This is a genomic window from Corynebacterium sp. KPL2680, from assembly GCF_040225675.1.
Taxonomy (GTDB): domain Bacteria; phylum Actinomycetota; class Actinomycetes; order Mycobacteriales; family Mycobacteriaceae; genus Corynebacterium; species Corynebacterium rhinophilum.
Genome location: NZ_JBEHFM010000014.1, coordinates 1 through 55858, shown reverse-complemented (window position 1 = coordinate 55858; position 55858 = coordinate 1). Strand labels below are relative to the sequence as shown.

54 protein-coding genes, 1 tRNA gene and 3 pseudogenes (1 of these 58 cut by a window edge) are annotated in these 55858 nt (G+C 59.6%); 36 read left to right on the top strand and 22 right to left on the bottom strand.

Annotated elements, in window-relative coordinates:
* From ABRP66_RS08240 to ABRP66_RS08220, 5 genes are all read left to right on the top strand, one after another.
* A protein-coding gene (locus ABRP66_RS08240) for a phosphoribosyltransferase (protein WP_005276176.1) crosses the window boundary here: on the top strand, positions 1-261 show its 3' portion. 252 nt of this gene lie to the left of the window's left edge; the window shows 261 of its 513 coding nt (coding positions 253-513); its start codon lies beyond the left edge, outside the window; the stop codon is at positions 259-261.
* A gap of 21 nt (positions 262-282) precedes the next feature.
* Positions 283-1764: a SulP family inorganic anion transporter gene (locus ABRP66_RS08235; RefSeq protein ID WP_284852349.1), complete on the top strand. Its 1482-nt coding sequence runs from the start codon at positions 283-285 to the stop codon at positions 1762-1764.
* 285 nt (positions 1765-2049) lie between these two features.
* Positions 2050-2538 carry a ferritin gene (locus tag ABRP66_RS08230; protein ID WP_023016464.1) on the top strand — a complete coding sequence of 163 codons (489 nt, stop codon included), beginning with the start codon at positions 2050-2052 and terminating at the stop codon, positions 2536-2538.
* 74 nt (positions 2539-2612) lie between these two features.
* Positions 2613-2966 (top strand): hypothetical protein, encoded by a 354-nt coding sequence (locus ABRP66_RS08225; protein ID WP_284852350.1) that lies wholly within the window; start codon positions 2613-2615, stop codon positions 2964-2966.
* A 12-nt stretch (positions 2967-2978) separates the two neighbouring features.
* Complete coding sequence (locus tag ABRP66_RS08220; RefSeq protein ID WP_284852351.1) at positions 2979-3575, top strand: HAD-IA family hydrolase; 597 nt, start codon at positions 2979-2981, stop codon at positions 3573-3575.
* Here the strand turns inward: ABRP66_RS08220 and ABRP66_RS08215 are convergent.
* The gene (locus tag ABRP66_RS08215) at positions 3558-4691 is read right to left on the bottom strand and encodes an ROK family transcriptional regulator (RefSeq protein ID WP_284770877.1); all 1134 of its coding nucleotides are present in this window, start codon (positions 4689-4691) and stop codon (positions 3558-3560) included. The genes ABRP66_RS08220 and ABRP66_RS08215 overlap by 18 nt on opposite strands.
* Before the next feature lie 108 nt (positions 4692-4799).
* Between ABRP66_RS08215 and ABRP66_RS08210 the strand changes: the two genes are divergently transcribed.
* A complete protein-coding gene (locus ABRP66_RS08210) occupies positions 4800-5369 on the top strand; it encodes an LOG family protein (RefSeq protein WP_284784935.1) in 570 nt (189 codons plus the stop codon).
* A 71-nt stretch (positions 5370-5440) separates the two neighbouring features.
* A complete protein-coding gene (locus tag ABRP66_RS08205; RefSeq protein WP_284864636.1) occupies positions 5441-7111 on the top strand; it encodes a DUF885 domain-containing protein in 1671 nt (556 codons plus the stop codon).
* Between the two features lie 22 nt (positions 7112-7133).
* Here the strand turns inward: ABRP66_RS08205 and ABRP66_RS08200 are convergent, their stop codons facing one another.
* Positions 7134-8240 carry an AbrB family transcriptional regulator gene (locus ABRP66_RS08200; RefSeq protein WP_349838554.1) on the bottom strand — a complete coding sequence of 369 codons (1107 nt, stop codon included), beginning with the start codon at positions 8238-8240 and terminating at the stop codon, positions 7134-7136.
* Between the two features lie 58 nt (positions 8241-8298).
* Here ABRP66_RS08200 and ABRP66_RS08195 point away from each other — a divergent pair, with 58 nt between their 5' ends.
* The gene (locus tag ABRP66_RS08195) at positions 8299-9069 is read left to right on the top strand and encodes a TSUP family transporter (protein WP_349838553.1); all 771 of its coding nucleotides are present in this window, start codon (positions 8299-8301) and stop codon (positions 9067-9069) included.
* 1 nt (position 9070) lies between these two features.
* Here the strand turns inward: ABRP66_RS08195 and hrpB are convergent.
* Together hrpB and ABRP66_RS08185 are read right to left on the bottom strand one after the other, a co-directional pair.
* A pseudogene (gene hrpB, locus ABRP66_RS08190) lies at positions 9071-11259 on the bottom strand (ATP-dependent helicase HrpB).
* 81 nt (positions 11260-11340) lie between these two features.
* Complete coding sequence (locus tag ABRP66_RS08185) at positions 11341-12006, bottom strand: sugar O-acetyltransferase (RefSeq protein ID WP_084539211.1); 666 nt, start codon at positions 12004-12006, stop codon at positions 11341-11343.
* A gap of 108 nt (positions 12007-12114) precedes the next feature.
* Here ABRP66_RS08185 and ABRP66_RS08180 point away from each other — a divergent pair, with 108 nt between their 5' ends.
* On the top strand, positions 12115-12438 hold the full coding sequence (locus ABRP66_RS08180; protein ID WP_349838559.1) for a hypothetical protein: 324 nt from the start codon (positions 12115-12117) through the stop codon (positions 12436-12438).
* Between the two features lie 302 nt (positions 12439-12740).
* Here ABRP66_RS08180 and ABRP66_RS08175 read toward each other — a convergent pair whose 3' ends face one another.
* Positions 12741-12866, bottom strand: coding sequence for a hypothetical protein (locus tag ABRP66_RS08175; RefSeq protein WP_349838552.1), 126 nt, complete (start codon positions 12864-12866; stop codon positions 12741-12743).
* Between the two features lie 57 nt (positions 12867-12923).
* Between ABRP66_RS08175 and ABRP66_RS08170 the strand changes: the two genes are divergently transcribed.
* Genes ABRP66_RS08170 through ABRP66_RS08160 form a run of 3 tightly spaced genes read left to right on the top strand, consistent with a single transcriptional unit; the run spans position 12924 to position 14947 of the window.
* Complete coding sequence (locus tag ABRP66_RS08170) at positions 12924-13613, top strand: alpha-ketoglutarate-dependent dioxygenase AlkB family protein (RefSeq protein WP_284771131.1); 690 nt, start codon at positions 12924-12926, stop codon at positions 13611-13613.
* A gap of 38 nt (positions 13614-13651) precedes the next feature.
* Positions 13652-14191 carry an NADPH-dependent FMN reductase gene (locus ABRP66_RS08165; protein WP_284771130.1) on the top strand — a complete coding sequence of 180 codons (540 nt, stop codon included), beginning with the start codon at positions 13652-13654 and terminating at the stop codon, positions 14189-14191.
* Positions 14192-14227: 36 nt separating this feature from the next.
* Entirely contained in the window at positions 14228-14947 is a 720-nt protein-coding gene (locus tag ABRP66_RS08160) for an SDR family oxidoreductase (protein WP_296090739.1), read from the top strand.
* Positions 14948-15016: 69 nt separating this feature from the next.
* Here the strand turns inward: ABRP66_RS08160 and ABRP66_RS08155 are convergent, their stop codons facing one another.
* Both ABRP66_RS08155 and betT read right to left on the bottom strand, forming a co-directional pair.
* Entirely contained in the window at positions 15017-16594 is a 1578-nt protein-coding gene (locus ABRP66_RS08155; protein ID WP_349838551.1) for an aldehyde dehydrogenase family protein, read from the bottom strand.
* A gap of 45 nt (positions 16595-16639) precedes the next feature.
* A complete protein-coding gene (betT, locus tag ABRP66_RS08150; RefSeq protein ID WP_349838550.1) occupies positions 16640-18880 on the bottom strand; it encodes a choline BCCT transporter BetT in 2241 nt (746 codons plus the stop codon).
* 333 nt (positions 18881-19213) lie between these two features.
* Between betT and betA the strand changes: the two genes are divergently transcribed.
* From betA to ABRP66_RS08125, 5 genes are all read left to right on the top strand, one after another.
* Positions 19214-20989 (top strand): choline dehydrogenase, encoded by a 1776-nt coding sequence (gene betA, locus ABRP66_RS08145; protein ID WP_349838549.1) that lies wholly within the window; start codon positions 19214-19216, stop codon positions 20987-20989.
* A 190-nt stretch (positions 20990-21179) separates the two neighbouring features.
* The gene (locus ABRP66_RS08140) at positions 21180-21308 is read left to right on the top strand and encodes a hypothetical protein (protein WP_005280591.1); all 129 of its coding nucleotides are present in this window, start codon (positions 21180-21182) and stop codon (positions 21306-21308) included.
* A gap of 253 nt (positions 21309-21561) precedes the next feature.
* Positions 21562-21771 carry a hypothetical protein gene (locus tag ABRP66_RS11710; protein ID WP_410757344.1) on the top strand — a complete coding sequence of 70 codons (210 nt, stop codon included), beginning with the start codon at positions 21562-21564 and terminating at the stop codon, positions 21769-21771.
* Between the two features lie 113 nt (positions 21772-21884).
* The gene (cmtR, locus tag ABRP66_RS08130; protein WP_023016478.1) at positions 21885-22244 is read left to right on the top strand and encodes a Cd(II)/Pb(II)-sensing metalloregulatory transcriptional regulator CmtR; all 360 of its coding nucleotides are present in this window, start codon (positions 21885-21887) and stop codon (positions 22242-22244) included.
* Complete coding sequence (locus ABRP66_RS08125) at positions 22241-24133, top strand: heavy metal translocating P-type ATPase (RefSeq protein WP_005280600.1); 1893 nt, start codon at positions 22241-22243, stop codon at positions 24131-24133. The genes cmtR and ABRP66_RS08125 overlap by 4 nt, the downstream gene beginning before the upstream one ends.
* Positions 24134-24611: 478 nt before the next feature.
* Here ABRP66_RS08125 and ABRP66_RS08120 read toward each other — a convergent pair.
* Both ABRP66_RS08120 and ABRP66_RS08115 read right to left on the bottom strand, forming a co-directional pair.
* Positions 24612-25851: pseudogene (locus ABRP66_RS08120) on the bottom strand (IS256-like element IS3506 family transposase).
* Positions 25852-25935: 84 nt separating this feature from the next.
* Positions 25936-26673: an NAD-dependent epimerase/dehydratase family protein gene (locus ABRP66_RS08115; RefSeq protein WP_232018321.1), complete on the bottom strand. Its 738-nt coding sequence runs from the start codon at positions 26671-26673 to the stop codon at positions 25936-25938.
* Between the two features lie 82 nt (positions 26674-26755).
* Between ABRP66_RS08115 and ABRP66_RS08110 the strand changes: the two genes are divergently transcribed.
* The 11 genes from ABRP66_RS08110 (at position 26756) to ABRP66_RS08060 (ending at position 32264) form a co-directional block, all read left to right on the top strand.
* Positions 26756-27088: a transposase gene (locus ABRP66_RS08110; RefSeq protein WP_198010394.1), complete on the top strand. Its 333-nt coding sequence runs from the start codon at positions 26756-26758 to the stop codon at positions 27086-27088.
* Positions 27089-27287: 199 nt separating this feature from the next.
* Positions 27288-27449: a hypothetical protein gene (locus tag ABRP66_RS08105; RefSeq protein ID WP_284637196.1), complete on the top strand. Its 162-nt coding sequence runs from the start codon at positions 27288-27290 to the stop codon at positions 27447-27449.
* Positions 27446-27778, top strand: coding sequence for a DDE-type integrase/transposase/recombinase (locus tag ABRP66_RS08100; protein WP_349838547.1), 333 nt, complete (start codon positions 27446-27448; stop codon positions 27776-27778). The genes ABRP66_RS08105 and ABRP66_RS08100 overlap by 4 nt, the downstream gene beginning before the upstream one ends.
* A gap of 34 nt (positions 27779-27812) precedes the next feature.
* Positions 27813-27995 (top strand): integrase core domain-containing protein, encoded by a 183-nt coding sequence (locus ABRP66_RS08095; protein ID WP_284852367.1) that lies wholly within the window; start codon positions 27813-27815, stop codon positions 27993-27995.
* Positions 27996-28067: 72 nt separating this feature from the next.
* The gene (locus tag ABRP66_RS08090; RefSeq protein WP_005276246.1) at positions 28068-28751 is read left to right on the top strand and encodes a LysE family translocator; all 684 of its coding nucleotides are present in this window, start codon (positions 28068-28070) and stop codon (positions 28749-28751) included.
* Between the two features lie 106 nt (positions 28752-28857).
* Positions 28858-29505 (top strand): LysE family translocator, encoded by a 648-nt coding sequence (locus tag ABRP66_RS08085; protein WP_005276251.1) that lies wholly within the window; start codon positions 28858-28860, stop codon positions 29503-29505.
* 9 nt (positions 29506-29514) lie between these two features.
* Positions 29515-29844, top strand: coding sequence for a YbjQ family protein (locus ABRP66_RS08080; RefSeq protein WP_005276253.1), 330 nt, complete (start codon positions 29515-29517; stop codon positions 29842-29844).
* Between the two features lie 57 nt (positions 29845-29901).
* A complete protein-coding gene (locus tag ABRP66_RS08075; protein WP_023016489.1) occupies positions 29902-30186 on the top strand; it encodes an RNA-binding S4 domain-containing protein in 285 nt (94 codons plus the stop codon).
* The gene (locus ABRP66_RS08070) at positions 30187-31014 is read left to right on the top strand and encodes a VOC family protein (RefSeq protein ID WP_284771123.1); all 828 of its coding nucleotides are present in this window, start codon (positions 30187-30189) and stop codon (positions 31012-31014) included. It abuts the gene before it with no gap.
* Positions 31015-31034: 20 nt separating this feature from the next.
* Positions 31035-31343, top strand: a complete 309-nt coding sequence (locus ABRP66_RS08065; RefSeq protein WP_284771122.1) for an MGMT family protein — start codon at positions 31035-31037, stop codon at positions 31341-31343.
* A gap of 72 nt (positions 31344-31415) precedes the next feature.
* Complete coding sequence (locus tag ABRP66_RS08060; RefSeq protein ID WP_349838546.1) at positions 31416-32264, top strand: hypothetical protein; 849 nt, start codon at positions 31416-31418, stop codon at positions 32262-32264.
* Positions 32265-32282: 18 nt separating this feature from the next.
* On the opposite strand, the gene ABRP66_RS08055 is transcribed toward ABRP66_RS08060, so the two are convergent.
* The 3 genes from ABRP66_RS08055 to ABRP66_RS08045 form a co-directional block, all read right to left on the bottom strand.
* Complete coding sequence (locus ABRP66_RS08055) at positions 32283-33614, bottom strand: SLC5/6 family protein (protein ID WP_284771120.1); 1332 nt, start codon at positions 33612-33614, stop codon at positions 32283-32285.
* Between the two features lie 225 nt (positions 33615-33839).
* Positions 33840-34691 carry a PrsW family intramembrane metalloprotease gene (locus tag ABRP66_RS08050; RefSeq protein ID WP_284771119.1) on the bottom strand — a complete coding sequence of 284 codons (852 nt, stop codon included), beginning with the start codon at positions 34689-34691 and terminating at the stop codon, positions 33840-33842.
* Entirely contained in the window at positions 34692-35273 is a 582-nt protein-coding gene (locus tag ABRP66_RS08045) for a hypothetical protein (RefSeq protein WP_284771118.1), read from the bottom strand.
* A 42-nt stretch (positions 35274-35315) separates the two neighbouring features.
* Between ABRP66_RS08045 and ABRP66_RS08040 the strand changes: the two genes are divergently transcribed.
* Both ABRP66_RS08040 and ABRP66_RS08035 read left to right on the top strand, forming a co-directional pair.
* Positions 35316-37250 (top strand): M13 family metallopeptidase, encoded by a 1935-nt coding sequence (locus ABRP66_RS08040; protein WP_284771117.1) that lies wholly within the window; start codon positions 35316-35318, stop codon positions 37248-37250.
* Between the two features lie 58 nt (positions 37251-37308).
* Positions 37309-38187, top strand: coding sequence for an alpha/beta hydrolase (locus tag ABRP66_RS08035; protein ID WP_284851729.1), 879 nt, complete (start codon positions 37309-37311; stop codon positions 38185-38187).
* A gap of 38 nt (positions 38188-38225) precedes the next feature.
* Here the strand turns inward: ABRP66_RS08035 and ABRP66_RS08030 are convergent, their stop codons facing one another.
* The 5 genes from ABRP66_RS08030 to ABRP66_RS08010 form a co-directional block, all read right to left on the bottom strand.
* Complete coding sequence (locus ABRP66_RS08030) at positions 38226-41669, bottom strand: arabinosyltransferase domain-containing protein (protein ID WP_284850460.1); 3444 nt, start codon at positions 41667-41669, stop codon at positions 38226-38228.
* Between the two features lie 75 nt (positions 41670-41744).
* The gene (locus ABRP66_RS08025) at positions 41745-43721 is read right to left on the bottom strand and encodes a galactan 5-O-arabinofuranosyltransferase (protein ID WP_284783322.1); all 1977 of its coding nucleotides are present in this window, start codon (positions 43719-43721) and stop codon (positions 41745-41747) included.
* 193 nt (positions 43722-43914) lie between these two features.
* Positions 43915-44673, bottom strand: coding sequence for a decaprenylphospho-beta-D-erythro-pentofuranosid-2-ulose 2-reductase (gene dprE2 / locus ABRP66_RS08020; protein WP_284771113.1), 759 nt, complete (start codon positions 44671-44673; stop codon positions 43915-43917).
* Positions 44674-44717: 44 nt separating this feature from the next.
* A complete protein-coding gene (gene dprE1 / locus ABRP66_RS08015; protein WP_239269651.1) occupies positions 44718-46133 on the bottom strand; it encodes a decaprenylphosphoryl-beta-D-ribose oxidase in 1416 nt (471 codons plus the stop codon).
* 126 nt (positions 46134-46259) lie between these two features.
* On the bottom strand, positions 46260-46535 hold the full coding sequence (locus ABRP66_RS08010) for a hypothetical protein (protein ID WP_284771112.1): 276 nt from the start codon (positions 46533-46535) through the stop codon (positions 46260-46262).
* 34 nt (positions 46536-46569) lie between these two features.
* On the opposite strand from ABRP66_RS08010, the gene ABRP66_RS08005 reads away from it, so the two are divergent.
* From ABRP66_RS08005 to ABRP66_RS07995, 3 genes are read left to right on the top strand one after another with little or no spacing between them, the layout of a single operon-like run.
* Positions 46570-47034 (top strand): hypothetical protein, encoded by a 465-nt coding sequence (locus tag ABRP66_RS08005; RefSeq protein ID WP_284771111.1) that lies wholly within the window; start codon positions 46570-46572, stop codon positions 47032-47034.
* Between the two features lie 9 nt (positions 47035-47043).
* Complete coding sequence (locus ABRP66_RS08000; RefSeq protein WP_284771110.1) at positions 47044-47952, top strand: plasmid pRiA4b ORF-3 family protein; 909 nt, start codon at positions 47044-47046, stop codon at positions 47950-47952.
* 11 nt (positions 47953-47963) lie between these two features.
* Positions 47964-48404, top strand: a complete 441-nt coding sequence (locus ABRP66_RS07995; RefSeq protein ID WP_284771109.1) for a GtrA family protein — start codon at positions 47964-47966, stop codon at positions 48402-48404.
* Positions 48405-48416: 12 nt separating this feature from the next.
* On the opposite strand, the gene glfT1 is transcribed toward ABRP66_RS07995, so the two are convergent.
* Both glfT1 and ABRP66_RS07985 read right to left on the bottom strand, forming a co-directional pair.
* Positions 48417-49343 (bottom strand): galactofuranosyltransferase GlfT1, encoded by a 927-nt coding sequence (gene glfT1, locus ABRP66_RS07990; RefSeq protein WP_284771108.1) that lies wholly within the window; start codon positions 49341-49343, stop codon positions 48417-48419.
* A gap of 77 nt (positions 49344-49420) precedes the next feature.
* Positions 49421-50616 (bottom strand): annotated as a pseudogene (locus ABRP66_RS07985) (IS3 family transposase).
* Positions 50617-50714: 98 nt separating this feature from the next.
* On the opposite strand from ABRP66_RS07985, the gene ABRP66_RS07980 reads away from it, so the two are divergent.
* Positions 50715-51380 (top strand): GNAT family N-acetyltransferase, encoded by a 666-nt coding sequence (locus ABRP66_RS07980; protein WP_284771266.1) that lies wholly within the window; start codon positions 50715-50717, stop codon positions 51378-51380.
* Positions 51381-51383: 3 nt separating this feature from the next.
* On the opposite strand, the gene wzt is transcribed toward ABRP66_RS07980, so the two are convergent.
* Positions 51384-52184, bottom strand: coding sequence for a galactan export ABC transporter ATP-binding subunit Wzt/RfbE (wzt, locus tag ABRP66_RS07975; RefSeq protein WP_284771267.1), 801 nt, complete (start codon positions 52182-52184; stop codon positions 51384-51386).
* Positions 52185-52239: 55 nt separating this feature from the next.
* Positions 52240-53091, bottom strand: a complete 852-nt coding sequence (gene wzm, locus ABRP66_RS07970; RefSeq protein ID WP_042404151.1) for a galactan export ABC transporter permease subunit Wzm/RfbD — start codon at positions 53089-53091, stop codon at positions 52240-52242.
* Positions 53092-53305: 214 nt separating this feature from the next.
* On the opposite strand from wzm, the gene ABRP66_RS07965 reads away from it, so the two are divergent.
* Positions 53306-54559 (top strand): aminotransferase class V-fold PLP-dependent enzyme, encoded by a 1254-nt coding sequence (locus ABRP66_RS07965; RefSeq protein ID WP_284771268.1) that lies wholly within the window; start codon positions 53306-53308, stop codon positions 54557-54559.
* A 29-nt stretch (positions 54560-54588) separates the two neighbouring features.
* On the opposite strand, the gene ABRP66_RS07960 is transcribed toward ABRP66_RS07965, so the two are convergent.
* Positions 54589-55545 (bottom strand): NAD(P)H-quinone oxidoreductase, encoded by a 957-nt coding sequence (locus ABRP66_RS07960; protein ID WP_349838557.1) that lies wholly within the window; start codon positions 55543-55545, stop codon positions 54589-54591.
* Positions 55546-55673: 128 nt separating this feature from the next.
* On the opposite strand from ABRP66_RS07960, the gene ABRP66_RS07955 reads away from it, so the two are divergent.
* Positions 55674-55758: transfer RNA gene (locus tag ABRP66_RS07955), tRNA-Ser, on the top strand.
* The last annotated feature ends 100 nt before the right edge of the window (positions 55759-55858 follow it).

The following is a 55858-nucleotide window of genomic DNA, read 5'->3' as shown; positions in this document are numbered from 1 at the left end:
CCGCAGTTGGATACGGATTCCCTGAAGGGCAAGAAGGTACTCGTCGTTGATGACGTGGCCGATTCCGGCAAGACCCTGGATCTGGTGGTGAACTTCTTGGAAGAAACCGCCGATGAGGTGCGTTCCGCTGTGGTGTACACCAAGCCGAAGACCATCTTTGAGCCGGATTACTCGTGGAAGAAGACGGATAAGTGGATCAACTTTGCTTGGTCGGTGCTGCCGGTCATCACGGCGGATGGCTCCTTTCAGGAAGGCTCGTAGTAGCTACTAGTATGTGCAGGCGTGATTAACGAGCAGCCTGCGCCCACCGGCGTCATCGCCAGTTTCCGCTTTGCCTTTTCCTCACCTGCGCGTTTGCGCAAGGAGGTGCTCGGCGGACTGGCGGTGGCGCTTGCTTTGATCCCGGAAGTTTTAAGCTTTTCTATTCTCGCCGGCCTCGACCCGCGGGTGGGGCTATATTCTTCGGTGATTATGGCGATGGCCATCGCCTTTACCGGCGGGCGCCCCGCCATGATTTCCGCGGCGGCGGGTGCGGTTGCCCTGGTAGTGGCACCGCTCGCGCACGAGTATGGGCACGATTACGTGGTGGCGGCGGTGCTTGCGGCCGGTATCATCCAGGTGCTGTTGGCGTGGGTGGGCATTGCCAAGCTCATGCGTTTTATCCCGCGTTCGGTGATGACGGGATTCGTCAATGCGCTGGGCATTATGATGTTTACCGCGCAGCTGCCGCACCTTATCGATGTCCCTTGGATGGTCTATGTGCTGGTGGCCATTGGCCTAGCCATCATGATCGTTTTGCCGCGGTTTACCCAGGCAATTCCGGCGCCGTTGGTGACCATCGTGGTGGTAAGCATCATCGCCGTCGCGGCAGGGTGGAAGGTGCCGGATGTGGCGGACCAGGGCGAGTTGCCCACGACGCTGCCGGGCCTTTTCATTCCGGATATTCCGTGGAACCTGGAGACCCTGCAGGTAATTGCGCCCTATGCCTTTGGGATGGCGCTGGTGGGCCTCATGGAATCGCTGCTGACGGCAAAGCTTGTCGATGACATTACGGATACCCATTCCGATAAGACCCGCGAGTCCTTTGGTCAGGGCATTGGCAATATATTGGCCGCGGCGATTGGCGGCATGGGCGTGTGCGCGATGATTGGCCAGACCATGATCGGCGTCAAGGTGTCTCAGGCGCGCACGCGCTTGTCGACGTTCCTTGCGGGCGCCTTCCTCCTCGTGCTGTGCCTGCTTTTCGGCGAGGCGGTAGGCCGCATTCCGATGGCCGCGCTGGTCGCGGTGATGATTCTCGTCGCGGCGACGACGGTGAATTGGCACTCCATCCGCCCGCGCACGCTCAAGTTGATGCCGCTTTCTGAAATCCTCGTCATGCTGCTGACGGTCGCGGGCACGCTGGCCACGCATAACCTGGCGGTAGGAGTGGTCTTAGGCGTGGTGGCTGCATCGATTGGCTTTGCCCGCCGGGTGGCACACCTCGTGGAGGTTGAGTTGGTAGACGGATATACCTACGTGGTGCATGGCCAGCTCTTCTTCGCCTCCTCGAATGATTTGGTCTACGCCTTTGATTACACGCTTGATACGGACTTCGTGGTGGTGGACCTTACCGATGCCGAGGTCTGGGATGCCTCGACGGTGGCGACGCTGGATGCGGTGCAGAAGAAGTACGCGGATCGTGGCATTGAAGTGGAGTTTCGGGGCCTCGATGGGGCGAGCGCGCAGCGCCTGGAGCGCCTGAGCGGCCAACTGGGTGATTAATATCACATTGCGGGCCTGATGTGCATAAGCGTACTAGCTGCAGGGGGTTGGATGGAGTGGGCTAGCGCGGCGAGATCGTCTATTTAGGTCGATGACCTCGAACTATTAGGCGATAGTAACTTCGCGCCGTGGGGCAGCTTTGTCTTAACTAACTTAGGTGATCCAATCTGAAAAATGCCTCTGAGGTGCGGGTTTGATTAAGCATACCTTGCTAGACGGAGGATTTTATTTCGGTATTGTAGTGCCTACAACCAATTAATTGATTCCTACAGAAAGGATTTAGCAATGGATGAGAAGCTGCAAACCCTGCTAAACAATCAGGTCATTAACGAGCACGGTGCCGCTATGGTCTACACCCAGCTGGCCTACGAGATGGATAACCTGTCCTTCCCGGGTATGCGCGACTGGTTCATGGCGCAGGCTGGCGAAGAGCGCGTCCACGCACAGAAGCTTGCGGATCACCTCTTGGCACGCGGCTACCGCGTAGAGCTTAACGATATCCCGGTTGGCTCCATCAAGGCTGCCACCCCGCTGGATGCATTCGAGGCTTCCTTGGCTCACGAGCAGAAGGTCTCCGAGCAGATTCGCGAGATCGCTCGCGTTGCCCTTGACATTCAGGATCTGGACTCCCGCCAGCTCATTGACTGGTTCCTGGCTGAGCAGATCGAGGAAGAGGACACCGTTTCTGAGATTATTGACCAGATCAAGCTCGTGGGCAACGATGGCGCTGGTCTGCTGCGCATCGATTCCCGTTTGGCTAACCGCAACTCCTAAGTTGTGAATAACAAACCCATCAAGATTTAAATCAATCCTCCCATGGCACTGCGCTGCTGTGGGAGGATTGACGTATGTCTGCACACCTGAAAGCAATCCTCTCTGCCGTCTTAGCGGTCTTGGCACTAAGTCTCATCATCGGTGCTGCGGTCATCTCAAGCCACGTGACCCTCGGCATCTTTTTGACCACCGCGGCGCTCATGCTGAGCCCGTTTGCGGGGGTGGTGATGCTGGCGTGTGGGGTCATCGGCAAGCGCGGGCTGGTCAACCGTTCTTTATATTCCCTGAGCGGAATGCTGATGCTGGCCTCGCTGGCCGTGCTCATCGTTTTGCCGATGGCGCAGGCGACGCTGGCGCTGGTGATTTTTATCGCCGGTACCGCGGTAGGGATTGTGGCAGTGCAAACCCAAGCTACTAGGCGCGCATAAACTGGATGCATTATGCCGAAGTTGCTGTTTGATCTGTACGGCGTGCTGCTGCGCCCCGCCACGCCGGAAGCGCACGCTGAACTAGAGCGCTTCCTCGCGCCTGCGAACCCGGAGGCCTTCTGGGAGGCCTATAACTATTTCCGGCCGGATTACGATGCCGGAATTTTTAGCGATAGCCACTACTGGAATGAAATAGCCGCCCGCGCGGGAATGGGGTCCATTGACTGCGCTGGGGCCGTGGCCTGCGAGAATCAGTACCTGCGCGAGGCTGACCCAGAGATGATAGCGCTGGTTAAAGGGCTCATCGGGGAGGGCTTTAGCGTGGGGATTTTATCCAATATCCCCACAACCCTGGCGGAGCAGGTGCGCGCGCAGCACCCGTGGTTGGCAGAGTGCGCGGCGGTAACGCTGAGCTGCGATATTGGGGTGGCCAAGCCGCACCCAGAGGCCTACCGAGTGGCGGTGGACGCGCTCTCAGCGCAGCCCAAGGACACGCATTTTTTCGATGACCGCATCGACTACATCGAGGGCGCCACTTATTGCGGGTTGCAAGCCCACCTGTTTACCGGGATCGACTCCGCGCGCGAGGTTTTACGCGGTCTGGAGTGAGCGGCCCAGCTCCAATGGTTCGCGCAATAGCTGATCGGTAGCCACGGTACGGGCGACGGCGCGCACGATTTCTTTGTGGCTGGGAATCATGCGCAGCTCTAGGTCCTCCGAGGCGGAATCGCGGACGGTGGAGGCAAAAAGTTGGGGCGCGCGGGAATCGCCGGTAAAGGCCCCGCCGGCAATCACCACGGTTTTCGGCGAGTATTCGTGGACCATCTCCGCCGTAATCTGGCCCAGCTGGCGGGCCCGCTCATCCAAAATGGCGCGCACGGCTGAATTGGATTCGGCGATGGTCGCGACCTCGGGCAGGGTATTGGCCTCGATGCCGTGGCGGCGCACGGCGTCCAGAATGGACTGGGTGGCCAAGAGGTGTTCGGAAGCGCCGTGCCCCAGTAGGTCAGAGCGGGTCTGTGGCAGCGGGATGATGGAATTTACCTCGTCATCGGCGGATAGCGCTGATCCTAAAGAATCGTCCGCGAAGAGCAGAAGCACGCGCTCGTTCGTGCCAATCTCGGCGGCCTGGGTCTCCGAGCCCAAAATGGCGGAAATGGCGGAGGTAACCACCACGGGGACGCTAAATTGGAAGCGCAGGCGCGCCGCGATATCCACACCGTGCCAGCCCAGATTGTCTGCGGTGACTAGGCCCTCTTCATCCACGGTGCCCGAGGTGGTAATTCCTAAGGCCACGAGGCGGCGATCCAGGCCCGTCATCATGCGGTTGATGCCGGCCATGATGTGTTCAAGAAAGTCTTCCTCCGTCAGGCGGGCGACAGGAGTGGTGATTTCTTCCTCCGCAACGGTGCGGCCCTTGATGTCATAGAGGCCGATATAGGTCTCGGAGGTGCCGACGGCGATGCCGCCGAGTACCCAGTTATTATCCGCGGCCTCGAGGGGAACTGTAGGGCGGCCTCGGCCCTGGGATTGGGTGAGGTCGGTGCGCTCTTGGATGAGTCCTGCGTTTAGGAGCGCGGTGGTAGCGCGGGTAATGGTGGGCTGGGAGAGTCCGGTGGCTTCTACCAGCTCACTACGGGTAATGATCGGGTTCAGGCGCACCAGGTGAAGGCACTTAGCGGCCGGTGTACGGGGGCGCGTGAACACGGGGCCAGGTTTGATCATGAAAGAAAGTATATGTGTCACAGACTGCTTTGTCTAATCTATTCATAGGTGTACGTACCGAATGGTCTAAAGGTGGAGGTAGGCCAAAAATTCCCTATGCTGGGGCGCATGCGATCAGTAGCGGTTTATTGCGGCTCCGCCGTGGGCAATTCGCCCGCGTATAGCGCAGCGGCGCAACACTTGGGCGGCGAGCTTGCCCGTCGCGGGCTGAACTTGGTTTATGGCGGCGGAAATATCGGCCTCATGCGCGAGGTTGCCAATTCCTGCCTGAATGCTGGCGGCACCGTTACTGGCGTCATGCCGCAATCTTTGGTGGATTTAGAAATCTCCCATCCAGGCTTGACCCGGCTTGAGGTAGTGGATTCTATGGCCGAGCGGAAAACCCGGATGGAGCAGCTGGCGGATGCCTTTATCTGTTTGCCCGGCGGCGTGGGCACGTTGGAGGAAGTAACAGAGGTACTGACCCAACAACAGCTGGGCAGCATTCGCGAGCCCGTTGGCTTGGTTGACGTGGAAGGTTTTTGGCAGCCCTTTTATGACATGTATGCCGCCATGGCTGAGGCGGGCTTCATCCTTCCCCGCTTTGTAAAAGCACTGGTAATAGAGGAAAATCCCGCGGCCGTGCTGGATGGTTTTGCCCAGTGGCACTACCCAGGCACGAAGTGGAACAACGATTAGCTAACAAGTTTGCAACATTTGGGTGGGCCTGGGTGGCCTATCAACAAGATAAAGGGTTAGACTTCCCTCTTATGAGTTCTGAGCAGACCGCTAAGCGCCAGCCCTCTCTACTGGACGCTTCGTGCGATAACTTCGTTCACGACCTAGCCGAGCTATCCCCAACAGATGCAACCGCGTGGGGCATTGACGGTTTTGAAGGCGAATTGCAGGATTTTTCCCCCGACTATTTTGAGGCTGTTGCTGATCGCACCCGCGACATGGTTGCGGATCTAGATGCCTTGGATGACACCACCGATGAATCCGATGATGAGGATGACTTCGATGACGTGGATTACGTCACCGCAGCCGTCTTGCGGGATCGGCTCTGTTTAGATCTGGATTTGCACCATCACGGCGAGGATATTCGCAGCCTTAATAATATTGCCTCGCCCGTCCAGACCATCCGGGACTCGCTGTTGCTTATGCCGCAGGATACCGAGGAGGACCGCGAGGCCATTCGCTCCCGCCTGTCCAAGGTCAAGAGCTCCCTGGATGGCTACCGCGAGTCCCTGAAGGAAGCGGCCTCCCACGGCATGGTGGCACCGCACCGTCAGATCTCTGAGGTCATTGTGCAGTGCGAGCGGCTTGCCGATGCCGATTCCATGCTCGAGGGCCTCGGCCTCGCCCCCGACTCCGCCGAGGTGAAGAATGCCAAGGAGGCCTTTGGCGAGTTCTCGGATTGGCTGTCTAATGACCTGCAGCCGCAGTCCTCTAATAAGGACGCGGTGGGCCGCGAGCGCTACGAGCGCTTTTCCAAGCTTTTCGTTGGCGATTCCGTGGACTTGGACGAGGCCTATGAATGGGGCCTTGACCAGGTGCGCTACCTGCGCGGGGAACAGGAAAAGATCGCGCACGAGCTTTATGGCCCGGAGTGCTCGGTGCGTTCTGCCATGCGCAAGCTTAACCACGAGGAACGCTATACCCTGCGCGGTACCGATGCCCTGGTGGAGTGGATGCAGAGCAAGGCCGATGCGGTCATCGCCGAGCTCAACGGCAAGGAATTCGACATTCCGGAAGAAGTCGAAGAGATCGAGTGCCGTATCGACCCAGCGGGCACCGGTGGCATCTTCTACACCCCGCCCAGCGATGACTTTTCGCGCCCAGGCCGCATGTGGTGGTCCGTGCCGGAGGGCCAAGATACCTTCCACACCTGGCAGGAGCTGACCACCGTGCACCATGAGGGTGTGCCGGGCCACCACCTGCAGCTGGGTTCTGCCCTGGTACAAGAGGATTTGAACCTGTGGCGCCGCGCGGTGACCTGGAACTCCGGCCACGGCGAGGGCTGGGCCTTGTACGCTGAGCAGCTCATGGCCGAGCTGGGCTACATGGACGATCCTGGCGTGCGGATGGGGCTGCTCGATGCCCAGCGCCTGCGCGCGGCCCGCGTCGTGGTGGATATCGGATTGCACCTGGGCAAGAAGCTGCCGGACTGCACCGTATCCGGCGTATGGGATAAGGCCCACGTGAAGACCTACATGCGCGAAAACACTGCCATGGATGATGCGAACCTCAACTTTGAGGTCAACCGTTACCTGGGCTGGCCGGGCCAGGCGCCGTCCTATGCCTTGGGCCAGCGCCTGTGGCAAGAAACCCGCGCCGCCGCCGAGGAGCAGGGTATGAGCGCCCGCGAATTCCACTCCGAGGCCCTGGCTCTTGGCTCGGTGCCGATGTCGGTGCTGCGCGAAGCCGTGCTCAATAACTAAGCGCGCAGGCTAGCCGCGCACGCTAGCGCCGTGTGGAAAACTTGCTGACGGCCCTGATGAGCTGCGGCAAGTATCCCGCAATGACCAGCACGGCGATGAGGCGGGTAAGTTGCACCGCAATCACCACGGGGCCAGCCCCGCCTTCTGCGGAGAGCGCGAGCACGGTCTCTAGCGCGCCGGGGCTGGTGGCCAGGTAGGCCTCGAAGTAGCTGATATTGAGCCAGTGCATCAGCGGCCACGCCGTGGCCGCACAGAGGCCGAGGACCGCCGCGATAGAAAGAATCGTCGCGGGAAGCTGCTTGGCAAAGGCCTTGAGCGAGGGGAGAGAAAGACCGCCGCCGCAGACCCATCCGATGGATAAAAAGGCAATAACCTTAAAGGCATAAATCGGCTCCAGCGTATGCCCCTCCGGCAGGAAGAACGAGGCCAGCACCGTCAAGATCAGCGGGCCGAGGACCGCCGCTGCGGGCAGGTGCAGGAATTTGCCAAGCCTTTCGCCGACCAGCGCGATAACGAGCACCAATGCGATGATCCACCAGGTGGTTTCCGCCTCGAGCCTTAAGTCACCGCCCCTTCCGGCAGGCGTATCGAGGAAGGTCACGACGGCGGGAAGGGATACGGAAACGATCAATAACCGCAGGTATTGGGTGAGCGCGACGTAGCGGTAGTCGGCACCGAGTTCATCGGCAAGCGCGGGCATGAGCGAGGCACCGCCGGGAAGCATAGACAGGATACCGGTTTCGGAGGAGACGTCCCGTGGCCGCTGGCGGTGCAGCATGACGCCGCAGAAGATGCCCAACGCGATGGTGACAAAGGATATGGTTATGGCCGCCGGCAGGTAACCCACCAATTGGCCAAAGGAGACCACCGTCAGTGGCAGCGCGGCCATGATGCCGATGAATCCGCGCGATAGCCCATAAAATTTGCGGTTGACCTTGAGGTCCTCGCCGGTGATAAGCGCCATGGCGCCGGAGGCGATGATCGCGGCCAAAATCCACGCGGCCGGCACGTGCCACATGCTAAAAAGCCAGCCCAAGAGGATGGAGACGGGGACCACGATGCCCCACCGCAGGATGGTGTGGGTATCTACGCTCATTCCCCAGTGCCGTTTAGCCACGTATTCTCCCATCTTCTGCTCGTCTCCGATCGAGTCTAGACCTCCCCGCCGCGGGGTTTATGATCTCGTCATGGATATCGACGTGGCGCAGTGGGCGGTGCTCCTTGTGGGAGCGGCGGGGGCAGGCTGGATCGACGCGGTCATCGGCGGGGGAGGCCTCGTGCTTATTCCGCTATTGCTTGCCGTGGTTCCGGGGCTCGCGCCGGCAACGGCGCTGGCCACCAATAAACTTGCGGCGGTATCCGGCACGGCATCGGCCGCCGTGACCTTGGTACGCAAGGTGCGCCCGCCCGCAGGGGAGCTAGTTCGCTACGCCCTCATCGCGCTCGTGTGCGCCGGGCTGGGCGCGAGTGTGGCGGCGAATCTTAATAGTGACATCATGCGCCCGCTCATTATCGTGCTGTTAGTGGTGGTGGGGGTCTTCGTGACCTTTAAGCCGAGCTTTGGCACCACCGAGTCTCCCGGCATCCGCGGCGGATGGCGCACCTGGGCGGGGCTTGCGGCGGTCGCGGCCATCTCCTTTTATGACGGCATCTTTGGCCCGGGTACCGGCATGTTCCTGATTATGGCCTTTACCTTCATCTTCTCCCAGAACTTCTTAAAATCCGCGGCGATGGCCAAGGTGGTCAATACCGCCACGAACCTCGGTGCGCTGGTGACCTTCATCCTTGGCGGCCACGTGTGGTGGACCCTTGGTATCGCGTTGGCCGCCGCCAATATCCTCGGCGCCCAGGTGGGCGCGCGGACGGTGCTGAGCGGCGGAACGAAGTTTATCCGCTACGCCCTGCTTACCTTGGTCGTGGTCATGAGCTGCTATCTATCCTGGCAGCAGTGGGGTTAGGCTACATCCGGTTCTTGGTCCGCGCGGTGGCAATGGCATTCCATGGATCCTCGGGCCACGGGTGCTTGGGGTAGCGCCCGCGCATATCGGCGCGCACCCCGGCGTAGGGGCCGGACCAGAAGCTAGCAAGATCATCGGTTACCGCTAGCGGGCGGCCGGGGGGGAGAGCAAGTGAAATTGCACGCGGTTGCCGCAGTACTCCGGGGATTCGGCCAGGCCGAAGCACTCCTGCAACTTGATGTGGACCACGGGGCGCTCGCCCGACCAATCGATTTTGGCATCGCGGCCGGAGGGCACTGGGAGGCGCTGAGGTGCGAGCTCGTCTAAGCGGGTGGCTTCGGGCCAGGGAAGCAGGCGCTGCAGGGCGGGGTACATGTCTATCTTGGCGGTGGGGGTTCCCGCCGCAATCTGGTGCAGCTCGGGCCCAAGCCACTCGGCGGGATCGGCGGCATCGACATCCGGCCACGGATCGCCGTAGTGCGCGTGCAGGTGGCGGAGCCTATCTTTCAAGCTCTGGGCCTTCTCGCTGAAGGTGAATAGGCCGAGGCCCTCTTCGCGGATGCCGGCGGCAAGGGCCTGCGCAGCGGCATCGCCGGTGACCTTGACCGGGGTTTCGGACAGCACAATCGCCTCGGCCGCCCGGACTTTGATCCCGCGCACGCGGCCCCCGCGCAGGAAGGCGCGGGTTTCTTCTGTGACGCCGATGGCATCCAGCGCGGCGGACTCTGCGATGCGAGCGGCGGTGCGGATGATGGGGTTTCCAGCATTGGAAAGGGTGACCTCCGCGATGGCGAGCCACGGCGAGCCGGCCAGCCCGGAGTTATCCAGCAGCCGGGCGCGGGTGCCGCTGGCCAGCAGATAGTCTTCGCCCACGCGCTTGGCCACCTGCTCGGGATAGGCGGTGGCGACGACCTCGCCGGGGTCAGCGGGTCCGAGATCCTCCACCAGGCGGGACAGGCGCTTGACTTCCTTCTGCGGTGCGGGGCGACGGGTGAGATCGGTGGTGTTGGTGGGGGCATCGGCAAGCGCGGCGATGGTGGGGGCCGCCTGGCTGCCGTGCCGGATAAGGGCCGCGCCGAGGCGGGGATCGGTGGGCAGGAGGGCGAGCTCTTGCGTCGCACCAATGCGCTCGAGGGTGGCGCGCGCGGCCGCAAGGGCTTGGGCGGGCGGCGGATCGAGCAGCGGGAAATCCGGGCCCGCGCCCCAGCAATCCAAAAACAGCGCAGCCTGCGTGAGATCCGCGGACAGGATCTCCGGCGTAGTGTGCGGGGAAAAGTGCTGGTAATCGTCCTGGGAATAGCAGCGAATGACCGTACCCGGCGCCTCACGCCCGGCACGGCCCGCGCGCTGGTCCGCGCTCGACCTCGATGTGGAGACCGTCACCAGGCCAGACATGCCGCGCTGTGCATCGCGCCGGGGAACGCGGGCCAGCCCGGCATCTACCACCACACGCACGCCAGGCACCGTCAGCGAGGATTCCGCGATGGACGTCGCCACCACAATGCGCTGCTCATCGGTATAAAGCGCGGCATCTTGCTCCGCGGTGGTCTGCTTGCCGTGCAGCGGGAAAACATTATGGCCCTGCAGCTCCTCGCACACCAGGTTGACCTCGCGCACGCCGGGCACGAAGACCAGCGTTGATTCGTGTTGGCGGGCTGCCTGCTTGGCGATGCCCCCGTAAAACTCCCGCGACCCCGCCGCGCGCCCCGGCTGTGGTGCGTACTGGATATCCAGGGGATAGGTCACCGCCTCGGTGGTATGGATGGGCGCGCCCATGAGCTGGGAAAAGCGCTGCGCGTCTACCGTGGCGGACATAGCGATGACGCGGAAGTCTTCGCGCAGCTCTGCCAGCTCCAGGCACATGCCGAGCACCAAATCCGTATCCAGCTGGCGCTCGTGGACCTCATCGATGGCCACGGCGGCTACGCCCTCGAGCTCCGGATCCTTCAGCAGGCGGCGCAGCAGCACGCCTGGGGTGACGAATTCGACCTCGCTGCCCGTGCGGGATGCGCCGCGGATGGCGAAACCGACCTTCTCCGGGGTGCCGCTGAGGGTGCTCAATCGCTGGGCGGCCGCGCGCACGGCGACGCGGCGCGGGGCGGTGACGATGACCTTGCCGCGCCCTGCGGAATGATTGGCTAGCGCCGGTGGCACGAGCGTGGTTTTACCCGTGCCGGGCGGTGCCTGAATGACGACGTTTCCGGTGTGGGGAAGCGAATCGATGGTCTCGGCTACGGGCAGCCCCGCGCCAATGCTGGCGAGATCGAACATTTACTGCGCGGCCCCGAAACCTTCCACGGGGCCGTCCAAATCCTTGCGCTCCCACGAATCCTCATCGCCGTCCAGGGTGCGCACCACGCGGCCGGGCGTGCCCAGGACCAGGGAGTTATCCGGGATATCCTTGGTCACCAGCGTGCCGGCACCAATAACGCAGTTTTCACCAATGGTAACCCCCGGCATGACGGTGGCATTGGCCCCAAACCACGTATTGCGCCCCACGGTGATGGGGTGGGCGATTTCCCACCCGCCCTCGCGCATCGCGTGATCATTGACGGGGTGGCCCACCGTAATGAACGAGCAATTGGGCCCAATCAACACGCGGTCACCGAATGTGACCTTGGCTTGGGCCAAAATGCTGCTGCCAAAGTTGATGAAGACGCCTTCCCCACAGACGATATTGCAGCCGTATTCCATATTCAGCGGCGCGTGCGCCCCCGGCACGTGCGATTCGTCCGGCAGGATCTCCCGCAAGATTGCCTGCGCCTGCTCCTTATCGGTGTTGTGCAGATCGTTGAACTGCCCAATCAGCCCAAAGGTGCGCTGGTGCTCCTTATCGATGTCCCCCATGCCCGGCAGGTGCCACTGCCCACCCGTCATTCGCTCCCAAGTGCCGTAGCGTTGCAGGTCGTGCAGCTTCTGTTCATCCATGGTGGCCATTGTAGAGGGCGCGTGGTTCCTGCCGAGCATACCTGACTTGACCCCCTCACCTTTCGATAGAATTAAGGAGACGTTTCTTATCAAACCATGTTTTGGAGTGTTTTCATGATGAGTCGTTTGATTGGCTTTGCTGGGATTGCGGTGCTTGTGGTTTCAGGGGTCTTTGCTTTACTCGGTTACACAAAAATCTCGTATATTTTTCTAGCCGTTGCCGCCGTTGATCTCATAGTTGCCCGGATCTACCAGCCTGACGAATCCAATGACAGAAGAACGAAACAGCTAAAAGCAGTTAGCTGCTTCGCCATACTCCTCGGCACACTTTTCATCTATATAACAGGGAATTGGATAGGTATCATCGCAATATTCTCAGGAATAATAGATCTCATGTCCGGAGAAAATTCAATACTTAAAAAACAGCCGCAGAACCGATAGATTTGTCGGCTCTAATGCAAAATGCTGTCGGCCAATGACTGACCTCAAACAGGTGGGTACTTTCGTTCCTTTTCCGTTCGATAATGCTTCTACCGTTGTCTGATTTCTGGATTAGGCTATGTGGGACCTCGGACGAGGTAGAGGCTTGAGTTCTAGGATTGACAGTGCGAGCTTGCTCGATGCCCGACCTATCGTCCAGTCCACCACCAAAGTAGAAACTCCTGCCAAACCGTGAAGCAGTTCTACTAAGTATCCACGATTCGGGGACAACCCAATATGTTTAGGTTAATTGGGTGCTATCATTACAACCCGTTTCGGGTCCATAATTGTTCTTCGGCGCGAACCTTTAACTCGGAAATATTCGAGGGGAGAACGACATCAACGACGATATTGATCTCATCCGGGCTTACTCCTGCTTGGTATGTCATCGCTTCCTGCATTTCGTCGGCAGCGTGGCCTAACCGATTAGCGGCTAGGGTGGAGGAATGCTTTTTGATTCGCTGCCGCGGCCGAATGCGTACGTCGCGCCGGGTGTGGGGCACGTGCCGGGATGGGTGGGCATCGGCAAGCAAAAGGCCCTGGTAGAAGAGACGCGGGAGATTGCTCGCGCGTATGCGCATACACCGATGGCGATGGTGCAGCCGCGGCTGACATCGGGCGGGCAGATGAGCGTATTTCAGCTGCATCTTGGCAGGTATTGGCATTATCCCAGCTACCGGTATGTGGACAATATGGAAGGCACGGTGGTGCCGCCGGTGCCGGAGAGCCTGCGGGAATTGGCTCCGGCGGCGCTGCGGGAGGCGGCCCAGGTTGCCCCGGAGCTTGAACCATGGGTGGATAACTTCGTGCCGGAGATGGCGCTGGTGAATTATTATCCGCCCGGCTCGGCGATGGGAATGCACGTGGATGACTCGGAGGAATCGCCTGCGCCCGTGATTTCGCTTTCGATTGGGGATGAGGCCCTCTTCCGCATAGGCCATACCGAAAACCGCACTAAGCCCTGGGACGATGTGACTTTGTGCTCGGGTGATTTGGTGGTCTTTGGCGGGCCGAAGCGCTTTGCCTACCACGGGGTGGTGCGGGTAAATGATGGCACGCTGCCGGAGGGATGCGGGCTGCAGGAAGGCAGAATCAATATCACCATCAGACAAGTTTCGGCGAGCGCGGTAGGCTAGGGCGGGTTACATAAAGGTTGAAGAAAAGAGGTTTTCTTATGTCCCGAATTGGCATCATCATCGGCTCCACCCGCGATAAGGCGGCAGGCCAGGCAGTAGGCGAGTGGGTCAATGACCTCGCCCAAGGCCGCGAGAACGGCGTGGAGTACCAGCTGTTGGAGCTCAAGAAGTTCAATATCCCCATCCTCACCAGCGAGGTCGTTCCGGGGGCGGCGAATAAGCAGTACGATGACGCCAACGTGCAGGAGTGGTCCAAGGCCGTCGATGCCTGCGATGGCTTTGTCTTCGTGACTCCGGAGTACAACCACTCCGTGTCTGGTGCGTTCAAGAACGCCTATGATTCGCTCGGCGCGGAATGGGCGGGCAAGCCGGTAGCCTTCGTGGGCTATGGCTCCGTCGGTGGCGTGCGAGCGGTCGAGGCTTGGCGCAATGTCGTTGCTAACTTCTCCATGCCACAGCTGCGCAACCAGCTGGACTTTAATATCTTCACCGACTGGAACGACGGCGAATTCCGCCCTAGCGATGACTCCTACGAGCGCGCAAACTCCCTGCTTTCTGAACTCGAGGAGGCCCTTTAAGTAAAAAGCCCTGCACCGTGCCGCGCGCTGCGTAGCATGGGGTGCATGACTGAAAAGAAAGTAGCAGTAGTAACAGGCGCCTCCTCTGGCATTGGGGAGGCCACCGCGCGTTCTTTGGCCAAGGAGGGCTGGCACGTCGTCGTGGGAGCGCGCCGCACAGACCGCCTGCAGCAGCTTGCCAATGAAATCGGTGGCGAGGCCTACGAACTCGACGTTACGTCCGATGTCTCCGTTTCAAAGTTCGTCTCCCACCTCGAGCGCGTAGACCTCTTGGTCAATAACGCCGGCGGTGCCAAGGGCCTGGAGCCGCTTGTTGATACCGCCATTGAGGACTGGCAGTGGATGTACGAGACCAACGTGCTCGGCACCGTGCGCATGATTCAGGCGCTTATGCCCAAGCTTGAGCGGGTGCCGGATCTCTCCGGGCTGATTATTAACGTCGGTTCCATTGCCGGCTGGACTGTATATGAAGGCGGTTCCGGCTATAACACCGCGAAGCACGGCGTGCGCGTGATTTCCCGCGCGCTGCGGCTAGAAAATCATGATGTGCGCGTTACCGAGATCGATCCTGGCCGCGTGGCCACGGACTTTTCCTTGGTGCGCTTCAAGGGCGATGAAAAGCGCGCGGCCAAGGTGTATGACGGCCAGCTCAACCTCGTGGCAGAGGATATTGCCGAGGCCATCCGCTGGGTTGCTGCCCAACCGACCCACGTCAACGTGGATACGATGACCATCAAGCCGCGCACGCAAAGCTAAGGCCCCGCGGGGCTCTTAAAAAGAGCATCGGCGGGGCGGGGCCGTAGGCTTTATCGTCCTGCTTGAGCCTTATTGCAGGCCAAACTGATCCCATGCGGCAGGGGCCAGGTTCTGGTACACGTGCTTGTGCTCTTGGTATTCGGCAAGGCCGGTGGGGCCCAGCTCGCGGCCATTACCGGACTGCTTGTAGCCGCCCCATTCCGCCTGTGGCAGGTACGGGTGGAAATCATTGATCCAAATGGTGCCGTGGTGCAGGGCGCGGGCAACGCGCTCGGCGCGGCCGGCATCGGAGGTGTACACCGCGCCAGCCAGGCCATACTCGGTATCGTTTGCGATCTTGATGGCCTCTTCTTCGGAGGTGAAGGTCTCTATGGTCACGGTCGGGCCGAAGGCCTCGTCGTGGACGCAGTCCATTTCGCGGGTAGCGCCATCAATGATCGTGGGCAGGTAGTACACGCCCTGGCCTAGGTCCGTGGTGCCGGTGCCGTGCTGGCCATTGGTGTCTTCGCTGGTGGCGGCGCGGCCGCCGGTGAGGATCTTGGCGCCTTGCTCGCGGGCCTTGTCCACGTAGGCCGCCACCTTCTCGCGGTGCTCAGCGGAGATGAGCGGGCCGGTCTCGGCCTTGTCATCGGTGGGTCCACCGATCTTGATCTTCTCGGCGCGCTCGACCAGTGCGGCAACGAACTTATCGTGCAGGGACTCTTCCACCACGATGCGCGAGCCGGCGGAGCAGACCTGGCCGGAGTGGAAGAAGGCGCCATTGAGCGCATTATCCACGGCGACGTCGAAGTTGGCATCAGCAAAGATAACGTTCGGGTTCTTGCCGCCGAGCTCTAGCGCCGTGCGCTTGACGGTTTCGGCCGCGTTCTTTGCAATCAGCTTGCCGGTAACGAGGCCGCCGGTGAAGGAGACCATGTCCACGTCGGGGTGCTGGGAGAGTGGATTGCCGCAGTTAGCGCCGGCGCCGGTGATGAGATTGCCCACGCCATCTGGCAGGCCGCATTCCTTCAGCGCAGCCATGAGCAGCATGGCGGTGTGCGGGGTCAGCTCCGCCTGCTTGAGCACGAAGGTATTGCCGGCAGCAAGGGCCGGGCCTACCTTCCAGGACACCTGCAGCAGCGGGTAATTCCACGGGGTAATCAGGCCGCAGACGCCCACCGGCTCGGCATCGATGCGTGAGCGCAGGTTGGGATCTTGCGGGTCGACCACGCGGCCAGCTTGGTGCTGGGCCAAGGTGCCAAAGTACTCGAAAGCATTGGCAATATCGTCCATATCGCCCAGGGATTCCTCGTAGCGCTTGCCGGTATCCGCGGATTCGGCTTGAGCGAAAAGTTCCTTGTGCTCACGGATGAAATCCGCCAGGCGGATGACGATCTTGCCGCGCTCGGCGGACGGCGTTGCGGCCCACTCGCCCTTATCGAATGTTTCACGTGCAACCTCGATGGCGCGCAGGGTATCTGCCTCGGATGCCTCGGAGACGACGCCGACGGTGGAGCCATCGGCAGGGCAGACAATGGTGCGGGTCTCGCCATCCTGGGCGGCCTCCCACTGGCCGTTGATGAAGAGCGACTTCGGGGCATCACCGGAGTGCACGCCCTGGAGCAATTCGGTGGTGGTGGGATCGAACAAGGTGTTCTGGGTGCTCAAAGTGCAAGCAACCTTTCTCTAATTGAGGCGGTATCGCCCGCCAGTTTAACTATCTTCGCGCCAGGTGCGTTCCGGCTCGGCGCCATCGGAGACATCGGAATCGCCCGGCTGGCTTTGCTGCATGTAGAGGAAAGCCAGGTGGCGCTCGTACAGGTCCAGCACGTTATTGATGATCTGGTTTTCGGAGTAGCCGTAAACGTCATAGCCCAGCGAACCGGTCATGTCGTAGACCTCGAGGCGGTAGTACTCGCCGTCGCCCTCGCAGAAGTCCGGGCGCTCCGCGGAAACCGGGAAGAGCTGGTAGCGGAATTGGCGCTCGTTGTGCAGCCGGACCTCGAGATCGAGCTGGGGCAGTTCGGCATCGGGAAGCTCACTGGTGAGCAAGATGGCGTCATAGCCGCGGGTGCGCATTTGCGTGGCCACCTGCTCGAGGGCGTAGGCGGCAGTTCCCCGCAGGTAGTCATCCATGTCCTGCTTGGTGGGGAAGGAATTGGCTCGGTCCAGGCGGTTCTTCCACAGGTTGGCATCGCTCGGTTCGCGCTCGGTGCGGCTGCTGATGGCACTGTGCAATGCGGTTTTACGGGCCTCGCGCTGGAGGATTTCCAGGCGCAGCGACTTCCACAGCGAGAACATGATGAGGTAGACCACGAACGCGAAGGGCAGGCCCATGACCACGGTCGCGGACTGCACGGTGGCAATGCCATCGAGCTGCAGCAATGCCAGGGTGAGCGCGCCGACGGTAATGGACCAGAAAATACGCAGCCACCGGGCGCCATCCTGCCGGTTATCCGTGATGCGGGAGGTGAAGTTGGACATGACCAGCGCACCGGAGTCGGCCGAGGTGATATACAGCAGCAGGCCGATGAAGGTGGTCAGGAAGATGACGATGGCGGAGCCAGGGAATTCCTGGAGCATGTCATAGAAACCCTGCTCCGGAACGTTGATGGCGTTTTCCGCAAATTCCGGATAGTCGCCGGAGCGCACCATATCCAGGGCGGTATTGCCAAAGAAGGACATCCACATCAGGATGAACAGGAAGGGGAAGGTCAGCGTGCCCAGGATGAACTGGCGCAGCGTGCGGCCGCGGGAAATGCGGGCCAGGAATAGGCCGACGAAGGTTGCCCAGGCAATCCACCAAGCCCAGAAGAAGAGGGTCCAAGACTGCATCCAGGTATCCACGCTGGCTTGGTCCTCAGCAAAGGCGAAGGTCTCTAGCGTCCAGGAGGGGAATTTGGAGACGTAATCACCGATATTGGTGACGATGGCGTCGAAGAGGTAGGCGGTCTTGCCAAAGACCACGACGTAGACCATCAGCGCGATGGCCAGGTACACGTTGAGCTCAGAGAGGAAGCGAATGCCCTTATCCACGCCGGATACAGCCGATAGCGTCGCAATGACCACCGCGACAATGATGAGTGCGGATTGCAGCCCCAGCCCCTGCTCGATGCCAAAGATGAGGTGGAAGCCGTAGGACAGCTGCACCACGCCGATGCCCAGGGACGCGGTAACGCCAAAGACGGTGCCCAGCATGGCGGCAATGTCCACGGCCGAACCAATGGGTCCGTGCACGCGCTTGCCGATGAGCGGGTACAGCGCTGAGCGAATAGCCAACGGCATATTCAGGCGGTAGGCGAAGTAACCAAAGGCCATGCCCATCAGCGCATAGAGTGCCCAGCCGGTAAGCCCGTAGTGGAACATGGCATAGACCACGGCCTCTTTGGCGGCCTCCATGGTTTCACCATCGCCCACCGGCGGATCCATGTACATCGTGACCGGCTCGGCCACCGCGAAGAACATGAGGTCCACGCCGATGCCGGCGGCAAAGAGCATGGATACCCACGAAAAGGTATTGAATTTGGGCCGGGAGTGGTCCGGGCCCATGCGGATGCTGCCGGTATTGGAAAAGGCGATGTAGAGGACAAAGACCACGGCGATGGTGGCGGTCAGGACGTAGAACCATCCCAGGTTCGTGCCGATCCATCCGGTGACGCTGGCGAGGGTATTCGCCGCGGATTCTTGCCCGAAGCCCGCATACAGGGCCATGGCGATAATCAGCACACCGGAAATGATAAAGACCGGCCAATTGGGCTTGGGCGCGGCCACCTCGTCTGCGCCGACATCATCGCCGGTTTCGGCCTTATAGCTGCCGACGATGGCGCGTACTTGGTTGCGCGGTTTATGACCCTTGTCCCCAGCCGGGTGCGTCTCCCCAGAGGAGTGAGCGAGAGAGGTGTCGGAATCCCCTGTGCGGGACTCTTCATGGTCGTGCGGACCACGGTTAGCCATCTACTTCTCCTAGTCTTGATCGATTAAGTGCCGAATCTTTCGCAAGAGTGCCCCACAGTCCCCCGAAAAGAGGGGTGAGAGATAGGTTGGTGGCATAAATCATATGCGAGCAATCTATGCGTAAAGACCCCGGATTTCATCTACTCAGATGCATACCCGAACACCGTAAATATACATTAATCTGGGAAAACGTCCACCAGGTGTGTATTCTGGGGTCGCCATTGTGCATAAATGAAAGCGGAAAAGCGCAGATTTTTTGCGCACCATACAATGGATCTGCCGTAAATACGGTGAGAACTACGCGTGAGATGGCTCACAGAAGGAAGGGGATTTATGGGTATTGTGGACAAGTTGACTAAGAAGCGCTCGACAAAAAGGGCCACGGATGAAGTCAGCGATGTGGTCGTCGTCGGCGGCGGCTCCGCTGGCTCCGTCATCGCTGCTCGTCTGACCGAGGACAAAGACACCCGCGTGCTCGTTCTTGAGGCCGGCCGCCCGGATTCCCTGTGGGACCTATTCATCCACATGCCTTCCGGTTTCTCTTTCCCCATCGGGGCTAAAAACTATGACTGGATGTATGAATCCGATCCGGAACCGGAAATGAATGGTCGCCGCATCTACCACGCCCGTGGCAAGGTGCTTGGCGGTTCCTCTTCCATCAACGGCATGATCTATCAGCGCGGCAACCCCATGGACTACGAAAAGTGGGGCCAGAACCCAGGCATGGATAACTGGGACTTTGCCCACTGCTTGCCGTATTTCAACCGCATGGAAACCACCGCTGCCGCAGAAGACGATGATCCGCGCCGCGGTCATGATGGCCCGCTCTACCTGTCCCGCGGTCCTGCTACCTCGCAGCTTTTCCAGGCTCTTTTCAAGTCGGTACAAGAGGCTGGCTATAACCTAACCAATGACGTCAACGGTTACCGCCAGGAAGGTTTTGCCCCCTTCGACCGCAATATCAAGCACGGCAAGCGTTGGTCCGCTGCCCGCGCCTACCTGTACCCCAACCAGGACCGCGACAACCTCGAGGTGCGTACCCGCGCATTTACCACCAAGATCCTCTTTGAAGGCACCAAGGCAGTGGGCGTGGAATACGAGTGGCAGGGTGGCACCCACCGCGTCTTCGCAGACAAGATCGTCTTGTCCGCCGGTGCCATCAATACCCCGCAGCTGCTAGAGGTCTCTGGCGTGGGTGACCGTGAGATCTTGGAAAAGCACGGCATCGATGTGGTCAAGCACCTGCCAGGCGTGGGCGAGAACCTGCAGGACCACCTCGAGGTCTACATCCAGTACGAGACCACCAAGTCCACCGCTTCCTCCCAGCCTTACCTGGATAAGTGGCGTTGGCCGTTTATGGGCCTGCAGTGGCTGCTGACGAAGAAGGGCCCAGTGGCTACCTCGCACTTTGAGGGCGGCGGTTTCGTGCGCTCCAACGAGGATGAGGCCTACCCGAACTTGATGTTCCACTTCCTGCCCATGGCGGTGCGCTATGACGGCCAAAAGGCCGACGTTAAGCACGGCTTCCAGTGGCACGTCGGCCCGATGTTCTCCGATACCAAGGGCCACGTGCACATCAAGAGCTCCGATATCCGGCAAAAGCCCTCCATCCTCTTTAACTACCTGCGCACTGAGCAGGACCGCCGCGAATGGGTAGAAGCCGTCCGCGTCGCCCGCTCCTTGCTGGATACCAAGGCAATGGAGGAAGTTGGCGCCCGCGAGTTCAGCCCGGGCCCAGAGGTCCAGAGCGATGAGGAAATCTTGGAGTGGGTCCGCAATGACGGCGAGACCGCACTGCACCCATCCTGCACCGCCAAGATGGGCGATGAGTCCGATCCTATGGCCGTGGTTAACCCAGACACCATGGGCGTATGGGGCATCGATGGCCTGTATATTGCCGATGCTTCCGTATTCCCCTCGGTTCCCAACGGCAATATCTACTCCCCGACTATGATGGTGGGCGAGAAGGCTGCGGACCTTATTGCCGGCCGCACGCCGCTCGAGCCGAACCACGCCGAGTGGTACAAGGCTAAGCAGGATATGCCGCTCTACGCTGAGGGCGAAGCAGTCCGCGATCACAAGCACTCCATCCAGGGCGCTGACCACTAAGCACCCTCCCGCGGGATTGCTCTAGCGCCGCGTTTCCCATTGTGGGGCGCGGCGCTTTTGCTTGCCGACGTCCCCCTTTCCCCACCGCGCACCCCTCCGCCTGGCCAGAACCATGATTTAATCGCCGGGCAAGGAATCGGCCCCAATGGAATGAAGCTGGAATGAAGCGCCAGAGTAAAGGAGGTCAGTGATGCTCAGCATTATCGCTGTAGTCATTAGTATCGTTTTCGCCGTTGCCGTTATTAAGAAGCTCGATGACATCGATACGCACCTGAAGGAGCTGCTCGCCGCGCGCGAAGATGGCGAAACACCGCGTTAATCGTGCGGGTGGCTAAGGAGATGGTGAACGAATTTCGAATTAACCAACTGCAAAAGGCCCATACCGACCGTGAAATGGAATTTTCCTGCGATGTAGCTTGAAGGCTATGGCTTCGTAGACCTAAGTGGTTTCCAAGCAGCAGTTCCAGTACTTCGTACGTGGGGTAGCCAACACCGCCGACTTCAAGGAAGTATCATTCCCGGATACCAGCGAAAAGAGTTAGTCATTTGGCTATTAGAAAGCTTCGCTACGTGTGGTTCGACCCGTACGCAATGCCCGTGAGTGTCTAGCCCTTGAGGGAGAACCTGGTGTCAGTGTCGCTGGCCGCACCTACGCCGCCGTCATGTCCGCCGACACCCTGTTCATCACCATCCCCACAGGGGTGGGTGTGGACATTCACGTGAAGATTCTGGAGAATTTCGCCGCCCACGTCGCCCCCTCGTTGTTGGCAGCCGAACCGTGAAGGACCAGTCATCGCCTATCCCATCGACTAATTCTTGCAGGTCGCAGGACTTTCGCGTGACTGTTAGTTCAGCCCATTTTAAATAGTTCACCGAACACTGTATAGTTCAGCATATGCTGACTATTGCTTCGCGCCTCGACGTCATGAACCGGCTCGGCCGGGCCATGGCTGATCCGACGCGCTCCCGAATCCTGATAACCCTACTAGACGGTCCGAGCTACCCGGCTGTGCTCTCGCAAAGCTTGGATCTGACCCGCTCGAACGTTTCGAACCACCTGTCTTGCCTGCGCGATTGTGGCATTGTCGTCGCTGAGCCGGAGGGCCGTAAAACCCGCTACGAAATCGCCGATCCGCACCTCGCGGCAGCGCTCGAAGCGCTAGTCAACGCGACACTGGCCGTCGACGAGAATGCCCCCTGCATCGACACTGAGTGCTCGGTGCCCGGCTGCGGCGAGAAAGGAGCGGACGTATGAGTTCAGCATGTGGATGCGAACACGAACCCGCCACGGAGATCGACGAGCTCGATCGGCCATGGTGGAAGGACCCTGAGCTACTGCTGCCGATCTTCTCCGGCGTAGCCCTCATAACAGGACTGGCGCTGGACTGGTCCGACTTGGAGACGCCCGCGACGGTACTGTATTGGGTTGGGCTGCTGTTGGGCGCTTACACGTTCGCGCCTGGAGCGATCCGGAACCTTGTCATGAAGCGCAAGCTCGGCATTGGCTTGCTAATGACGATCAGCGCGGTCGGTGCGGTGATCCTCGGATTCGTCGGAGAGGCCGCGGCGCTAGCGTTCCTGTACTCGATCGCCGAGGCACTGGAAGACAAGGCGATGGACCGGGCCCAAGGCGGACTGCGGGCGCTGTTGAAGCTGGTACCGCAGACCGCGACGGTGCTGCGCGACGGCACAGCGGCCGAGGTCGTAGCGAAGGACCTCGAGGTTGGCGAGCTAATGCTCGTGCGCCCCGGGGAGCGGATCGCCACGGACGGCATCATTCGGTCCGGGCGCTCCAGCCTTGACACCTCAGCGATCACCGGAGAATCCATTCCGGAGGAGGTTGCGCCCGGCGACGAAGTGCCTGCGGGAGCGATCAACTCCGCCGGGGTGCTGGAGGTCGAGACGACCGCAGCTGGAACGGACAACTCGCTGACCACACTCGTGGACCTAGTCGAGCAAGCGCAGGCGGAAAAGGGCGACCGCGCCCGGATCGCCGACCGGATTGCCCAACCCCTAGTGCCCGGGGTGATGATCCTGGCGGTGCTGGTCGGCGTTATCGGCTCGCTGCTGGGCGACCCTGAGACGTGGATCACCCGTGCGCTGGTAGTCCTGGTCGCAGCGTCGCCGTGCGCGCTGGCAATCTCCGTGCCGCTGACGGTCGTGGCCGCGATCGGCGCGGCCAGCCAGTTCGGAGTGGTTATCAAGTCCGGCGCGGCGTTCGAGCGACTCGGCGGCATCCGTCACCTGGCAGTGGACAAAACCGGAACCCTTACCCGCAATCAGCCTGAGGTTACCGGAGTGGTCCCGGCAGACGGATTCGATCGGCCGCAGGTGCTTTCCTTCGCGGCAGCAGTTGAGCAGCAATCGACACACCCCCTCGCTGCGGCGATCGCGGCAGCGGGGCCCGAAGCGCCCACCGCCTCGGACATCAGCGAGGAAGCTGGGCATGGCATCGGCGGCACCGTCGAAGGCCGACGGGTGCTGGTGGGCAGCCCCCGATGGATCGACGCCGGGCCACTGAAAGCAGACGTTGAGCGCATGGAGTCCGAGGGCCAGACCTGCGTCCTGGTCACCGTCGATGACGCTCTCGCCGGGGCGATCGGGGTCCGTGACGAGTTGCGGCCCGAGGTGCCCGAAGCCGTGCAGGCCCTGCACGCCAACGACGTGGAAGTAAGCATGCTCACCGGCGACAACTCTCGCACCGCCCGGGCGCTGGCTGGAATCGCCGGAATCGACGACGTGCGCGCCGAGCTGCGCCCTGAGGACAAGGCAAGCATCGTCGCCGAATTCTCCTCCAAGACGCCGACGGCGATGATCGGCGACGGCATCAACGACGCGCCGGCACTGGCGGGTGCGACGGTGGGCATAGCGATGGGAGCGACCGGCTCTGACGCCGCGATCGAGTCCGCTGACGTCGCCTTCACCGGCCACGACCTCCGGCTAATCCCGAAGGCGCTGCAGCACGCCCGCCGAGGAAGCAGGATCATCAACCAGAACATCGTGCTGTCTCTGGCCATCATCATCGTGTTGATGCCACTGGCGATCAGCGGCGTGCTGGGCCTGGCCGCCGTCGTGTTGGTTCACGAGGTCGCCGAAGTGATCGTGATCTTGAACGGCCTGCGGGCTGCGCAAGCGAAGCGCTGAGGCTGTGACCGGCAAGTCTCATAAGGGTTAAACCACACGCCGAGCGGACACACCTTGGGCCAGGAACGTCATTCGAGTTCACGGTCCGTCTCCGTGGAATTGGGATCGTACCCGGTAGCCTGTCCGTTCTCGGTGCGTGTGGGCACGGGGGCTGTGGGCGAGCCACCACCCGGCACGTGCCCCAGCCGGTCAAGGGCCCCCGAGCGCTCGGCGTCTCCAGTGCAGATCGTGGAAGGATCGAACTTGCTCAGGGACCAAGCGTCACTGCGAGACTCTTTTCGTCCCGCAACTTGAATAGTTCAGCGGCCTTGATGCCACGGACATCTATTCAGAGTGCTGCCGAGTCTCATCGACACAGCCCGCGACTACCTGGGCAGTGTGTTTGACAAAAGACCCCACCCTCATCAGCGTTGAGTCAAGTCCCGTGTAGTGGTGTAGCCGTTTGTGCTTTCGGCTCGATATGAAGTTCGGGGTTTGGTTAGGCGGTTAGCTGGTGGTGGTCGTCACGATGTTCTTCTGGGTGGTGCATGAGGTGTTTGGTGTGTTCGAGTGCGGTCAGTGACATGTAGCGTTTTTGTTGGATCCAATCGTCGTGTTGCTCGGCTAGGACCGCACCGACAAGCCGGATGATGGATTCACGGTTTGGGAAGATGCCGACGACGTCGGTGCGCCGGCGGATCTCTCGGTTTAACCGTTCTGTGGGGTTGTTTGACCACACCTTCGTCCAGACTGGTTTCGGAGCTGCGGTAAACGCCAGTACTTCATCGAGTGATTCCTCCAAATACGCCGCGACGTGAGGGAATTTCGGCTCCAGCAGGTCGACGACTTCGCGGGCTTGTGCCCAGGTGGATGTGGCGTCAGGTTGCTGGAAGATCGTCTGGAACATCGCAGAGACCATCGGCCACCTGTGTTTTCGGGACCTTTTCGTAGAGGTTCTTCGCGAAATGGGTGCGGCACCGCTGCCACGACGCATTGGGCAGCACTTCGGAAATGGCGTGCTGGATGCCTTCGTGGGCATCACTGGTGATAAGGAATACCCCGGTAAGTCCGCGGGCTTTTAAGTCCTGGAAGAAGCCTTTCCACGACGCGTTGGATTCCGCGGTGGCGACGTGCATGCCGAGCATTTCGCGGTACCCGTCGGCGTTGACTCCGGTGGCAAGCAGCACTGAACATTTGACCACCCGGCCGCCTTCACGGACTTTGATCGTGAGCGCGTCGCACGACACAAAGGCGTACCCGCCGGGGTCTAGTGGGCGATTTTTGAAGTCTGCGACCATGTCGTCAAGTTCTTCTGACATGCGTGAGACTTGCGATTTCGACATGCTGGAAATCCCAAGTGTTGCCACCAGATCATTCATCCTGCGGGTGGAAACCCCTTTGAGGTAGCACGTGGCGATCACAGTCGATAAGGCCCGTTCTGTACGCGTACGGCGCTCTAACAGCCAGTCTGGGAAGAACGCACCGTGGCGCAGTTTCGGCACCGCCACGTCGATCGTGCCGACACGGGTGTCAAGGTCGCGGTGGCGATACCCGTTGCGGTGGTTGACCCGCTCGGTGGAGACAACTCCGTATTCGGCGCCGCAGACGGTGTCAGCCTGGGCGGAGAGGATCTGGTTGATAAACCCTTGCAGCATCTGGCGCATCAAATCCGGAGATGCTTGGGCGAGCAGATCATCCAGATAGGCTGTCGGGTCGATAGAATGCGGTGCAGCGGTCATCGTCATAGGCCTTTCGGTGAGATGTGGTAGTTGAGTCGAAAGGTTAACTGGCGGTGGCCGCCCACTACTTTCCGGGGCCCACCATCAGCAAGCGTTACACCACACTAGTGGACGTAACCGTTCCGTAGCCTCCGATGCGGTTAACTCACGCGAAATCTTGAACACATCGGACAAGGAAGTAGCAAACCCCGTAGCGTTAAAGGTTCCGAAAGTCCCAACTTCTGCAGACTCAACTATCCAGCCTGCAAGGTCTTTCACATCAATCATAGCGACGGGAAACGCCGGGTCTGGGACGATCACGTTCTCACCCGTGGGATGCGCGAAGCGCCACGGATAGTAACCACTGCGCCCTGTTTCGTCGCCGTAGCCGGCGATCAGACCGGATCGAACTACCATTACCGACCGATTTGTGCTGCGATAAATCGTTTCGCAAGCAGACTTTGCGGCTGGGTACTGCCCCATGTTCTTCATGTAGTCAATTTCAAGCGGAGCGACTACGGAATCAGACTCAGAAGAAATACTTCCCTGATCCTCATATACGCTGCTCGAGGACACAAATATACGATGCTTGGCCTCGAGTTTCGCCGCCGCATCCCGCGCATGCTTCGGCTGACTCGTCAGATCCACAATGGTGTCCCACGTTTTCCCCGCAACCTCATCGTACGCACCGTCACGGTCACGGTCCGAACTCACAAAGTCAGTTCCGTTGGGAACCTTCCCGTTACCCCTTGCAAGGCAAGTAACTTCATGTCCTCGCTCGACTGCTGCAGTCGCTATGTGTCCTCCAAGGAAACCGGTACCACCGAGCAATAAAAAGTTCATGTCACTAGTTGTGCACGAAACCTTCTCACACGTGAAGTGTCCCAGGTTTTGTTCCGTTTGAGTAGATGGGAAAATCTGGAATATGCCAAGAAAATTTGACCAAGATGCGAAGGACCGTGTGGTCCGTCTTGTAGAGGATCGTATCTTGGCGGAAAACATGTCGATGCGCCCCGCGTGCCAGGCAGTAGCTGCAAAGTTGGGGTTTCATGGCACACGGCTCGTCTATGGACTTAAGTCTGCTCGTCGTGCGGGAAACACCCCAGAACCTGTGCCTGAAGATTTGGCTGCCGAAAATGCCAGGCTACGCCGTGAAAATCACCAGCTTCGAGATACCAATGAGTTGCTGAAGGCTGCGTCAGCTTTTTCGCCTCACGACCAGGCCCCAAGCCTCGGTTATGATCCGGTTCATCGATAAATACCGCAATCATTTCTCTGTCGAGTTCATCTGCACTGGCGTTAAAAGAATAGCCGGGCTGGTGGGTTCATCACCGCGCGTGGTTATCGCCAGTCCAAAGCCCGAGGGCTAAGTGCTCGTCGCCTTCGTGACGGTTGTTCTAGTTGAACGCATTAGTGCTGTTCATCGGGATAATGACGGTGTCTTAAGCGTGCGGAAAATGTGGCATGCACTTCACCGTGACGGAATCGATATCGGTCGCGAACAAACCGCCCGGCTGATGCGCCTGGCTGGTGTTTCTGGCAAAGGCAAAGGCGGATCACCAATCACAACCCGTACACCTCAACGTGCCGGATCTGCGCCCGGATTTGGTCGAGCGTGAGTTCAAAGCCCAGGGCCTTAAACAAGCTGTGGGTGGCCGACATTACCTACGTGCGTACGAAGAAAGGCTTTGTGTACACCGCGTTTGTCACTGACGTTTACTCCCGACGGATCGTCGGATGGGCATTATCGGACTCGATGCGCACTTCAGGCATTACCGCTGCAAGCACTCAACCAAGCGACCCAAGTGTGCGAGGGAAACAACAGGTCTTATTCACCATTCGGATCACGGCTTATAGTACGTCAGCGTTGTCTACAACCAGCGACTTGCCCAGCACGGGATTGTCGCTTCTACTGGGACTGTCGGTGACTCCTACGACAATGCTCTAGCTGAAAACGTAACGGCTCTTACAAGAACGAGCTCATCCATACTCGCAGGTGGAATGACGTTGTCGAGGTAGAAATCGCGACATTCGAGTGGGTGTCATGGTGGAACGAGGTAAGGCTCCACCAAAGCCTGGGATATCGAACCCCGGCCGAGGCGGAAACCGAATTGTGGAAGAAAAACCCGCAACAGGGAATAATAGAAATCAAGGCAAATGCCTAGGAACAAAACTCGGGACACTTCACTACTATTATTTACAGACTGAAACCTCTATCTGGTACAAGGATCTAGTTCATGACCATTTCCTCACTTCTTACCCTGATGGGGATTTGGCTCGCGGCTTTGGTGTCTCCGGGCCCGGATATCGTGCAGGTCATCCGCGTGGCCCCACGATCCACGCGCGCCGGGCTATTGTGCGCGGTGGGGGTATTTAGCGGGACGGTCTTTTGGATTGTCGCCTCCCTGGCCGGGTTATCGGCGCTAATTACGGCGCGGCCGGGCGTGCTGAGCATCTTGCAATTGCTCGGTGGGCTTTTCTTGCTGTACATGGGCGTATCGTCCCTGCGCAGTGGGTTAGCCGCGCGGCGCGCACCCGCCCGCGAGGTGGACACGGAAGACTATGCGGACCAGGCGCGGGCGGCTGGCGATGCCGACGTCGAAGACATGACCAACTGGCGGGCCTTCAAGCTGGGGCTGGTGACTAACCTGTCGAACCCCAAGGCTCTTGTATTTTTCGGTGCGGTATTCGCCCAATTCATCCGCCCGGATATGTCCGTGGGGTGGACTATCGCGGTGGCGTTAATCCTCGCGGCCATGTCCTTCGCGTGGTTTTCCGCCTTTGCGCTGCTCGTGCGCGCGGCCGCGCGGTGGACGGCGCGGTATTCCGCCGGCATCGATATGGTCTCAGGCCTCGTCTTTGGCCTGCTCGGTGTGGTGATGGCCGGGGAGGGCGCCACCGCGCTGCTGAAGTCACAGTAGTTACCTGTTTCGCTGCAGGTGAGACACTTCCTACAGTTGAATGCGTTAGTAAAAATGCATACGAATGTGGAGGTGTTAGGTGGCTATAGGTGCCCTTGTGACCCTGATGGGCGTATGGTTCGCGGCCATGGCTTCGCCGGGGCCGGATGTAGTGCAGATTATCCGCCTGGGTGCGCGGTCCACCCGCGCGGCGGTGTGGGTGGCCATTGGCAGCACGACAGGCCTTGCCCTCTGGACCATCGCGTCGCTCGCCGGGCTTTCGGCATTGATCTCTACGCATGAGGGCATCCTGGTGCTCCTGCAGGTCCTAGGCGGCAGCTATCTGCTGTGGATGGCCTATAGCGCGATTTCCTCCGGCCTGCGGGAACGGCGCGCACCCGCCACCGTCGTGGGCACGGAAAAGCAGGCACCCCAACCGCGCGGATTCACCCCGGACGGCATCATCAAGGCAAAGACGGCCTACCGCATGGGGTTGGTCTGCGATCTTTCCAACCCCAAGGTGGTCATCTTCTTCGGCGCCATCTTTGCCAATTTCATCGACCCAGGAATGGGCGTGGGCGGAAACGTCGTCGTCGCCGCGGTACTGGTACTGGAAAGCTTGGTGCTCTTCGTCGGCGTCGGCTTGAGCACGCGCGCGGTATCGAAGTGGATGGCCAAGAACTCGGCGTGGGTGGACATCGTCAGTGGCATCGTCTTCCTGCTCCTCGGCGTGGTTATCCTCTTTGAAGGCATCCGCGGGCTTATTGCGATGTAGCCTGAAGTTATGATTTTTACTACCACAAATACCGTCGACGGTTATGAAATCACCAAATACCTGCGCATCATCGCTGGTGAGACTGTTACCGGCATCAATATGCTCAAAGACTTTGGGGCATCGATACGCAATATCACCGGTGGTCGCGCCTCTGGCTATGAAAGCGAAGCCATCAAGGCCCGCGAGGCGGCGCTGGATGAATTGTGGCGCCGCGGCCAGGAATTGGGCGCTGATGGCGTGGTGGGCATCGCCTTCGACTATTCCCCAATGGGCACCAATAATGACATGCTGTTGGTCACCGCCACGGGCACGGCGGTCTCCCTGCGCGCGCGTGACTAAGCCTGTCCACCCCCACCCATAGCCGCGCGGCAACGGGCTCTGGGTAAGCTGGGCGGCATGCTTGAGGTTGCAATTTCTGGCGAGTCCATCAAATTGGGCCAGTTTATTAAACTGGCCAGCTTGGTCGGCACCGGTGGTGAAGCCAAGGAACTTATCGCAGAAGGCGCGGTCACGGTCAACGGTGACACCGAGACCCGCCGCGGCGCCACGCTGCAGATTGGCGATGAGGTGTGCATCGAAGGCACCTGCGCGCGCGTAGGCGAGCCTGACGATGACGATGACTATTTTGATGAAGCCACCGCAGATGATGACTTTGATCCGGAAAAGTGGAGGAATCTATAAATGCCCGCATTTGAAGCCGAAGTAGGTATGCCCTACTGGATCGATCTGACCACCTCGGATCCGCGCAAGTCCGCCCACTTTTATGAGCAGGTCTTGGGCTGGGAAATCTCGGCCGAGACCCAGGAGGACAACCCCTATCAGATGGCGCGCCTGCAAGGCCTTCCCATCGCCGGCCTCATCCCGCAGCCGGAGGAAGCCCCCATGCCGGATACCTGGGTGACCTATTTCCTCTCCAAGGACATCGACGGCGATTGCCAGCGCACGGAGAACCTCGGCGGGCGCATCTTGGCCTCGCCCCAGCCCGTGCAGCTGGGCCACATGGCCCTGCTTGCCGATGCCGCCGGTGGCATGTTCGGCCTCATCCAGCCTTCCGGCCCGGAGCACTTCGTTGCCGGTGGCGAACCCGGCACCCCGGTATGGCACGAGCTGACCGCTACGACGCGATTCCAGCAGGCCATGGACTTTTATGGCGAGCTTTTTAACTGGGAGATTCGCGCCATGGAGTCCGAGGACGAGAATTTCATTTACGCCACCGCGGAAGAAGACGGCGCCCCGTTCGCGGGCCTGTGGAATGCCGAAGGCCAGTTCCCGCCCCAGGTGCCGAGCTTCTGGCAGACCTACCTAGGGGTGCGCGATATCGATGCCGCCGCCGAGAAAGCGGTAGAGCTCGGCGGTGAAATCATCCGTGAACCATGGGATTCCCCCTTTGGCCGCATGTGCTTGCTCGCGGATTCCACCGGGGCCACCATCACCCTGACTGAGGTAGAAGATGCGCCCGAGGATGAACCCACCGAATCCGATGACGTGCTCAACCCCACCAGGGACTAAACGCGGGGAGAGAGGCGTTTATGTCAGACTCCTCTGATTTGGCACAGCGCGTGCTAGCCATCGTGGCCGCTATCCCGCCCGGGAATGTGTCCTCCTACGGGGAGGTGGCAAAACTCGCTGGGTGCGGGGCCCGCAACGTCGGCACCGTCATGAATAGGCATGGAGGTAACGCCGCCTGGTGGCGCGTGGTCCGCGCCAATGGTGCCTCCCACGATCCCGTTCGCGCGGAAGAATACTGGGACCGTGAGGGCATCGAGCATTCCCACGGGCGCGTCGCCATGCATAAGCACGGCATGGACGCGCGGGACCTAGAAGTATTGCTGCAATAGATAGTACAATAAGGGAACTTTTTGCACTTATAGCCTGCGACGATGTAGAACCCCGGCTACGCTATATGCGTTATGAAAAAGCTGGCAATAAGTTCTCTCGTTACCGCACTTTCCTTCGTGACCATTCCTGCTGCCCAAGCGGTCAGCCTTGATCCCCATTCCGTGCCTGATCGTACGCAAATCACCGTTAGGCACGATTCTGGCGCTACCGTCTCTACCGCCAATAGCCACGAGTCCCGCCCGGCGCTGTCCTTGAGCAAGCTCTACCTGGGATATTGGGTGCTCAAGTATGGTTCTGCCGCCGATAAGGCCAAAGTGGAGCATATGATTCGCTACAGTGACGATAACGTGGCCAGCGACTTGGACCGACGTTACCCGCAGGCCATTCCCAGCATCATCCAGGAATTTGGGCTGAGTGAGACTCACTACACCGGCTACTGGGGAACCACGCAGACCTCAACCGAAGATGTCGCGCGGTTTACTGCTGAGATCCAGCACGATCCCATCGCGGCGCCCATTTTCGCGGGAATGGCTACCGCAGCTCCCGTTGCTGCGGATGGGTACCGACAGGATTTCGGCACCGATCACATTCCCGGAGTATGGGGCACCAAATTCGGCTGGTCTGATGATCGCACCATCCACGCCTCCGTATCTACTGGGCATGGGTTTACCGTAGCCGCCAACACGTACGGCGATGCGCAGACCCATACCGCGGATGTCATGCGCGGTGTCAACAATGCCCCAGTCGGCGGATCCAGTGAAACCATCGGCGCGCGCATTGAAAACGACCTCAACCTGCAAGGACCTGCGCAGCAGGCGCTTCGCGATGCCACCCGCACCGCGGCCGACCTTGAGCGCCAAGCGTGCGCAAACGTTAATCAAGCCCTAGCACAGGTAAGCCAAGTTCGGGTGTGCCAATAAGCGCCGAGGGACTGGTTTTTAGATCAGGTTCCAGACAGTCACGGCCATGATGACAAGTCCCATGCCGAAGACGAAGTAATTCCAGATGTCGTTTTTGAACTGGGAATAGTCATCGACCTTTTTAAACATGTAGACCGGCACCAGATAGACCAAGAATGCCACGAAGATGCCGCCAACCACCGAAATCATGTCCATGATGGAGGGGTTGAAGACGGCGACGAGCGTCGTTGCCACGAATACGATGACATAGATGGTGTTGAGCAGTGCGCGGCGCGAGAGCTTATTGGCCATGCGGGGCACGGCAATGCGCAGTAGATATTCTGTACCTTCCTCGGAACCAAGCATGTGTCCAAAGTAGGAAGAAATGATTGCACACATGGTAATAAGCGGTGCCATATAACCAATGAATGGCGTGCCCGTGACGTTGGCGAAATAAGACAGCACCGGGATGTTTTGATCGACCGCCTCCTTCATCCCGTCCGCGCCAAGTGCGAGAACGCAGGACCAGACGAAGAACATGGTAAATACCACGAGCATTGCAGCGGTATAGAGCTCTACGCGGGAGACGAACTTCTCCGTCTTCTTGCCGTAGGCCGGCTGCACGTCGACGGAGAACTGCGATAGCGCGGCCATGTGGGAAAAGGAAAAGACCAGCACCGGCAGGATAAGCAGGATGCCCTTAAGGATTCCCCACAGGCCGCCTTCGTATTCAACGTTGAGGAAGCTTTCGAAATCCCACTTGGGGATCAAATAAATGGAGGTCGCCGCTAGGGCGACGATGAGCGGGTAGACCAGCATCTGGGCCAGCCACAGCATGGGGCGGCGGCCGATGGCAAAAAGGCCCGTCATAACGCCCACGCAGGCAATGGACAATATCCACCGATTGATGCTCGGTCCGCCGAGCTGGTTGACGATGAAGCTATCGACCACATTGGTAATGCTGATGCCGTAAATGAGCACCGTCGGCACGATGGCTAGCCAATACAAGACGGCGATGAAAAGGCCACTATTGCGGCCAAGGTAGTAGCGCACCAGCTCCAGGACATCTTTACCGTGTTGTTCTTGTGGCGCGCCGCTGACTATGCGGGCGTAGGTCCGGTGGGAAAAATACACCAACGGGAAGATGAATACGGTGGCAAAGATGAGCGGCCAAAATCCGAAGGCGCCTGCGTTGAGCGGCAAGAAGAGGATGCCGGCACCAACACCGGTGCCAAAAAGCGCGATGACCCAAGAAAGGGTGGAGCCCACCGCCTTTTGCCGGTTGACTTCCTCTGCGGAATTTGTTGGAGCTGCCCCCTTGGTACTTTCCGTGCTGTCATCCGTGCGGGACTCGTGGGTTGGGGCATTCATGAAGGTCCTCAGTCCTTAAAATGGAGGATTAGTGGCAAAAGCGCCTTGTAGAAAGTGTAGCGAAGCCCACTACCAACATGTGCTTTAAACCACATATTTATGCGACTGGGGTGGGTTCCAGAAGGCTTAGGCGTCCAAAGCAACCGCGTTTCACCGAAAATCGGGAGAAATTTTTGCGGAATGCGGTTGTTTTGGACAATTTTGGGAGAACAAGCACGCTGGGCATTAGCGCGTGAAGACTAGCGCGTCCTCCGCAGTGCTGTGGCTATAGCTGTCATCGTTGTTGGCGTATTTATTGCCGCGCAGTATGAGCCAGATGCTCAGCGGGTACAAGATGATTGCCACGGAAAGGGCTTGGATGACGGCCGCGGTATCGGAATCGTGCAGGTAATTCCAGCCAAAGTGCAGGAGAAAGGATACCGCGAGGCAGCCGAGAGCCACGCCGATGCGCCACCAGAGCGGCTTGGCCGCAGCGTAGAGAGCCCAGCCGATGCCCCAACCGGCTAGGGCCGTGAGCAAGACGTGCAGGCCAGGGCCAGCGATAAGGCGCAGGCCCCACATCTGTACGAGCCCAACGAAATCGCTATCCGGGTGAGTGGTAGCGCCCATGGAGCCGTAGAGGATGTTTTCATTGGCTTCAAAGCCTAGGCCAACGACGGCGCCGACCATCCACCCGTGCCAGGGGCGGTTGAGTTGGCGGAAGGACATCAGGACGAATAAAACACCTGCGGCCTTGGAAATCTCTTCAGGATAGGCACCGCTCCATGACATGAAGGAATCGACCCACCCGGAATTGATGGCGAGCTGCATGACCGGTGTGGAGCTTATAGCCGCCAAGCTAATGGCCATGCCAGAACCCCATAAAAAGGCAAGTGGTGCCCATACGCGCGCCGGGCGCGCCCACATGGGGCTCAGCTGCAATACCGCGATGACAATTGCCACAAGAACCGCTGCGATGAGGATGCTGATAATGCCCATCAGCGGTGAGATCAATAGGGTGATGACCGTCTGGGAGATAAACCCGATAAGTCCCAGGCCGGAGAAAATCCACAGCGCGGTGCGAAAAAGTTTAGACATTTATACCAAGGCCTTTCCAGAAAACTCCGCGATATCAGCAGTGAATTCTTCTGGTAGTTCCTCTTGCCCAAAGGCTTTCCAGATGCGTTCAGTGGTCGTGCGCGTTGCCGCGGAATCTCCGGTGACGGTGACCACCCAGTCCTTATTCTCGTCCGCACCGGTGCCGTTGATGGAGATGGCGGCGGTGGAGGAGGGGGCATCGGCAAGCGCGAGGGCACCATCTTTTCCTTCATAGACCTCGCCCTCGGGAAGGCCCGGAGCCATGCCATAGGCTCGGACCATACGGCGCAGGGTGTGCTCGTCGTCGTCAGTATCTTCCACGATGACCGCCTGCACGGAGGCGTCACCGCAGGTCCAGCCAACGCTAGCCAGCGAAGTATAGTCGCGCTCGCAGTACAGATCGGACACGGTAATATCCCAGTCCTGGCTGGGATCAGACAGGGTTACCTGCTCCACATCGGCGTGGTGTGGCGGTAGCACCGCGTGGACGATGGCGGGCAAGGCGAGGACCAACGTCACAAAGGCAAGGACAGCGATAAATAGGACGCGCGGCCGGGCTGGTGGAAAGCGGAATTTTTCCATAGTCCATACCTTAACTGGAAGGTTTGGCCTACAGTGGCAACCATGAAAGATCTTTATCAATTAGTCAACGGACCTTGGGTAGAAAATCACGTTGTCCCAGATGACCGCGGTGTGGATGGCACCTTCCACGCCCTGCGCGATGAAGCAGAAGAACTAGTTCATGACATCGTTAAAGACAACGATGGTCGCCCCGGCAAGCTGTATGCATCCTTCATGGATACCGCGGGCGTCAACAATGCCGGCATGGCCCCGCTGGATGCGGACCTTGACCGCCTGAGTGCGGCCGATCCCACGGAATTGGCGCACCGCTTGGGCGAGCTCGAGCGCGAGGGCGTGGGGGCGCCGGCGACGTTCTGGGTGGAAAAAGACTCGGGCTCGGAAGAGGCCGTTGCCTATATCGTGCAATCCGGGCTAGGCCTGCCGGATGAGGCCTATTACCGCGAAGAAGCGCACGCAGAAACGCTGGCCGCCTACGAGAAGCACGTGGCGGAGATGCTGGGCTTTATCGAGCCCACCCGCCTATTTGGCCTCGGCACCGAGGTAGCCGCCGAGCGCATCGTGGGCCTGGAAAAGGAACTGGCGGCGGGTCACTGGGATGTGGTTTCTACCCGCGATGCGGTAAAGACCAATAACCCGTGCGAATTTTCTGAGCTGCCTTCCATCACCCAAGCCTTGCTCGCTGGTGGAAAGCTGCCGGAGCACCGCGTGGTGAATATGATGCCGTCCTACCTGGAGCACTTGGAAAAGCTCTTTACCGCTGACCGCATGGCCGATTGGCAGCTGTGGGCCACCTGGCACATTCTGCGCTCCCGCGCGGCCCTTTTGCCGGAAGAAGTAGGCGCCAAGAACTTCGAGTTCTACGGCACCCGGCTATCTGGTGCCACCCAGCAGCGCGACCGCTGGAAGCGCGCGGTGGGCCTGGCAGAAAGCCTGGTAGGAGAGGAAATTGGCAAAGAGTTCGTAGACGCGCACTTCCCAGAATCCTCCAAGCGCGAGATGGATGAGCTGGTGGACTACCTCATCGCCGCCTACCGCGAGCGCATTTCCCAGTTGGAGTGGATGACCCCGCAGACCCGCGAGCGCGCCTTAGAAAAGCTTTCCCAGTTCAAGGCCAAGATTGGTTTCCCCGATACCTGGCGTGATTACTCCGGGCTGGAGATTTCTGACCAGGGCGCGGATCTGATTGCCAATGCCCGCGCCGGGTCCGCCTTTTCCCACGACTATGAGCTGGCAAAGATTGGCAAACCCGCCAACCGCGATGAGTGGGTCACCACTCCGCAGACCGTCAATGCTTTCTATAACCCGGTGGTCAATGACATCACCTTCCCGGCCGCCATCCTGCGCCCGCCGTTCTACAACCCGGATGCGGATGCCGCAGAGAACTTCGGCGCCATTGGTTCTGTCATCGGGCACGAAATCGGGCATGGCTTTGATGACCAGGGCTCGCAGTTCGATGGCCAGGGCAACCTGAACTCCTGGTGGTCCGATGAAGACCGCGCGGACTTTGAAGCGCTTACGGCAAAGCTGGTGGAGCAATTCGATGGCCAGGTCCCCACGGTGCTGAAGGAGGCTGGCACCGAATCCGCCGGCGTCAACGGCAAGTTCACCTTGGGCGAAAACATCGGTGACCTGGGCGGACTGGGAATTTCCGTGGTGGCTTACAAGAACTACTGCGCTGATAAGGGCATTGATCTGCTGGGCCAAGAAGAAGAATTTGTGGTTGACGGCGCCGAGCCGGAATTGGCCGAGCACACCTACAATGGCCTGCAGCGCTTCTTCTTGTCCTGGGCCCGCGTCTGGCGTACGGCCATCCGCCCGGAGATGGCGACCCAGTACCTGGCCATTGACCCGCACTCGCCCGCGGAGTTCCGCTGCAACCTCATCGCCGCGAATATCGCTGAGTTCTACGAGGCCTTCGACGTAGACAAAGACTCCGCAATGTACCTGGCCCCAGAGGACCGGGTGACCATCTGGTAAATCAGTTCTTCCCCGAGCCAGCCTTGTGCGCGTTATGTACACGCGTAGGCTCGGGGATATGACTGATGCACACGATAAAGATCCCCACCGGCCGCTAGAGCCTGGCCAAGAATGGCGCATCGGCGGGCAAGACCGCCAGATGAGCGAAGAAGAGCAGCTAGAGCAGCTGGTTTCTTATATCGACGCCCATTATGAGACGCCTGATTTCCGCCCGCCCTGGGCCGGTGGCGGCTCGCCGGAGGCAGACCAGTATTGCGCACTGCTGCCAGACCGCATCACCCACGCCGCCATGATGGTTTTGGGCACCGGGGTTAATCACGCGCTTCCAGGCACGGCGTTTACAGACGGCATTACCGTAGAATCCGCCGAGGTCGGCACCATTTTCCGCCCGTCCGAGCCCACCGGCCGGTGGGCGGTATCGCTGCACTCCGGCGGCTGGTGGCGCGGCGATGGTAAGGCACTGGAAATGCAGTGGCGCCCCGAGGTTGCTGCCGCCGCGCAGCTTTCCGGCACCACGATCATTGACGTGGATTATCCGCTCGCGCCGGAGCATACGGTTAAAGACATGGTTACAGCGGTCGACCGCGCCATTGATTACGCCCGCGAGCAGGGCGCCTCCCACGTCACCACGTGGGGATATTCTTCTGGCGGCGCGTTAGCAGCACTCGCGCCTGCCGATGCCCTCTTGCTCACCTTCCCCGACTTCGGCGCCCTGGCCAACCTGCCGGAGGATTACCGCGTGGGCTATGAACTGCCCACGCAATTCCCTGAGACCTTCGTGCAGACCGCGACCGAGGATGAGATAGCCGATCGCGTCCGCATCCCCCAGGCTAAAGAGCGCGATTACGTCTCCACCCACCGCGTGTCCACCCCGGCCGTGGCGCGCCAGCGCGTGCAGGACGCCGCCGATTTTTTGCGCGGTGAGCTGGCGCAATAAAACCGGCTGCGGCTGGCTGCACAGCTAGGGGGTGGTCGTTATTGCTCGCCCTCTGGCCGGATCTTCATCTCGGATTCTTTCCACAGTCCAGAACGAGTAACGTCCTCATAATCGATCTCTGCCTTGGCCGGGGTATTGCCCTGTGAATCGGTACGCAATTCGTACTTTTCAATGGCACCCCAGTCGCGGGCCCAATCGTTATTGAGGTAGCTCGGGATTTCGTAGGAGTAGTTCACCGCTTCCGCAGTGGACATAGCACCGCCGCCAGAGAAGGATTGGAAATCCGTCAGGGAGGTCTGCGCCGCCGCATCTGGGAGGATGCGATACTCCGGAATCTCGGTTACGCCGGCGTAGTGGTCAAAGGTGCGCTGGCAAGGGAACTGCAGAGCCACTGACCAGTCCAAGAGTGCGGGTTTTTCCGCAGGGAACTGGTTATTGATGGTGTCTAGTTCCGGCACGCGCGGCGGGGTGAAGGCTAGCCAGTCGTCTTCATCGGTGGAATCATCCTCGGCCACTAGGCGCACGACATTGGCTTCTTCCGGCAATTTATCCATGGGCAGGCGCAGGTTGCGCCACTTGGGGGTGGCGCCGACATCGGAAAGCTCTTCTTCTCCCTTATCGGTGACCTTGCCATTCTCATCAATGGTGCCGTATTCCAAGGTGAGCTCCATGCCCTCTTGTTCCACATCATTGACATCGTGGTGATAAATCTTGCCTGCGGCACTGACAGCCAGAACCGGGGTATTTTCCGTGGTCTCCGGAAGGTGATACCACTTCGTGGTTACCTGGGACAGCGACTCTTGGCTTTCAGTGTAAGAGCCCAAGACTGGCACAGTGGTGTAGTCCAAGTTGAAGGGCAGGTGCATGGTCGATCCATTGACGCCCTGCGTGCCGCGGACACCGCCTTCAGAAGTATCGGTGGTTTCTGAAGCCTTCTTCCCAGCGCGGCGGGTCTCCTGCGAATCAGAAGAATCCCCGCCGGATTCCTTATCCGTACCAGCGGTGGCATCGTCTTGGCTGGTGGAGTCGGAATCTTGGGAGCTATCTCCAATAGCACCCACAGAAGCAGAATCTTGATCCTCAGGCTCGATGGATTCGGGGATATTATTTGGCCCGAATCCGTTGCTGGTTTCATCCTTATCTACCAAGGAATCGCCCAAGTCACCATCTACTGGGGTGAGGAAGGAGTCATTGGTATTGGTTTCTACCAAGGTTTCATTTGCCAGCGAGCAGGTATCACCACGCAAGGATGCAAGGTTGCCCTTGCCCACTGAGTAGGAATCCGCCTGGGCGACGGTGGATTTGGCAAAAGAAGCCATCGAAAAAGCCACCACAATGGCGCAGGCTACAGCGATGGGCGCGGACATGATGCCGGCCGAGCGCGATACCTTCGCGGCGGCTTCTTGCTTGAATTCCTTTTCCGTGCCTTCCTCTTGGGCCTGCAATTTGCGATGGCTGTGGCGCAAGGATTGCACCACGCCGACCGCGAGAACGACCAAGGAGATGGCGAGCAGGATCGAGTTGGCCTCAACGCCCTTCAACTGCACCGTGCGATCCCACCACGGGATGCCGAAGGAGGATACATACCACCATGCATTCCAACCCGCGAAGGAGATGGCGAGCAAAAAGAGCACCGCGGCGATGCTAAAGGTGCGGGCGCGCGGGGAGCGCAACGCAAACCGGGATAGCACTACGGCAGCCAGCGCAGCGATCACCCCAGCAACACCGGCATAGATACCAAAGTGGTGCGTCCACTTGGTCGGGGTGAACATGAGGAAGAACATCGACAGCGCCACGATGATGAGCAGGCGCTGGGTGGGACCGACTGCGGCACCAATAACGCGGCGATCCTTGATAAACGCAGCCAGGATGAGCACCAAGCAAAACAGCATGGTGAGTACGGCGAAGCGGCGGGTCAGCGAGCCATCCACGGATTCTTGGAAGAGCGTGGAATAACGGGCGTATTCGGAATACCACGGCAGCGACGGTCCGACCTCCGAGCGCACCCGGGTGGATTCGGCAACGCTGGCCAAGGTTTGATCCCCAAAGGCGGCGACGATAATGGCAGTGCCGGAGGCCAAAAATGGGGCAACCAGGCTAAGCCAACCGGTAGCGCCGCCGCCCATGGCGGGCACGCGCGCGGCCATGGCACGGAATAGGTGTGGCAGGCTCACGAGGAATACACCGACCGCAAAAAGGCCAGTGGGGCCAGCGGCGAGCGTAATCGTGGCAGCGATGGTGCCCACGGCGGCCGGCAGCAACCGGTGGGTGGCAAGGGCGCGCTCAAAGGATGCCCACGTCACCATCACGCCTAAAGCCACGATTGGCTCCGGGCGGGTGCCGTTGTTATACGGCAGCCAGAAGGCCAGGAACATCAGTGCGGCGGTCCAGTGGCTGACGCGGCGGGCATCGACGATGTCCCCAAAGCGCGGCAGCATTTCCCGCGAGAGAATGAACCAGATAATCAGGCCCGAAATCAGTCCGGGCAGGCGGACGAAGACTGACGCGGCGGAAATCTGCGAAAGTAGTGCGACGAGGTCATAGTACGGTGAGCCAAATGGCGCCTCCGGCACGCCGTACCACCGGTAGTAGTTGGCCATGTAGGTGGCGTTATCGAAGACGCGGCTCATGGAGAAGATGAAGCCATCGTCAGAGGTATTGGCGCCGAAGATATACCAGAAGCCCAAGACTGCGGCGACGACGCCATCAAGGGGGCGAATCTTCTTCCACGTCTCTGGCATGAAGCGCAGCTTTTGCCCATCAAGGCGGTCAATGCGCCACAGGCAGAATAGCGAGACAATCACCATGGCGACGCCGAGCCACATCGCGATGGACTTAATCAGAGAGGGAGAAGAAGTAAACCGCGAGTTGATATCGACGTGGATATTCAACCCGTCATCGACCAAGCTTTGCACATTGGCATCATCTTTGAGCTCGGTATACACACCGGTGACCTGTGGGCGCAGGTCATCCTCGGTGGTCTTTTTGTGCTTGCCGACGCTGACGGTGGTGCCGTCACCGGTGGCGGAGATGTGCAGCTGGGCGTCATCGGAAAGCTGCGCTACTTCTTTAGCGCTTAAGGTCAGCAGGACCTCATCGAGCGAGACCACAGACAGGCCGTCATCGCCGGAGCGGACAAATAGGCCGCGGTTTGAGGCCTTCTTAGACTCGGGTGGGACGGTGCTGTAGACCATGTTTTGGCCATCGCGGAGCTCATCCACCGCGGACATGGGGATGGTGGCCTCCAGGTTTTCTGGCGCCACGGAGATAAGCGGTGCATTGATAGATTGCAGCGAATCATTCTGCGGCCAATCAAAGGAAGACTGGGTTTGGTTCACTGGCAATAGCGGGGTGGCTATAAAACACAGGAAACCAATTAACCCGGCGATGATCGCGGTCCAGCGCAGCCCGGCAGGGGCTGTGGCGACACTTAGCCCAGAGGGGCGTGCTTCTTTTGATTTCGTTTTAAGGCTATCTGACACGGCGATTAGTGTACGTCAGTCTGGCCCAAGTTCCCGTGTGCACGCCCCGATAACCCCGGGGAAGTGTGGGTAAACTTACTGGGTTCGCACCGCCGTTACGAATGGACCCGTTTGCTCCAGCTCCCAGCCTTCCGCAAAGACCTCGGGGTTGAAGAAGACTGCGCGGTAGCGAATATTTGGCTGATTAGGATAGATATCTTCAGCCAAGTGCACCTTGAATCCATCATCTTTATTGTCGAGGTCACCGCGGAAGATGATGGCATCCGGCCCGCGCCACGGTGCGGAATCGAGGGATTTTTGGAACTCTGCAGGAGTAGAGTCCCACGATTCATCCGCCCATGCTTCAATCTGGTCATTGCGGTGCTTGAATTCCCCGAGGGGATTAGCATAGTGGCTGGTAAAGGCGTTAAAGCCCCAGTATGGGTAGTAGGCCATGAAGGTTTTTTCATCCGTGAGGACTACCGTTTCGTTGGCCGTATAGCCCTGATCCTGGATGAAGTTGTGGATATCCAGATAATAATGAGCGGAATCGCTGGTAAAGCGATCCGCGCGCTCGCCGTAACCATCGGTATCGCTGTAGGCGTAGTCGATGGCATCCTCATTTTCCTCTGGGATCTGCTGGGCATAAAAAACACCCGCCAGCGTCAAAATGAGACCAAAGACGGCGGTCAGACGCTTATTGCCCGCGCTGGAAAAGCTGGCGGGGTATAGCCGGTGGATGCCGACGGTGCGCACTTCCCCTAGGGCGAGAATGCCAGCGGTGGCAAAGAGCAGCACCACGATGACCTCGAGGCGGAAGCTCAGCAGCGTGGTGCCGGCTAGGGTCACCACCATGGATAGGACGATCCACCCATAGATGCCGATGAGGGCAAGGCCGAGCGCGCGTATCTCCGCGTTCTTCAAACGCATGACGATATAAACCAAGCCGACTAGGCAGAGGAATCCGATGATGCTCAAAGACAAGAAGGGTACCGGAATCTGCGTGCCTTCTTCCGGCAGGTAGTGCTGCGCGGTGGTTTGCAGCGGTGCCGTCGAGTGCAGCACGCTCCAGAGATAGGGGGCCCATGCGATCAGCGCGATAGCTATAGAGATAACCGCGATGATGATTAGGCGGACGATGGGGCGCCACGTGCGCTCATAAAACGCGGTAAATACCGCAATGAGGCTCACGACGGTAAGCGCTGCCGCACCAGTAAATAGCGTGTAGAAAGTGGCAGAAATGCCGAGGTATAGCGCCACCGCAAGGGTGGACAAGCGCGATCCCTGGAAAGCCCTAGCGCTCAAGACCGCAATGGCCGGGATACCCATGGCGATGACGGCAGAGTACGGCTCTTCCGCCGCAATGGTCAGCGTGATGGCGGTGGTGGTAAGCGCAATGGCGGTTCCCACCGGCAGGGATTTTGTGAGGTGCTGCCAGATGGGAACGAGGATGCAGCCTGCTACCGCAATGGAAATCAGCGACCAGGGCTGGTAGACCTCCCAGCCCGGGACGCCGAGCAACGAGCCGAGGCGCCCGCCTAACCAGAACCAGCCCACGGGGTAGAAGGTGGGCATGTCCAGGTAGTTCATATCCGCATAGCCCATTTGATCCACCGAGCGGGTAAGGAACTGGGTGCGGAATGCCTGGTCCACCTGTACGCCATCGAGCCAGAGGCGGGAGGCCGAAAGTGGCAGGCCGATGGATGCGAGGGTTAAAAGGGCCGGTGATAGGTAGGTCACGGCATACGTTACCCACGTGCGCCACCGCGGCCTAGAGAAAGTCTCCTTGTAATGGTCATAAATCCACCACGCGCTAAACCCACCCGCTAGCGCCAAGGTGATGACAACGCCGACGGTAGATAGCGCGCGGGTGACCATGGAGGTATTAAAGGACGGCAGGGATACCGCCTTGAAGGCATACCAACCAAGGAGGGTGACGATGCCGCCGCCGAGGGCGGCAAAGAAGATACCCAGCAGGGTGGAGCGGTGGGGTAGCGCATCTGCGTGATACGCGGTGGTGCGTTTCTTCTCGCTCACTGGAGCTGCTTGGGAAGGCGTAGCTGGGCTTGTCATGCCCTTTAGTTTCGCATACCTTAATCACTCTTCTGGGATTAGGCGCGGTGTGAGCTGTGGCTTATTAACTAACAAAGCGCGCAGGGCGGAGGGCCTTTTAAGGGCCCTGCGTACCCTGCGCGCTACTCCCTGTGTGCTACCCACTGTGCGCTACTCACTGTGCCCTGCAGTTCGCAGGGCACAGTGGAAACGGTTAGAACGGCAGCTTGCGGAAGATGGGCTGCGGAATGAACTTGAATGCTAGCGAGACGTACTTAAACAGCGGGTGGACGTAGATGGACTGCTTGCCATCCAGCACCGCCTGCACGGTAGCCTTGGCCACGTCAGAGACATTAACGGTCAGCGGGGCATCGCCGGCTTCGGCTGACATCTTGGTGCGAACCTGGCCCGGGCGAACGACGAGCACGTTGGCACCGGAGCCGCGTAGCGCTTCATCCAAGTTGATGTAGAAACCATCCACGCCGGCCTTGGAGGCGCCGTAGACAAAGTTGGAGCGGCGCACGCGCATGCCCGCTACAGAGGACATAGCCACGATGGTGCCGTGACCCTGGTGCTTGAACTTTTCGGCCAACAGCACGCCGAAGGATACGGGCGCGGTGTAGTTAGTCTGGGCAGAAGCCACGGCCTTATCGTGGTTTTGCCACAGCTCTTCCTGGTCCCCCAGGGTGCCAAAGGCCACGATGGCGATATCGACATCGCCGCGCTCCCAGGCCTTCTCGATGACCGCCGGGTGCGAGTCAAAGTCCGTGGCATCAAAGTCCACGACCTCGACATCCGCGCCGCGGGCCTCTAGGTCAGCCTGCGCCTTTTCGATGCGCGGGGACTGGGCGCGGGCAGCCAGGGTGACCTTGGCAGGGCCGCGCTCAAGGAACTCAGCGACGACGCCGAGGCCGATTTCAGAGGTACCGCCCAAAAGCAGGATGTGTTGGGCTTGGCCTACTGCATTAAGCATGGTTTAAAAAGTCTCCTTCATGAGGGTGGTGATGAGTCCAGTGATTAGTGCAGCTCGAGGCGGCGGGACATATCGGAGGCAAAGACCCCGGTGGGGTCGATGTCATTGCGGGTCTTGAGCCAGCCTTCTAGGCCCGGGTACATCTGGTGGAAGTTCTCGGCAGAGGTGCGCGATTCCTTAGCCAAGTACAGGCGGCCGCCAAACTCCATGACGCGGCGATCCAGGTCATCGAGAAGCTCGCCCAAGCCCGGGCGGATGGGGAAGTCAACGCAGACGTTCCAGCCCGGCATCGGGTACGACAGTGGCGCGCGGTTGCCTTCGCCGAAGAGCTTGAATACGTTCAGCGCGGAGTAGTGGCCGGAGCGCTGGATATCGCGAATGATCTCCTTGAACGGCTCCACGGCCTCCGTGGGAACGACGAACTGGTACTGCAGGAAGCCCTTGGAACCATAGCCGCGGTTCCACTCACCAATGAGATCAAGCGGCTGGTAGAACTGCGTCAAGTTCTTTACCTGGTTCTTCGCCGGCGCGCCCATGGTGTAGTAAGCCAAGCCCACAGCAGACAGGCTGAGCTTATTCAGCGTCCAAGACGGGAAGATATCCGGCACTGTCATCAGCTGCGGCGCGTTGAACTTCAGCGGATCCTTCGCCAGCTTGGGGGCCAATTCCTCGAGCTGCGCCAAGGTGGCCAGGGAGCCGCGGGAAATGGTGGAGCGGCCTAGCTTCGGCTCTGGGGAGATGACATCGAACCATGCAGAGGAGTAGGTGTAATTGTGCTCCGAACCATCCGAGTGGAAGGCAATGGTTTCTTCCAGGTTATCGGTGCGATCCGTATCCGCGATGAAGTAGGCGGTTTCCGTCTTGGTCATGCGGATGGTAGCGCGCAGGATGATGCCGGTAAGGCCCATGCCGCCGATGGTGGCCCAGAAGAGGTCACCGCTCGGGTCATCCTCGCTGCCTTCTGGGGTGAGGTGGAGAACGCGGCCATCAGCAACCAGCAGCTCGATGGAGACCACATGGTTGCCAAAGGAACCGGCGGAGTGGTGGTTCTTGCCGTGGATATCGGGGCCGATGGCGCCGCCGATGGTGACCTGGCGGGTGCCCGGCAGGACCGGAACCCACAGGCCATAGGGCAGCGCGGCCTTCATGAGTTGGTCAAGGGTGACGCCACCATCGACATCAACAAGCGCGGACTCCGGGTCAATGGAGTGGATCTTGTTCAGCTTTTGCATGTCGATGACCAGGCCGCCGCCATTTTGGGCGGGGTCACCATAGGAGCGTCCCATGCCGCGCGCGATGACGCCGCGGCGCAGGTGGGCGGGCTTGTCCGAGTTATCGTCCGCGACCTGTGCCACTGCATTCTTGATGACGTCCACGTCTTCCGTGGACAGCACATGGGCGGTCGTGGGGGCGGTGCGGCCCCAGCCGTGCAGGGACTTTTCGGTGGTATGTAGTTCCATCTCTTACTCTTTGCTCGACGGATTGTATCGATGTACCAGCCTACCTAGCTCATAGTGCGGTGGCTGGAGTGACGTTCGTGATATTTAAAACATCGTGGGCACACAGACTGCCCCGAATGCGGCGCTTTAGAGATCCATGATCTCGCGGATTTCTTCCGGTAGCCCTGCTAGGGACTCAATCGTGGGCCCTTCGTAGGTTCCTAAAATCTCGTACACCCGGCGCCGCGAAGTGGAATCCAAAATCGGCATTTCCTCTGCTAAAAGGCGCGTCATAAAGGGGCTGAGCGGCAGATTGGTGTGCTCTGTTGCTTCAAAGTGCCCGTGGCGCTTATCGTCCTCGGCCCGCTCATCCTGAGCGGCTTGCTGGGCGGGGGTCATATGCTCTGTCTTTTCCGAGTACATGCGCAATAGCTTACCGCCGCTTAGAGTGGTCGCTATGACAAACAACCGCGAAGCAGCAGAAGAATCCCGCGATAATTACGCCCTCGATGACACCTTGGCTGGGCGCATCACCCAAGCGGCCGCCCAAGGTATCGTCACCTCTTACCCGGACTGGATTAAATCCAAAAAGGGACTTATTACCGCCTACGTTTTGTCCACGATTGGTTTTGGCGCATTGGTGGCCTATACCAATGCCCAGGCCGAAGAGGACGGCGATGAACCACGCTCCCCGCAGGAATTTGCGGATAAGGGTCTTAAGCTCTGGGCCATTTTGGCAGCGGTGCTTATCCTAGTGGGCCTTGCTCTATGGGCCGATGTAGCCGTGTCCCGCAAGGTGGTGTCTTTCCTGCGGAAGCGCGGTGTCAAGCGCCCGTGGACGCTGTTGGGAGCAATCGGAGCGGCAACTACATTTATCATCAGTGGGATGGAAGCGCGAGATATAGAAAAACTGGCTTCTTAAAATTTGCGTATGGTGGGGCCCATGAATGCAGGGGTCACCGATATTTCACAGGCACGGGCTCGTCGTGCCGACCCGCTGCTGTCATTAAAGCGGGAACCGCTCACCGTCATCTGCCAAGCCTCCAATATCCGTGCGGATGGGGAAGTCCACCGCCAAATTGGTTTTAGCGATGCGCTTACCTTGCATGAGCTGCAGAAAGTACTGCACATCTGTTTCGGTCTGCCAGATGAAAACTCCCCGTGGCATTTTTACGAGCACAGTGATGCCCGCGGCCCGCGCCTTGACCCAGAGCGCCAGGCATCCGAATTCCTCTGGCGCGAGGGCGACCAGATCGATTTTGTCTGGGGCCTCTGGGACTTTGAGCTGGTGGTCGCGGAAATCTATCCCCGCGATAATGGCACCCCCAACGCACTGTGCGTGGGTGGCTCGGGTAATCTCTTTGCGCCCTTTGAACTTACTGCGGTGAACCGGGAATTGACCGGTGAAAAGATCACCGATGAAGTCCTGGCCAAGGTTAAACCACAGGTAAGGGCGCTCATCGAACGCACTAAGCTCTATGACTTTGTTCCCCTCTTACAAGCCATGGACTTAAACCGCGGAAGTGATCTACCGGCGGCCACCGCCGAGGCACTGGCCAGCCTGCCGCGCGAGGTCACCAATGAGGGCAAAGATGCTTTTTGGTCCATGGCCTTGGCTATATCCTGCATGGGCGGTGAGGAGCTGACCGATTCCGTGGTGGAAACCACCATGGATGCCTTGGGCTGGGTCAATGATGATGGCAATACCTTGAAAGGCGCGGAGATTCGCGCGCTGTGCGATGCCTCCTTGGACCAGCTATCCCAGATTGGTGCCTACGGTAAGGACGCCGCCGCGCCGGTGTACCGCCTAGACATGTACCGCGCGCTGCTGCGCGGGTAAGCTAACTGCCTGTGACTAATCCACTTGAAGATGCTGCAGAAGTAAAGCGCCCCTCCAGCTCTTTGAAGCAGCAGTTGGTGCGATTTATTGCGGTAGGCGTCTTTGCCGCCGTCATTGATTATGGGCTGACGCTGTTATTGACCCATTTAGGTCTGCACCGCTCTGGGGCGAAGGCGATTGGTTGGGTCTTTGGCACCATCGCTGCCTATCTGGCCAATGCGCGCTGGACCTTTGGCACGAAGGTGTCCGGCCGCACGGCCGTGACCGTGGGCGTGTTATACGTATCCACCTTTGCCGTGCAGAATTTCTTGTACTGGGTACTCAATGAGCCGCTGATTTCCTTAGGCTTTGAAGGCGCGGTGAAAGACACCATCGCCTTCGTCATTGCCCAGGGCGTGGCGACGGTGACCAACTTTGCCATCCAGCGTGTCTTTATCTTTAAAGAAAAGTAGGCCTGCGGCGCCTTAGGAGCGATTTCCGGGGCGGCGGAAATCCTCGCGGCGCCCGCGGTTGTGCAGCTTGAGCCACTCCAGGAATCCAGCCGGATCGTGGCGTTGGACCAAGAAGAACCAGCCAAAGCGGGCAAATTCCTGGGGCAAAAGCTTGCGCATGCCGCGTTGCCACAGCAGGTAGCCACGGTTGCGGTAGGTGAAATAGCGCTTGAACTCGCCCTCCGGGTACTGGGTATGCATCTTTCCGCCCAAGATGGGCTTGAATTCATCCGAGCCATCCGGGTGCAGGTAGCTGGTGGTCAAAGCTGTGCCGAAGGACAGCCCGGAGTTGACCAGGCGGCGGTGGTATTCCACCTCATCGCCGCGGATGAAAAGGCGATAATCCGGCACGCCGATGGTCTGCATCGCCGCGGCGGAAATCAGGGCGCCATTAAACAGGGAGGCGATCCCGGGCAAGAAGTCTCCTTCCAGCTCCTCCATGCGGCGGCGCCACACCAGCCCTTGGCGCAGCGGGAAGGCCAAGCGGCCGGGATCGTCGATATTGCACACGGCAGGTGAGACCTCGTGCAGGTTATTATTTCCTGCCACGCGGTAGAGCTCTTCTAATACGCCGTAATCGGCGGGGCGGCCATCATCATCGGCGCACCACACGGCATCGGCGCCGAGTGATAGCGCGGTAAGGAAACCGAGGGCGAAACCGCCCGCACCACCCAGGTTGGTCTTGGACGGCACGTAGACCGCGCGATCGCCTGCCAGGGATTCCACCGCGTCACGGACCGCATCCTCGGCGCCATTATCCACCACGATAACCCACTGCACGGGGTGGGTTTGGTTGACTACCTTTTCGAGCGAGGCGCGCAGCAATTCCGCGCGCTGGTGGGTGACAATGACGGCAGCGGTGGTACCGGTGGAATCAAGGGTGGCAGTCATGCGTTCCATCTTGCCACCGGGGAATGGATCTGCCGCGGATAAACACTCGGGCCCGACCCCCGGAAAGTGGACACATCGGGGGCTAGCTATGCTGCTGTGGTCAGTATAGCCGAAGACTTGGTTTCAAAGACATCAGGCGCTACGAGATTGCACCAGGAGTGCCGCCGGCGCGTGTTATAGCGCATGCACCACCGGAAGACCTCTTGGCGACAGGTAATTGGGTTGTCAAAGACTTTCCGATCACGCAGCACTTCTCGCTTTAAGGTGGCGTTAAACGATTCTGCCAGGGCATTATCGGCACTAGTTCCCACCGCTCCCATGGACTGGCGGACACCTAACGACGAGCAGTAGTTCCTAAAGGTTTGTGAGGTGTACACACTGCCGTGATCAGAATGGAAAATAGCCCCGTCAAGACTGCCACGCACACCATGTGCGTGGGCTAGAGCATCAATGACCAACGAGACACGCATGTGGTCTGCGAGTGCATAACCTGCAAGTTTCCGTGAATGAAGTGTCAATGACTGTGGCCAAATACATGTTCTTGCCGCCCTTACACGGCAGGTATGTAATGTCGCCGACATACACACGGTTCGGCTCGTCAGCTGTGAACTTGCGGCCTACTAAATCTGGCATGACACGGTGACCAGGCTTACGCCTGGTGGTGATGCATCGACGCCGTTTGCTAAAGCCTTTTAGCCCCATGGATTTCATGATGCGTGCAACCTTCTTGTGATTGACCGGGGTATACGCCAGGTCTTCCTTAAGGCTTGCGGCGATGCGTTTAGCTCCGTAAAGCCCGTGCTCATCATCAAAGATGGTCTTTATTCTTGCACCAATAAGACCGTCAGAATATATCTTTAACCTGCGCTTTTTACGGGTGCTCACCCACTTGTAAAACGAGGAACGATTCAGCTTTAAAACGTGGCACATCCGCATAAGCCGAGTATTCGGTTCGGTGGTCATAGACAAACTGGAAGCGGATCACCAGTGAGTTGCTTTAAGCAAAATATTTCGCGGCCTTGCGCAGGATGTCACGTTCTTCGCGCAGTTTTGCGTTTTCTTTTTCTAACTGGCGGATTCGTTCGGAATCATTCGCCGCTTGGGCTTGATCGTGCACTGCTTTTATGCGGGCACGTTTGCCGGTGCCGTACTTTTTGACCCAAGCATGAAGCGAGGCTCGATTGATACCGAGCTTGGCTGATGCTTTGTTCAGCGAGAGGTCCTCATTGTTCTCATAGAGGGCCACGGCATCGCGTTTGAACTGTTCGGAGTACCTGGACATGGTGGTAGATTACCAATCTTGCCAGCCCGACTGGGCTGGATATCAGGTGTCCACCAAATGGGGGTCAGGTCCCTCCGCGTGGGCTAAGCTGACTGCTTATGGAAAGCATGTGGCCACCGTTTGGGCTGACGATTCGCGCGAGCGATACAACCCACCCTGGCGTGGAACTGCGCGTGATGCGCGATGAGGATATTGCGGCAATCGCCGGTGTGGCGCCAGAGGACATCTACGGCGCAGACATTCCAGATTACGCCTTTCCGTGGTTATTCAATCCCAGGATGAATACGCCTGCGGCGGCGGCCCAGTTCCGGTGGAGCAACCGGGCGCAGCTGCGCCCAGAAAAGTGGTCCTTGGACTTCATCGTGTGCGATGCGCACTCAGGAGAAATCCTGGGTACTATCGATGCGCGGGCGGAGGACTTCGCTAGAACGCGAGAAATTGCGACCGGTTCCTGGGTCTTTCACCGCTTCCAAGGCCAAGGGGTGGGCACGCTCATCCGGCACGCGGTTGTGGCCTTTGGCCTCGATTACCTAGGTGCGCAGGCGATGAGCACGAGCTGGGTGGCGCACAATGAGGCCTCGGCGCGGGTGAGCCAGAAGCTGGGCTACCAGGTGGTTTCTGAAGGGGAAGAAAAGGCGGGGCCGCAGAATAGTTCGCAGCGGCACGTGACTGCGCGCGTGGCGGCTTATAACTATAAACGCCCGGATGACCTGTGCGTGGAGGTCTCCGGGCTGAGCCAGCAGCTGCTGGGGATGCTGCGCTAGCTCCTACCCAGCGGCGTCTTCGCCCTCAAAGCGCTGGCGCAGATCGCGCACGTATTCGCCTACTTCTGGGCCCTCGTACTGGCCCACGACTTCAGATACCTCGCCCACGGAGCGGATTTCGCCGTGATCGATCCACAGCGCGGTATTGCACAGCTGCGCCAAAAAGTCATTGGAGTGGGAGGCAAAGACCAAGATGCCGGAGCGCTTAACCAGCTCTTGCAGGCGCACGCGGGCCTTGGCCATGAAGGCGGCGTCGACGGCGCCGATGCCCTCATCCAGCAGCAGGATTTCCGGCTCGATGGAGGTCACTACGCCGAGTGCCAGGCGCACGCGCATACCGGTGGAGTAGGTGCGCAGGGGCATCGATAAGTAATCGCCCAGCTCGGAGAACTCTGCGATTTCATCCATCTTTTTCTTCATCTGCTTGATGGATTGGCCCAAAAACAGCCCGCGGATGATGATGTTGTCGTAGCCGGATACCTCTGGGTCCATGCCCACGCCCAAGTCAAAGACGGGGGCGACGCGCCCGCGGACATCGGCGGTACCGCGCGTGGGCTCGTAGATGCCGGAGAGCAGGCGCAGCAGCGTGGACTTGCCGGCGCCATTGTGGCCAACGAGCCCGACGCGATCGCCTTCGCGCAGGTGCAGGTTAATATCCCGCAGCGCCTCAACCACCACGGTGTTGTGGTCATTTTTCCCAATGGCACCGCCCGCGGTAGAAAGCATGGCCTTTTTTAGGGAGCGGGATTTGGCATCAAAGATGGGAAAGTCCACGCACGCGTTATACGTATCAATTGAGACCATTAGTTTTTATCCTTTCAACGAGCCTCATGGTGGGGTGGGTGTAAAGGAAGGGAGGCTATACCCAGTAGCTCACGCGGAAGCGCCACTTGCGCATGACTAGCCCGGCGATGAACAAGCCGATTGCGGTGCAGCCGATGACGATCCACCAGTGGTAGGCGGCAACGGGCTCACCAATCATTGGGGCGCGCACGATTTCCAGGTAGTGATACAGCGGGTTGATTTCCGCGATGCGGGCGCGGTCTGCCACCGCACCGCCTTGGTCCTTGAGCGTATTGGTCATCCAGACAATCGGGGTGACGTAGAACAATAGCTGCGTCAGGGCTTCTAGCAGCGGGGCAACGTCGCGGAAGCGCGTGGCGATGATGCCAAAGAACATGGTGACCCACACACCGTTAATGAGCAGGAGCAGCAGCCCGGGGATAAAGAGGAAGAACTCCCAGCCCAGGTTGCGCGGGAAGATCATGATGAGCAAGAGCCAGATGATGAGGTTATGGCCTAAAAACAGCGTTTGGCGCCACACCAGGCGGTACACGTGCACCGAAAGTGGGGCGGGAAGCTGCTTAATCAGTCCCTCATTTTCAATAAAGACCGTGGCGCCTTCCTTGATGCAGCCCGAGATAAAGGTCCACATAATAAGGCCCACGGTGACGTGGGGAAGGAATTCCGCGACGGGAATCTGGAAAAGCATGGAATACAGCAGGCCCAAGGCAAGCGCCATCACACCGGTGGCGATGGTGATCCAGAACGGGCCAAGGACAGAGCGGCGGTAGCGCTGCTTGATATCTTGCAGGCCCAGCTTGAACCACAGCTCACGCTGCTGTGCACCCCGCGTAAGGTCCGCGAAAGCAGCCTTGAGGGTCATGGACTGGGACGCTGGAACGGCCTCGCCTTCTGGCTGGGAGGTCATGCGGGCGATATCAGCGCGCAGTTGATTGTTATCTTGCACGCCCAACACCCTAGCGCGCGTGCTGGGCAAACGGGGAACTACACGCCGCTAGCCTGCGAAAACGGCGATGCCCAGGGAAAATTCAGATTTGGGAAACTGACGCCAAACGCGTATACAGTAGGGAATCGACGGCCACGTGGTGGCAGTTGTTCAGTGCGATGAAGAAGGGGACCTAATGCCAGCAGCTTCGGCACACTATGACGTCTTTAGTGCGCGAGGTTTGTACACCGGGCTATCTGATGGCTGGACGTACCTCAACGCGCACGCGGTGCCCCAAATCTCGGAGCGCGTGACTTCCGGCGTTGCGCGGTCCTTCCGGATGGCGACGGCGGTAGCGACGCAAGAAGGCCCAGGCGGCGCCCACTCGGCTGCGCCGGAGCCGGGCCGGCTGGCAGGCGATGGCAACTACGCGGCAGCACGCATGGCCATTGCGGATCTCACCGGTTCCAAGGCGGACCGCGTGGTTCTTGGCCCGTCCCTGCCCGTGCTGTACCAATCCTTGGCGCGCGCGGCACGCCCACTATTAGGCAGCAATTCCTCGGTGGTGCTGTCCAAGCTGGATCCGCCTACGCTGTATTCGGCTTTTTCTGAGGTGCGCGCCGATATTCGCTGGGCACAGCCAGATCTTGGCACCGGCGAATTGCCGGGATTCCAGTTCGCGGAGCTTGTCGATGGCTCTACCAGGCTCGTCTCCTTTTCCGCCGCGCATGAGCTGTTGGGCACGGTATCCCCGGCAGAGGAGATCATTGACACGGTGCGGGGGCGCTCGCGTGCTTGGACGCTTCTCGATGTCTCCGCAATCGCGCCCTACCGCCCCATCCGCTTCGATGAGCTGGGCGCGGATATCGTAGGCATCGACATCGGCCTGCTTGGTGGGCCGCAAATGGCCGCCTTGGTCTTCCGCGATACGCGCATGCTCCGCCGCCTGGATGCCTTAAATCCCATCTATTCCAAGGAAGATGGACGCAAGCTAGAGACCCCGGTTTCTTCTGGCTTGGCCGGTGGCGTGGGGCCACTGGTAGACCACCTTGCGGCCTTGGCTGGTGGGGATAAGGGTTCGCGCCGGGTGCGGCTTAATAAGTCCATGACCGCCTTGAGCGCCTACCTCGAGGACTTGCGTGCGGATCTGTACTCATTTTTGAGCACGCTTCCCGCCGTACACATCCTGGGTGTTACCGGCGAGGCGGCGGCGGGCGCTTCCGATAATCGCTTGCCGCGCCTTACCTTTGCGGTCCAGGGCGTGCCCGCGGAGACGGTGTACAAGCGCCTCTTTGATAATGGGCTCGTCACCACCCTGGCTCCGCAAACGCCGCTGCTGACGGAAATGGGCGTGGAAGAGATCGGTGGTGCCGTTACCGTGGCATTAGGTCCGTTTAATACCCACCACGATATCGAGCACCTCGTGCGCGTCGTTGCCTCGCTCGCTTAAATTCGCCTAAGCAAGGCGCGCTGGGGAAACTACACCGTGAGGACCAGAGTGCCGGTGACCTCGCCGCTGTCGAGGTCGGTGTGGGCTTTGGCGGCATCGGCAAGCGGGTACGTGCCATGCAGCGCGTGCTTGACGCGTCCATCCTCCAGCATGGGCCACACATTCTTGATGGTGCCGGCGACGATCTCCGCCTTATCGTCCAAGTCACGCGCGCGCAGCGTCGTGCCCTGAATGGTCAGGCGCTTCGGCAGCATGGGGGCCAGGTTGATGTCCGCCTTGGTGCCGCCCTGCATGCCAATGATGATGAGCTTGCCGTCCTTGGCCAGGCACTTCATGTTCTTTTCCAGGTACTTTGCGCCGATGATATCCAGGATGACATCGCAGCTGCCCTTGAGCTCGTCGACGAAGTCCTGCTCCTTGTAGTTGATGAGAATATCCGCGCCGAGCTCGCGGCAGCGTTCCAGCTTTTCCTGCGATCCGGCGGTAACCGCCACCTCAGCGCCCAGCGCCTTTGCTACCTGGATGGCAAAGGTGCCGATGCCACCGCCACCGCCGTGGATGAGCACGCGCTGGCCCTCGTGCAGGCCCGCCTCGATGCCCAGGTTGGACCACACGGTGCAGCCGACCTCAACCACGGCCGCGGTTTCTTCCAAACTAAATCCCTTGGGCAGCGGAAGCAGTTGACCCTGCGGGACCGCGACGTATTCTGCATAGCCGCCGCCTGCAAGCAAACAGCCCACCTCGGTGCCAGCTTCCCAATCCGTATCGCCGGCATCCTCAATCACGCCGGCGGCCTCTAGGCCAATGATTTCCGATTCCCCTGGTGGCGGCGGGTACGCGCCCATCGTCTGCAGAATATCGCCGCGGTTGACTCCCGCGGCTTTTACCTTCACCAGTACCTCGCCGGATCGCAGCTCAGGAACGTCTACGTCCTGCAGCTCTAGCGACCGTGGGGTATCAGGATCGGTCTGAACGATTGCCTTCATCTGTGTAGCACTCATACCGCCAATGTAATGGAGGAGGTGTGGTGTGCGCCACGTCCATTTCCTCGTGGGGCAATGTGATTCGCGCGGGACTGTTTAGTAAGCTAACCAAGTTGCCTCTTCGGCACGATGGAGACGTGGCAGAGCGGCCGAATGCACCGGTCTTGAAAACCGGCGAGGTTTATTCCTCCGCGGGTTCAAATCCCGCCGTCTCCGCAGTGTCATGAGTCGCGACATGCTTGACAGGTCAGTCGCGACATCGTTGACAAACCGGCATCTCAGTCGTTTTTGTTCTGGGGTGCCGGTTTTTCGTGTT

What these genes read in the sequence shown, in the direction of transcription:
- ABRP66_RS08230 (WP_023016464.1), top strand. Translation starts at nt 2,050, where the DNA reads ATGGATGAGAAGCTGCAAACCCTGCTAAACAATCAGGTCATTAACGAG.
- ABRP66_RS08225 (WP_284852350.1), top strand. Translation starts at nt 2,613, where the DNA reads ATGTCTGCACACCTGAAAGCAATCCTCTCTGCCGTCTTAGCGGTCTTG.
- ABRP66_RS08220 (WP_284852351.1), top strand. Translation starts at nt 2,979, where the DNA reads ATGCCGAAGTTGCTGTTTGATCTGTACGGCGTGCTGCTGCGCCCCGCC.
- ABRP66_RS08215 (WP_284770877.1), bottom strand. Translation starts at nt 4,691, where the DNA reads ATGATCAAACCTGGCCCCGTGTTCACGCGCCCCCGTACACCGGCCGCT.
- ABRP66_RS08210 (WP_284784935.1), top strand. Translation starts at nt 4,800, where the DNA reads ATGCGATCAGTAGCGGTTTATTGCGGCTCCGCCGTGGGCAATTCGCCC.
- ABRP66_RS08205 (WP_284864636.1), top strand. Translation starts at nt 5,441, where the DNA reads ATGAGTTCTGAGCAGACCGCTAAGCGCCAGCCCTCTCTACTGGACGCT.
- ABRP66_RS08200 (WP_349838554.1), bottom strand. Translation starts at nt 8,240, where the DNA reads ATGGGAGAATACGTGGCTAAACGGCACTGGGGAATGAGCGTAGATACC.
- ABRP66_RS08195 (WP_349838553.1), top strand. Translation starts at nt 8,299, where the DNA reads ATGGATATCGACGTGGCGCAGTGGGCGGTGCTCCTTGTGGGAGCGGCG.
- ABRP66_RS08185 (WP_084539211.1), bottom strand. Translation starts at nt 12,006, where the DNA reads ATGGCCACCATGGATGAACAGAAGCTGCACGACCTGCAACGCTACGGC.
- ABRP66_RS08180 (WP_349838559.1), top strand. Translation starts at nt 12,115, where the DNA reads ATGAGTCGTTTGATTGGCTTTGCTGGGATTGCGGTGCTTGTGGTTTCA.
- ABRP66_RS08175 (WP_349838552.1), bottom strand. Translation starts at nt 12,866, where the DNA reads ATGACATACCAAGCAGGAGTAAGCCCGGATGAGATCAATATCGTCGTT.
- ABRP66_RS08170 (WP_284771131.1), top strand. Translation starts at nt 12,924, where the DNA reads ATGCTTTTTGATTCGCTGCCGCGGCCGAATGCGTACGTCGCGCCGGGT.
- ABRP66_RS08165 (WP_284771130.1), top strand. Translation starts at nt 13,652, where the DNA reads ATGTCCCGAATTGGCATCATCATCGGCTCCACCCGCGATAAGGCGGCA.
- ABRP66_RS08160 (WP_296090739.1), top strand. Translation starts at nt 14,228, where the DNA reads ATGGGGTGCATGACTGAAAAGAAAGTAGCAGTAGTAACAGGCGCCTCC.
- betT (WP_349838550.1), bottom strand. Translation starts at nt 18,880, where the DNA reads ATGGCTAACCGTGGTCCGCACGACCATGAAGAGTCCCGCACAGGGGAT.
- betA (WP_349838549.1), top strand. Translation starts at nt 19,214, where the DNA reads ATGGGTATTGTGGACAAGTTGACTAAGAAGCGCTCGACAAAAAGGGCC.
- ABRP66_RS08140 (WP_005280591.1), top strand. Translation starts at nt 21,180, where the DNA reads ATGCTCAGCATTATCGCTGTAGTCATTAGTATCGTTTTCGCCGTTGCC.
- cmtR (WP_023016478.1), top strand. Translation starts at nt 21,885, where the DNA reads ATGCTGACTATTGCTTCGCGCCTCGACGTCATGAACCGGCTCGGCCGG.
- ABRP66_RS08125 (WP_005280600.1), top strand. Translation starts at nt 22,241, where the DNA reads ATGAGTTCAGCATGTGGATGCGAACACGAACCCGCCACGGAGATCGAC.
- ABRP66_RS08115 (WP_232018321.1), bottom strand. Translation starts at nt 26,673, where the DNA reads ATGAACTTTTTATTGCTCGGTGGTACCGGTTTCCTTGGAGGACACATA.
- ABRP66_RS08110 (WP_198010394.1), top strand. Translation starts at nt 26,756, where the DNA reads ATGCCAAGAAAATTTGACCAAGATGCGAAGGACCGTGTGGTCCGTCTT.
- ABRP66_RS08105 (WP_284637196.1), top strand. Translation starts at nt 27,288, where the DNA reads ATGTGGCATGCACTTCACCGTGACGGAATCGATATCGGTCGCGAACAA.
- ABRP66_RS08090 (WP_005276246.1), top strand. Translation starts at nt 28,068, where the DNA reads ATGACCATTTCCTCACTTCTTACCCTGATGGGGATTTGGCTCGCGGCT.
- ABRP66_RS08085 (WP_005276251.1), top strand. Translation starts at nt 28,858, where the DNA reads ATGGGCGTATGGTTCGCGGCCATGGCTTCGCCGGGGCCGGATGTAGTG.
- ABRP66_RS08080 (WP_005276253.1), top strand. Translation starts at nt 29,515, where the DNA reads ATGATTTTTACTACCACAAATACCGTCGACGGTTATGAAATCACCAAA.
- ABRP66_RS08075 (WP_023016489.1), top strand. Translation starts at nt 29,902, where the DNA reads ATGCTTGAGGTTGCAATTTCTGGCGAGTCCATCAAATTGGGCCAGTTT.
- ABRP66_RS08070 (WP_284771123.1), top strand. Translation starts at nt 30,187, where the DNA reads ATGCCCGCATTTGAAGCCGAAGTAGGTATGCCCTACTGGATCGATCTG.
- ABRP66_RS08065 (WP_284771122.1), top strand. Translation starts at nt 31,035, where the DNA reads ATGTCAGACTCCTCTGATTTGGCACAGCGCGTGCTAGCCATCGTGGCC.
- ABRP66_RS08060 (WP_349838546.1), top strand. Translation starts at nt 31,416, where the DNA reads ATGAAAAAGCTGGCAATAAGTTCTCTCGTTACCGCACTTTCCTTCGTG.
- ABRP66_RS08055 (WP_284771120.1), bottom strand. Translation starts at nt 33,614, where the DNA reads ATGAATGCCCCAACCCACGAGTCCCGCACGGATGACAGCACGGAAAGT.
- ABRP66_RS08050 (WP_284771119.1), bottom strand. Translation starts at nt 34,691, where the DNA reads ATGTCTAAACTTTTTCGCACCGCGCTGTGGATTTTCTCCGGCCTGGGA.
- ABRP66_RS08045 (WP_284771118.1), bottom strand. Translation starts at nt 35,273, where the DNA reads ATGGAAAAATTCCGCTTTCCACCAGCCCGGCCGCGCGTCCTATTTATC.
- ABRP66_RS08040 (WP_284771117.1), top strand. Translation starts at nt 35,316, where the DNA reads ATGAAAGATCTTTATCAATTAGTCAACGGACCTTGGGTAGAAAATCAC.
- ABRP66_RS08035 (WP_284851729.1), top strand. Translation starts at nt 37,309, where the DNA reads ATGACTGATGCACACGATAAAGATCCCCACCGGCCGCTAGAGCCTGGC.
- ABRP66_RS08025 (WP_284783322.1), bottom strand. Translation starts at nt 43,721, where the DNA reads ATGACAAGCCCAGCTACGCCTTCCCAAGCAGCTCCAGTGAGCGAGAAG.
- dprE2 (WP_284771113.1), bottom strand. Translation starts at nt 44,673, where the DNA reads ATGCTTAATGCAGTAGGCCAAGCCCAACACATCCTGCTTTTGGGCGGT.
- dprE1 (WP_239269651.1), bottom strand. Translation starts at nt 46,133, where the DNA reads ATGGAACTACATACCACCGAAAAGTCCCTGCACGGCTGGGGCCGCACC.
- ABRP66_RS08010 (WP_284771112.1), bottom strand. Translation starts at nt 46,535, where the DNA reads ATGTACTCGGAAAAGACAGAGCATATGACCCCCGCCCAGCAAGCCGCT.
- ABRP66_RS08005 (WP_284771111.1), top strand. Translation starts at nt 46,570, where the DNA reads ATGACAAACAACCGCGAAGCAGCAGAAGAATCCCGCGATAATTACGCC.
- ABRP66_RS08000 (WP_284771110.1), top strand. Translation starts at nt 47,044, where the DNA reads ATGGTGGGGCCCATGAATGCAGGGGTCACCGATATTTCACAGGCACGG.
- glfT1 (WP_284771108.1), bottom strand. Translation starts at nt 49,343, where the DNA reads ATGGAACGCATGACTGCCACCCTTGATTCCACCGGTACCACCGCTGCC.
- ABRP66_RS07980 (WP_284771266.1), top strand. Translation starts at nt 50,715, where the DNA reads ATGGAAAGCATGTGGCCACCGTTTGGGCTGACGATTCGCGCGAGCGAT.
- wzt (WP_284771267.1), bottom strand. Translation starts at nt 52,184, where the DNA reads ATGGTCTCAATTGATACGTATAACGCGTGCGTGGACTTTCCCATCTTT.
- wzm (WP_042404151.1), bottom strand. Translation starts at nt 53,091, where the DNA reads ATGACCTCCCAGCCAGAAGGCGAGGCCGTTCCAGCGTCCCAGTCCATG.
- ABRP66_RS07965 (WP_284771268.1), top strand. Translation starts at nt 53,306, where the DNA reads ATGCCAGCAGCTTCGGCACACTATGACGTCTTTAGTGCGCGAGGTTTG.
- ABRP66_RS07960 (WP_349838557.1), bottom strand. Translation starts at nt 55,545, where the DNA reads ATGAAGGCAATCGTTCAGACCGATCCTGATACCCCACGGTCGCTAGAG.